The sequence below is a fragment of the Lentzea terrae genome, from assembly GCF_003265345.1.
In the GTDB taxonomy this organism is placed as follows: Bacteria; Actinomycetota; Actinomycetes; order Mycobacteriales; family Pseudonocardiaceae; genus Lentzea; species Lentzea terrae.
The window spans coordinates 1-57,671 of record NZ_QFWW01000036.1 but is presented as its reverse complement, the minus strand read 5'-3'; the positions used below and the strand labels follow the sequence as shown (position 1 = coordinate 57,671).

The window sequence follows — 57,671 nt, the reverse complement described above, 5'->3', positions numbered from 1 at the left end:
GAGGGGGTAGCAGTTATGGCTGGGGACGAGCCGAACATCGGAGGCTTCCTGATGCTGCCCTTTGCGGGCGGCAACACTGTTTACAACTGGTTCGAGAAGGGCAAAGGGCCGAGCCAGAGCACAGCACCGAGCGCTCAGGACTGGCGCGCGTTGTCCGCCGGTCACTCTGACGTCTCGAGGCTGATCGAACAGGCGGTCAAGGACTCGGGTGCCTCCTGGGAGGGTGCGGCCGGTGACGCAGCGCGCGGTGCGACCTCGCCGCTTGCCACCTGGGCGGAAATGACGGGAGAGTCCGCCACTTCCGTTGCTACGACGTCGGACACTGTCGGTCAGGCGTACGTCGACGCCAAGTACAAGATGTCGAAGCCGCCCGAGGTCCCCGACAAGCCGTTCCTCAACGACTTGAAGCCCTGGACGACGGACTACGACAGAACCGTCGAACAGAACCAGAAGGTCAACGAGCAGAACATGGAGGCGTACTCCCAGTACGGGGAGACCGTCTCCGCCAGCACCAACAACATGCCGACCTTCATCTCCCCCAACCCCAACGACGCGGGCATGGTGGAAGAGGGCGGCGGCAAGATCAAGAAGGTTGACCCGCCCGGCACCGGCGACCCGTACACGCCGCCCGGCACCGGAACACCTCCGGGCACCGGACGTCCTCCCGGCAGCGGCGACGACACCAACCTGTCGCAGTGGAAGCCGCCCGGCAGTGGCGACGACACCACGAACCCGTCGCGGCTTGATCCCAACGACCCGCGCAACCGGCCGCCCGGTATCGGCGACCCGAACGACCCGCGCAACCGGCCTGGTGGCGACCCCAACATCCCGCCCGGTGGCCGGTGGGATCCGAACAACCCGAACGACCCGCGCAACCGCGGGCGGTTCGACCCCAACGACCCGCGCAACCGGCCTGGTGGGCCGAACGATCCGCGCAACCGGGCCGGTGGGCCTGGTGGGCCCGGTGGTGGCGGCGGTGGTCGTGGCGGGGGCGGCGGTGGCCTTGGTGGTGCCGCGGCGGCTCGGGGCATGGGTGGTCCTGGCGGCATGGGCAGCGGCTTTGGCGGCGCTGCCGGTGTCGGTGAACAGGGGCGCGGTGGCGCTGGTGGCTTCGGGCCGGCTGGTGCTGGTGCGGCTGGGCGTGCCGGCGCGGCCGGCATGGGTGCCGGTGGTATGGGTGGCGCCGGCGGTAAGGGACAGGGTGACGAGGACAAGGAACACAAGTCCGCGTCGTACTTGCAGGAGACCGAGGACATCTTCGGTGACGGAACGATGGTGGCTCCGCCGGTCATCGGCGGTTAAGGAGAGAACGTGCTGAGAAGCAGGGTCGCCATCCCCGTCACGGCGCTCTACCAGGCGTGGCAGGCGGCGGGCCTGCCGTCGTTGCACCGTGCGCTGCTCGCCCAGGTCGACTTCGACGAGGACCTCCTCGAGTCGGGCGATCTGAGCGAGCTCGAACGGTTGCAGCGCACGGCGTGGGCGCAACTCGAGCAGTACGGGCTGGCGCGCGGCAACCAGGTCCACCCGGACCTCGCCAACGCGCTGCGGCTCGTGGTGGAGGCCGGCGTTGAGTACTGGGCGTTCTTCAGCTTGAAGGACGGCCCGCAGCAGAGCGTGCTGGTCGTGTCGAACGGCCAGGACGCGCTGCGGATCGTGCTGACGCCGGATCAGCAGTTCGTGCTGGAACCGGTTCGCCCGGAGGAGGCACCGCAGGCGTTGGTCGGCGCGCTGCCGCCCACGCCGGCCGGCAAGGGCAACCCGATCACGTTGCCGGAGGACGCGCTGGAGCAGAAGCCGCGGCAGTCCTATGAGGACACCGGGTCGTTCATGCAGCAGAGCCGGCCGACCAGCACGCCGAACGACCAGCTGGTCGCGCAGCTCAAGGAGATCATGAACCAGCCGCGCACCGGCGGCGGGCAGGTCTACTCGGCCAAGCGCGACCACCTCGGCCGCAAGCAGCGGTGCGTCAACCCGCTCACGTTCATCGACACGACGAGCGGGCGCTACATCGCGGCCAAGGACCAGGGCTGGCTGCGGGTGCAGCCGGCCGACTTCGGCACGCTCGCCCAGATGACGGCGACGATGCCCTAGGGGTTGTTGAACCGCAGCGCGGTCGGGCCCAGCTCGGCCGGGCTGCGGTGACCCGACAGCCCGAGCGTCAGGTCGAAGTCCGCGAGCAGGCTCCGCAACACGTGCTTCACCCCGACCTGCCCGCCGTGCGCGAGCCCGTACGCGAAGGGCCGTCCGACCATCACCGCCTTGGCGCCCAACGCCAGCGCCTTCACGATGTCCGCGCCGGTCCGGATCCCGGAGTCGAAGAGCACGTCGACCTGCTCCCCCACCGCCTCGACGATCGACGGCAGCGCGTCCAGAGACCCGACCGCGCCGTCGACCTGGCGCCCACCGTGGTTCGAGACGATGACACCGTCCATTCCGAACTCCACGGCCTTGCGCGCGTCGTCCGGGTGCTGGATTCCTTTGAGGACGATGGGCCCGTCCCAGTGCTCGCGCAGGAAGGCCAGCTGCTCCCACGACTTGTCGGTGCCCGTGAAGAGTTGCACCCACCGCAGGATCGCCATCGGCAGGTCCTCCTCCGGCGACTTCTGCAGCCCGGCGCGGAAAACCGGGTCGCTGAACGGGATCGCCGTGCCCACCCCGCGCAGGAACGGCAGGTACGCCTGGTCGAGGTCGTGCGGCCGCCACGCCAGCGTCCACGTGTCGAGCGTCACGACCAAAGCCGTGTACCCGGCTTTCTTAGCCCTCTCCAGCAGCGAAGCGCACACGTCCGGGTCGTTCGGCCAGTACAGCTGGTACCAGCGCGGCCCGTCTCCGGACGCCTCAGCGACCTCCTCGATCGTGTGCGAGGACGCCGTCGACAACACCATCGGCACACCCAGCTCAGCCGCCGCCCGAGCGGTCGCCAGCTCGCCGTCCGGGTGCAGAATCGACTGCACGCCAACAGGTGCGAGCATCACGGGCGCGGGCAGCTCGGTGCCCAGAACCGAGACCCCGAGATGCCGCTCGGTCGCGTTGGTGAGCATCCGCGGCACGATCTGCACCCGCTCGAACGCGTCCCGGTTCGCCCGCACGGTGGCGCCCGACCCCGCGCCTCCCGCCACGTACCAGAACGGCCCCGGTCCCAGCCGCTCGCGCGCGGACTGCTCCAGCGCGTTCGGATCGGTGGTGAACGGCGGCACCGCGCCGCCGAGCCCTTGCAGGTAGATCTCGTTCTGGTACGCGGCGAATGAGGTCATGCGCCCTAGCTTGCTACGAGGCAAGCGCCGTGACCACCAGCCTTCGCCCTGTATTTCGACGTTCAGACGGGTGCATCGTGGTGCCGGCCCCCGCCCTCGTACTGGTTGTACGGGGGCGCGGGGCCGGTGCCGCGAGGCAGCCTGCTGGGCGCCGGAAGACACGGCGAAGGTTGGTGGTCACGGCGCTGGCTGGACCAGGAAGAACTCGTTGCCGAACGGGTCGCTGAACCAGGTGGCCCGATCACCCCACGGCATGGTCTCCGGTGCGGCCTTGACCTGCACTCCCTTCTCCGCAAAAGCAGCAACGTCACCGTCGATGTCGTCGGTGATCAGCGAGATCCCGCAGCCCATCGAGAACGACACGTTGGGCGTGTCGTTCAAAGACAGCGCGAACGCCGTCTGGGCGCCGGGAGGAGCGACGGTCAGCCAGCGCATGCCCGCCTCGTTGCTGTCCTGTCGCTTCTCCCAGCCCAGCACGTCCACGTAGAACGCCAGAGCGTCGTCCAAAGACCGGACGTTGATGGTCACCGAGTGCGCATGAGTAATCATGCGAGTGACGCTAGGCGCGCGCCCCCACCGGACGCTTCTTCGAAACTGCTCGACGTGGCCAGCGCTGCTCCAGCCAGATGGCGACCGGGGCGGCGGTGACCACTGTGGACAGCGTGCCCGCGACGAGGCCGATCAGCAGCGCCGTCGCGAAGTTGGCCAGCGAGCCGTCGCCCAGGACCAGCAGAGCCGACAGCACGAAGAGCACGCCGATGCCGGTGTTCACGGTGCGGGGCACGGTTTGCACGACCGCGTCCGACACCACGTCCGGGTACGACGCCGTGAACCGGGAGCCGCGCAGCGAACGCAGGCGGTCGAACACGACCACCGAGTCGTTGACCGAGTAGCCGATCACGGTCAGCAAGGCCGCGAGGAACACGCCGTCCGCGGTCTTGCCCAGCCACGCGAACACGCCGACGAGCACCAGGACGTCGCTGAGCAGCGCGGCGACCGTGGCGAGGCCGAGGCGCCAGTCGAAGCGGATGGCGAGGTAGCCGAGCTGGGCGGCGACGGCGATGGCCAGGCCGATCACGGCGTTGCGGCGCAGTTCGGACGACAGCGACGGGCCGATCAGCTCGTTGCTGGACTGGCGGGCGCCGCCGTCCACCGCAGCGGAGACGACCGAGCCGAGGCGGGACGAGTCCGCGTCGGAGATCGGGCCGGTGCGCAGCGAGACCTCGTTGCCGGAGGAGGACACGACCACGTCCGCGAAGCCCGCGTCGGACAGGGCGGTGCGCACGCGACCAGGGTCGAAGGGACCGCCCGCGGTGAAGTCGAGCATGCGACCGCCGGTGAACTCGACCCCCAGGTTCAGGCCGCGCACGAACAGCCCGGCGAACGCCACCAGCACCAGCACACCCGCGCTGACCAGCCACGCGGACGGCCGCCGGTACAGCACGACGGACAACCGCTGCCGCACCCAGCCGAGCGTGTGCAGACCGCTCAGCCGAGGGCGCTTCGACACAAAGCGCAAACCCAACACCCACAGCACCAGGACGCGCGACAGCACGAGAGCGCTGAACATCGAGGCCAGCACACCGATGGTCAACGTGACGCCGAACCCGCGAACGGGACCAGTGGCCAGCCAGAACAGCAAGCCCGCAGCCAACAGCGTCGTCACGTTCGAGTCGGCGATCGCGCTCAACGCACCGCGGAACCCGTTCTCCCCTGCACGGCGCAGGTTTGGTTTTCGGGCGTACTCCTCGCGCGCCCGTTCGAAGATCAGGACGTTCGCGTCGACCGCCATGCCGATCGCCAGCACGAAGCCGGCCAGACCGGGCAACGTCAACGTCGCGCCGACCGCCAGCAGCCCGGCGTAGGCGACGCCCGCGTAACCGGCCAACGCCACGACGGCCAGGAAGCCGGCCAGGCGGTAGGCGAAGATCAAGAACAACGAGGTCAGCGCGATACCGATGATCGCGGCCTTCGCACTGGCCTCGATGGCCTCCGCGCCCAGCGTGGCGCCGACGGTGCGCTGTTCGATCACCTCGACCGGCACGGGCAGCGCGCCGGAGCGGATGACGAGAGCCAGTTCCTTGGCCTCTGCCTGGGCGAACCGGCCGGTGATCGTCGTGGCGCCGCCTGCCTGACCGGCGCCGCACGGCGTGTCGAGGCTGACCTCCGGCGACGAGATCGGCTTGCCGTCCAGCACGAACGCGATCTGGCGGCCGGGGGCGCCGGACGCCTCGCAGGCCGCCTCGCCGGTGACCTTCTGCCACTGCCCAGGCGCGTCGCCCTGGAACTGGATGTTGACCACGAAGCCCGCGCCTTGCGGGTTGCGGACCGAGGAAGCGTCGGAGATGCCTTCGCCGGTCATGACGGTCTGGCCGTTGCGCTGCACCAGGAGTTGCGCGGTGCGGCCGAGGACCTTCACCGCCTCTTCCGGGTCCTCGACGCCGGGCAGTTCCACGACGATGCGGTTCTCGCCGGAGCGGGCGATGACGGGTTCGGCGACGCCGAGAGCATCGACTCGACGCCGCAACACCTCCAACGAACGGTCAGCGGCGTCGGCGTCGCCCTTGGCCTCGAGGACGATCTGGGTTCCTCCCCGGAGGTCGAGGCCCAGGCGGGGATCACTGGTGAGCAGCAGAAATGCGGATGCGACGAGGACCCCGAGCGCTATCAGACCGCGCACGAGGAGACCCCGCCGCGCGTTGTCGCGCGACATGGGTGAAAGAAGCCTTCCGGGAAAAGTGGTTGCTGGAAACGGGGTTTCAGCGACCGGAAGGCGGCGAGCGGTCCCGCTGCGGCGTCCAGCGGATGCCGTCGGGCGCGCGGTGGACGCGGCGGGCGAAGGAGACGAGGAAGCGGACCGGCAGTGCGGGCTTCGCCACCGGTGGCACGTCCATCGGCAGCTGGGCCTGCGGCACCTGCGCGGCGTGGTGGTTGTGCGGCTTGGGCGCGGCGCCCGGCAGGTTCGCGTGGTCGTGCGCGTACCGGACGACGGAACCCTCGGCGGGCGCCGGTGCGGGCGCGGCGACGATGAAGAGCTGTCCGAGGAACAGCATCATCGCGAGCGCGACCGCGTTGCGACGCATCACCGCTTCCTGCCTCCCCCGACGTACACGAGCGCTCCCCCCACGACAGCGCACAACCAGGAAAGCACAAGTGGCTGCATCGTGGTGGCTCCGAAGAACAACGCCACCGTCCACGCGACCAGGATCAGCGCTGACGCCGCGAGCAGCGACACCGTCACGGCGAGCTTGCGCAGGCCGAAGAGCAGCTTGAACGGACGCAACCGCAACGCCACGACGAGGCAGCACAGCACCAGCGCGCCGGTGAAGAACCCCAGGTAGGGCGTGGGCCGCGGCATGCCGGCGATCAGCGCGAGTAAACCGCCGCCGACCAGCAGCAACGACAGCGTCCGCAACGAACGCCACACCTGGACCTTGTTCAGCTGCAGCGGCGCGGGCTTCGCGGACCGGCGCCGTTGCACGGTCGCGAGGTTGGCCTTGGAGTCCGCGTCGGACGGGTCGAGCTTGATCGCGCTGCGGTAGGCGTGCTCGGCGGTGCCCCAGTCGCGCATCCGCAGGGCCGCGTCGCCGAGGACCTGGAACGCCCGCGCCTCGGCCGGGGCGAGTTGCGAGGCGTGCAGGGCCGCGTCGAACGCCTCGACGGCGCCGTCCTGGTGGTCCGCGAGCACCTCGGCCAGCACGACGTAGCAGCGCCAGTCGCCAGGTTTGCGGCGCACGGACTCGCGCGCCGCGACCGCCGCCTCCTGGTGCCGGCCGAGGTCGCTCAACGCCAGCGCCGCGAGCCGCTGCGGCCAGGCCGGTTCGCCGTCGAGGACCATCGCCCGCTTGGCCGAGTCGAGTGCCTGGGCCGCCTCACCGAGGTCGAGGTGGGCGGCGGCGAGCCGGCACCACGCCTCGGCGTGCCGAGGGTTCGCCGCCACCAGGGGCCGCAGCAGGTCGATCGCCTGCCGCGGTTTCCCCGAGGCGGTGAGCTCGGCGGCGCGCAGCAGCACCGCGGTCATCGGCTCGGACACGCCGCACAGTGTGACAAAGCGCCTCCGAGCCTCGAACGGGTGACCTCCGCAGGCCAGCGCCGGGTGCTCAGCCCGCAGCGCCGAACCAGCGCGCGAGCTGACCCTCCAGCTCCTCCTGGTCCGACCCGACCCACGCCACGTGCCCGTCCGGCCGCACCAGCACCGCGGGCGCGGCCAGCTCCTCGCTCACGTCCACCACGTGCTCGACCCGGTCCGCCCATTCCCCCACCGACAACGCCCCGGTCTGGTCGAGCAGGATCCCGCGACCCGAGTGCATCAGCGAGTACAGCCCGCCCCGCTTCAGCGCGAGATCTCCGATCCGCCGCCCCACCAGGTCGTCAGCGGCGCCGAAGTCGTACCGGATCGCCACCGCGATGATCTTCTCGACCAGGTACCTGTTGACCTCCTCGAACGCCACCAGCTCCGTCAGCAGCCGCCGCACCGACTGCGGGCCCGGCTCGACCTTCATCAGCTCGATCTGCGCGCGGGTGTTGTTCAGCACCTCCTCGGCCACCGGGTGCCGCTCGGCCTCGTAGGTGTCCAGCAAATCGGCAGGCGCCCAGCCGTGCACGGCCGCCGCGAGCTTCCAGCCCAGGTTGAACGCGTCCTGCAGGCCCAGGTTCAAGCCCTGGCCACCGGTCGGCGGGTGGATGTGCGCCGCGTCGCCCGCCAGGAACACACGGCCGGCGCGGTACCGCGCGGCCTGCCGGGTGGCGTCGCCGAAGCGGGACAGCCACTGCGGCGAGTGCACGCCGAAGTCGGTGCCGGCGACCCGCCGCAGCTCCTCCTTGAACTCCTCGAAGGTCGGCATGACCGCGCGGTCCTCGGCCACGTCCGATGCGGGCACGATGACCCGGTACGTCGCGGAGCCGCCGATCGGGCCGATGCCGAACCGCTTCTGGGTTTTGCGGATCTCGGTCATCACCGGCAGGACCTCTTCGAACGGCACGCCGATCTCCATCTCGCCGAGCAGCGTCTCCACCCGCGACGGCTCGCCGGGGAAGTCGATTCCGACCAGCTTTCGCACGGTGCTGCGGCCGCCGTCGCAGCCGACCACGTACCTGGCCCGCAACGAGGTGCCGTCCGCCAGCTCGACGGTCACGCCCTCGTCGTCCTGCGTCAGGCCGGTCACCGTGCAGCCGCGCCGGATCTCGGCACCGGCTTCGACGGCGTGCGACGCGAGCAGCCGTTCGGTCACCGGCTGCGGCATCCCGAAGACGAACGGGTACTTGGTGTCGAGACGCTCCGGTGCGGCCTTGTCGATGCCCGCGAAGAACCCGGCGAGCGGGTACGTCTTGCCGAGCGCCAGGAACCGGTCCACGAGGCCGCGCTGGTCCAGGATCTCGAGGCTGCGGGCGTGCATGCCGAGCGCCCGGACGACCTTGGTCGGCTCCTCCTCCCGCTCCAGCAGCACCACCCGCACACCGTGCAACCGCAGTTCGCCGGCGAGCATCATGCCGGTCGGTCCGCCGCCGGCGATGATGACGTCGATCATGGAGTCCCCATTTCCCCAGGTAAATCACGTTGGCCGGGAAAGAATGAGGCACACCCCGGGTCTTGTGGCAAGCCCCCTGGTGCGCTATATGTTGAAGTGGGAGGAGAGCGATCTCCTCCATTCGTCGTTTCTGGGGGCAACGACACGTGCGGTGGTATTTCGCAGGTTTGGTGCTGTCGTCTTTCGGCACGACCGCGATGCTGCTGGTCGCCGGGGTGTGGGTGAAGTCGCTGACCGGCAGCGACTCCCTCGCCACCTTGGCGATGTTCTGCTTCTTCGCGCCTGGTGCGCTGTCGCCGTGGCTGGGCCGGCTCGCGGACTCCTACCGCCGCCGCCCGTTGCTGATCTGGGCCGACCTCGCCATGGTGCCCGTGCTGGCGGTGCTGCTCATCACCGACGACGTTCGGGCGATCTTCGCCGTCATGCTGGTCTACGGCGCCAAGGCGGTGCTCGTGAGCGCGGCCGAGCCCGCGTTGCTCGTGGCGTTGCTGCCCCAGGACCAGCTCGCCAGGTTCAACGGCCTCCGGGTGTCGGTGCAGGAGGGGATGAAGCTGGTCGCGCCGCTGGCGGGCGCCGCGATGTTCGCCGCGTCCGGGGCCTGGCCGGTGGTGGCGGTCGACGCGCTGTCGTTCCTGCTCGCCGCCGCGGCCACCAGCATGATCAAGGTCGACGAACCACCGCTGGCGCCGCGCGAGACGCCGAGCTGGCCACATCTCAAGGCACTCGCGTGGCCGCTCGCCGGCACGGCCACCGCGTTGTTCGCGGCGTCGTTGCACACCGCCGCGTCGTTCCCGCTCGTCGAGAAGGGCCTGCACCACGGACCGGAGTTCCTCGGCGTGCTGGCCGCGGTCCAGGGCGCCGGGTCGGTCCTCGCCGGTCTCACCGGCAAGCGCGCGAACATCACGGCAGGGCTGCTGATCATCGCGGTGGCGGCGCTGGCACGCACCACGGCGTGGCTGCCCGCGGTGCTCGCGGCCGGTTTCGCGCACGGTGCCGGGCTCGCCTGGACGGTGATCGCGGTCGCCACGCTCGTCCAGCAACGCACGCCGGCGGCCGTGCTCGGCCGGGTCAGCGCGACGGCGATGAGCATCGTCTTCGGCGCGGCCCCGATCGGTCTCGCGGCGGGCGCGGCACTCGTCGCGCACCTGAGCTTCGAGGTGATCTACGTGCTCATCGCCGTCATCACCGCGGCAACGGCGCTGTGGGCACGCGGGGGCCGGACGCGCCGCTTCACTGCGCGCCGGGCCCCCGCGCGAAGCGACTGACCAGATGGAGTGATCAGCCGCAGGTCGTGACGGTCGGCGGCACCTGGCAGAACCGGGCCGCATAACCGCCGTTGCGCGCCACGGGCACCGTCAGGGAGTCTCCCGCCGCGACACGTTTGGTGTCGAACGTGATCTTGCCCGTCGGGCTGTCGTGGTACAGCTCTGCCAACCACGAGCCGGAGCCGAGGAATCCCGTGCCGACCGAAAGGTCACGAGGATCACCCGCGGTCCCTGCACCGAGGAACCACGTCGCGCCAGACCGCCTGGCCAGCACCGCGAGCTTGCCGGGATCGCCGGCCACCAGCCGGGTCTCGTCCCACGCCGCCGGAACCGAGCGCAGGAACTGCTCGGCGACCGGGTAAGCCGAATAACTGGAAATCTTGTCCGCGAAATGCTGAACGCCTGACTCGTAGAGCACGCCCAACGCCAGTTCGGCAGCATCCGAGTTGGGCCGCACCCCGGAGAACGTGACCGGCGTGAAGTCCATCGGCCCGGTCAGGTTCCGGGTGAACGGCAACGTCAGGTAGTGCTCGATCGGGAACGGCTCCCGCCCCGGCCGCGGTTTCGTGCCTTCCGCACCCTTCACGGCCTCGACCGTCAGCACGTGCGGCCAGGTCCGCTCAGTCCCGCGCGGGATCGGAGCGCCGTGGAAGTTCAGCATCAACCGGTGCTTCGCGGCCGCCGCGTACACGGCGTCGTACCAGCGCATCCGGTCCTGGCCGTCGGACTCCACGAAGTCGATCTTCAGACCGACCGCGCCCCACGAGCGGTACTGGGCGAAGAGCCGCTCCCGTTCGCTGTCGGTGTCGATGGTCTGCCACCGCACCCACAGCCACGTCTCGACGCCGCGCGCCTTCGAGTACGAGATCAGCTCGGGAATCCAGTCGGCGCTCCAGCCGGAGTCGACGAGGTTGTACTCGTAACCCTGGCGAGCCGCGTAGTCCGCGTACTGCTTCTGCAGCGCCAGGTTCCCCGTGCCGTCACCCCACCACGACCACACCGCGGTGCCGGGCTTGATCCACGACGTGTCGGCGATCTTCGACGGCGCCGCCAGCGACGTGATCAGCGAACTCTCCGTCACCGACGCCAAGGTCCCCACCCCGAGCACGCGCCACGGCGTGGCCAGCGGACCGGCCGAGGTCTCCGCCGGGTCGGGCAGCACGAGCCGATAGCGCGACCCGTCGAACGCGACCCGCGAACCGCCGTAACGGCTGTCGAGGTCGGACTCGGCGAGCAGCAACCACGTGCCGGAGACGTTGAACAGCGCCGGATACCCGTACTCGACGCCCTTCTCGGCAACCCGGACGTGCGCGGTCTCGTAGTCTCCACGCCCGTTGTCGTACGGCAGCAAGAACTTCTCGGCGCTGGAAGGCACCGCGAACTCGGACGCCTCCCCGAGCACCGTCGTCCACTTGCCCGACGGCAGCACGTACTTGTACGCGACACCTTCCGCCGACGTGCGCACCACCAGTTCCAGCCGCTCGGCCTGCCGCTGGAGGTGGAACGTCGTCTCCGTGCCGACGTAGGAGTGCTCACGTTTCTTGCCGGACACGGTCGTGTACGAGTCCTGCACGAGCCGCGACGCCGACCCGACGAACTTCAGCCCCGACGTCAGGTCGGCGTCAGCGGTGCGGATGCCCAGCGCGGACGGTTCCAGCACCGTGGTGCCGCCGTGCCGGACCGAAAGGCTCAACCTTCCTTTGTCGAGCCGCACAAGTGCTTCTGGTGCAACGGATTGCGTCCCAATTGGCGCGACAACGCGCCACTCTCCGGATTCTGCGATGGCTGGAGTGCCGACAAGTGCGCCGGCGGCGGTCGCACACACCGCCGCCAGCACCACTGATCTGTTGCGAAACCCCATGCGTGTCACTCCCTACAGCGTGGCGGCGGTAGGTGGACAGGATTGGGAAAGCGCTTACCAGCTTAGGACAGCAACCCGGCTTCGTGCAGGTGAGCGAAGATGATGCGATCGACCGGTGAGATCCGGTCCACGTCGGCGGTGGTGAGCCAGGCGAGTTCCGCGATCTCGGCCGACGCCACCGGTTCCCCCGTGAACGACGCGGTGTAGCAGGTCATCCGCACCGTCACTCCCACCGAGTGGCCGTGCGCCTGCGCTTCGAACGTCCCGATGTGCTCCGCCGACGTCGCGTCGATCTCGACGGACAGCTCCTCGCGGATCTCGCGCACGAGCGTCTCGACGTCGGACTCACCCGGCTCGCGCTTGCCACCGGGCAGGTAGTACGTGTCCTTGCCGACCGATCGGGTGCCCAGCACCCTGCCGTCTTCCAGATGGATCCAGGCAACCTTGTCGATCACCAGGCCGACCCTAGGCGGAGGCGAGCTCCTTGACCACGCGGTGCGCGTCGGCCAGCGACTCGACCGCCAGCTCGCGGAACTCGTGCAGCTGCGGGTTGATCTCGGCCATGGTGAGCTCGGCGTGCACGAACTCCAGCCGCTGGTCGAGTCCGATCATGGACAGCACGGCCCGCAGGTACGGCTCCTGGAAGTCGAACCCTTCGCGCGGCGTGCCCGGCTTGTACGAGCCACCACGTGCGGTCACGACGACAACGCGCTTGCCGCCCAGCTCGAACGTGCCGTCCTCGCGCGGGAAGAACTCCGGGCTCGCGACCTGGTCGATCCACGCCTTGAGCGTCGACGGGATGGAGAAGTTGTACATCGGCGCGCCGATGAGGATCACGTCGGCGGCCTTGAGCTCGGCGACCAGGTCGGCCTTGATGTCCTGCGCCGTGCCGTCGACGTGCGGAATCGGGTCCGCGTTCAGGTCGCGGTAGGTGTAGCCGCCCTCGGGGTTCGCGGACCGCCAGACGTCGGCGAACGCACCGGTGACCTCGCGGGTCACCGATCCCTCGTGGCGAATGCTCGAGTCGATGTGCAGCAGATTGGTCATACCCAGAACATACGAGTGAAGAAGTTCCGAGTCAAGATGTTCTGAGTCAAGAACATCTCTCCTGGGATGTAGGATGAAACACATGGAGGTGCAGGAGCCGATCGCCGCGTGCGTGGAGAAGTGGGACTTCAACTGGCTGCTGCACCGCGCCGCCCAGCGGGTCGGGGCCGCGTTCGCCGACGAGATCACCAAGTTCGGCATCTCCCTGCGCGGGCAGCTGGTCCTGCAGGCGCTCGCCAGCGACGAGGCCGCGCGCACCCAGCTCAAGCTCGGGGCGATGCTCGGCCTGGACAAGACCACGCTGATGAGCGAGCTCGACAAGCTGGAGCGGGCCGGCCTGGTCGTCCGGGTGCCCGATCCCAACGACCGCAGGGTGCGCACGCCGGTCATCACCGACGAGGGCCGCGAGCTGCAGAAGAAGGCGGGTGACGCGCTCGCCGACGTCGAACGCGCCTTCCGCGCCCGTTTCACCGATCAGGAGATGGCGGTCGTCCGCAAAGCCCTGAGCGACCTCGCCCACGGTGAGGACCCGATGCACGGCTCCTGCATCTAGGCGAGAGAGCCCAGGTCTGCCTCACGCAACTGAGCGGGAGTCACCGTCGCCTGCGCGTCCACCAACGCGCTCAACGCCGTCCCGTGGTCCCAGACGTTGACGTTCATGGCCGCCCGCAGCCGCCCGTTCCGCAGCCAGAACGCGATGAACTCGCGCTTGGCGAGATCGCCGCGCACCACCACCTCGTCGTCAGGGCCGGCCAGGCCGCGGTACTCCATGCCCAGGTCGTACTGGTCGGTGAAGAAGTACGGCGACTTCTGGTACGGCTCGTCCAGCCCGAGCAGCGAGCCCGCCACGAACGTGCCCTGGTCCTTCGCGTTCGCCCAGTGCTCGACGCGCACACGTCCGCCGTAACGCGGGTGGTCGTGCGCCGCGATGTCACCCGCCGCGAAGACGTCGGGCGCGGACGTCCGCAACGCCGCATCGACCGCCACACCACCGTCAGCCAACGAAAGCCCTGCGGCTTCAGCGAGTTCCAAGCGCGGTGTCGCGCCCACGGCCAGCACCGTCACGTCCGGGATCAGCTCGGTGCCGTCGTCCAGCCGCACGCCCGACGGCGAGAAGCTCGCGACGCCGGTGCCGAGCTTGAACTCCACACCGTGCTCCTCGTGCAGGCCGCGGAACATCCGGCCCATCTCGGTGCCGAGCACGCGCACCAGCGGTTCGGCCAGCGGATCCACCACCGTGACGCGGCAGCCGTGCGTGCGGCCCGCGGACGCCACTTCGCAGCCGATCCAGCCCGCGCCGACGATCACGACGTGCGCGCCCTCGCGCAACGCCGACTTCAACGCCAGCGAGTCGTCGATCGTCCGCAGCACATGTCCTTGCGCGCCAGGCAGAACGCGAGGGCGCGAACCCGTCGCGAGCAAGAGCCGATCGTAGGAACGCACTGCTCCATCGGAGTCAACTATCGAGTGATCGCCGGGCCGCAACTCCAGCACCGACACGCCGAGCTGCAGGTCGATCTCGTTGTCGGCGTAGAAACTCGGCTCGTGCACCCACGCCGGTTCGTTGGCCTTTCCCAGCAAGATGTCCTTGGACAGCGCGGGAAGCTCGTACGGGCGGTGGTGTTCGGTGCCGAACATGGTGATCTTGCCGCCGTAGCCGCGGTCGCGCAGCGCGCCGGCAGCGGAGGCACCGGCGAGGCCCGTCCCGACAATCACGATCCGTTGCGGTTCCGCCATTTTCACCCCTCCAGGTGACCTATTCTCGTCCCAGGTGCGACGCTATCCGCAGCTCGGCACGGTCGCTCGACGGAACGTCGTCATGACCGGCGACCGCAGGCGTCTCATCTACGCGAGCGCGGACCACCAGGCCGGCGCGCCGAGTGAGCTGGAGGAAGAAACCCGTGGGAGCCAAAGAGGAGTGGCAGGTGAGCTGCCGCGACATCGCTTCGCGCCGACGGGACTTGACGGTGTTCGTCAGCCAGGGGCACATCGTGATCAACGTGCCGCCGGGAGAAGCCGCCGTGCTGACCCCGCTGGAGGTCGGCCGGTTGCGGGCCGCACTGAGGGAAGCCGTCGTCGCCGCGTCCGACACCGAGATGTGACCGCCGTCACACCGTTACCTACTCGCAAGTAGGTAGATGGCAGAGTGGGTCCCATGTTGACCCGCGTGCTGCTGACCCTGGTCAAATCCGGAGTGATCCGGCCGTTGGGCCCGCGAGGGCTGTCGAGCACGGTGCGCGGGTACCTGCACTGGAACATCACGCTCGCGTGGGGTTACCAGACGGGCGCCGGCCGACACCCGGACCGTGCGGCGATCATCGACGACGACGGCGTGCTCACGTACGCCGAAGTGAACGAGCGCACCAGCCGGCTCGCGCATGCCTTCCGCACCAAGGAACGCGTCGGACTGCTGCTGCGCAACCACCGCGGCTTCATCGAGACGATGACCGCCTGCACGAAGATCGGCGCCGACGCCGTCCTGCTCAACACCGGCCTGAGCAAAGGACAACTGGCCCAGGTCGCGCAGGACCAGCAGATCGACCGGATCGTCGCCGACCGCGAGTTCGCCGACGTGCTGCCCTCCGGGATCGCCACGTACTTCAGCGACGAGCTCGAGTCCCTGATCCTGAACGGGCCGAGCACGCCGCTGCCCCGCAGGCCTCCGCGCGGCCGGCTGATCATCCTCACCTCCGGCACCACCGGCACGCCGAAGGGCGCTCGCAGGCCGGAACCCGCGAGCCTCGCCCCCGCCGCCGCACTGCTGTCGCGGATCCCGCTCAAGCACGGCGACGTCATCGCGATCACCTCGCCGCTCTTCCACGCCTGGGGGCTCGCCGCGTTCCAGCTCGGGCTCGTGCTCGGCGCGACGCTCGTGCTGCGCCGCAAGTTCGACCCCGTCCAGACGCTGAAGGACGCCGAGAACTGCACGGCGATGTTCGTGGTTCCCGTGATGCTGCAACGCATGCTGGAGACCCCGCACCGGCCGAAGCTGCGGATCATCGCCTCCAGCGGGTCGTCACTGCCGCCGAAGGTCGCCGCCCGCACGTTGCAGGAGTTCGGCCCGGTGCTCTACAACCTCTACGGCTCAACGGAAGTGAGCTGGGCGAGCATCGCGACCCCCGAGGAGATGCTCAAGGCCCCCGGCACGGCGGGACAGCCACCGCTCGGCACCCGGCTGGCCATTGTGGACGATCAGGGCAAACCGGTGGCGCCCGGCGCGACCGGGCGGATCTTCGTCGGCAACGAGATGCTCTTCGACGGCTACACCAACGGCACCAGCAAGGAGTCGCTGAACGGCCTGATGTCCACCGGCGATCTCGGTTATCTCAAGGACGGCCTGCTGTTCGTGGCCGGCCGCGACGACGAGATGATCGTGTCGGGCGGCGAGAACGTCTACCCGCGCGAGGTCGAGGACCTCCTCTCGAACCTCGACGGCGTCACCGAGGTCGCGGTGCTCGGCGTGGAGGACGACGAGTTCGGCCAACGTCTCGTCGCGTTCGTTGTCGGCGCAAAAACCCTGACAGCGGAACACATACGTGAACACGTGCGGGCCAACCTCGCGCGATTCTCGGTGCCCCGGGATGTTTTCTTCCTCAACGAGCTGCCGCGCAACGCAGCCGGAAAAGTGTTGAAACGCCAATTGCGCGAACAAGGCTAGGCTCGGCCCCGAGTGAGGGGGCTTGAGCACATGACGGTTCCCGGCCGGACCGCCGATCCGCGGTCCAACGCCGTGCACAACCTGCGCGAGGCACGCATCGCCCTGGACGAGGGCAGGCCCGGCGAGGCGCTGGAGTACGCGGAGAAAGCCGTAGCCGCGTTCGCCTGGTTGGACGACGTCGAGGGCGTGGCGGAGGGCGTGCTGGCGCAGTCGGTGGCACTCGGCAAACGCGGGCTCTGGCCCAGCGCGCTCGACACCATCGACCGCGTGCAGGAGATCGCGGCGGCGAACCGCCACATCGGACTGCAGGCGCGATGCAGCTTTTCCCGTGCCGTCGTGGAACTGCGGCTCGACTCGCGGGAACGCAGCTTCAACTCGTTCGCCAGAGCGCTCGGACTGGCGGAGCTCACCGGGGACAACGAGCTGATCGGCTCGGTGCTGTTCGAGCAGGCCCGCGTGATGCGCATGCAGTACCACGAGCACTGCATGATCCGCACCGCGGAGAGCCGCTGCAGCCTCGACGGCGAACCGTGCGTGCGCAAGCTCCGGCGCGCGGAGTCCTTGTGCGCGCAGGTGCGCGACCGGTGGAAGCAGGTCGGCGACCCGGTGCGGATGGCGATGGTCAACGTGCTGCTGACACACGTGCGCATCGATCTGGGTGAAGTTGACCGCGCGCACCGCAGCTGGCAGCGCGCTGACCAGTTGCTTGCCGGAAGGAACCGCCCGGTGGCACGGGCGGAGGCGTTGATGGCCCGTGCCAGGCTGAGCGGTGCGCGCAAGCGGTACCCGGACCAGATCAGCCAGCTGACCCAGGCCGCGGAGCTCGCGATGAGCTGCCTGGCCAGGGAAGTCGCCGTGCACGCCCACCAGCAGCTGAGCGAGGCGTACGAACGGTCCGGCGACCTGGAGAAGGCGCTCAGGCACGCACGGCTGCAGTTGGAGCAGTACCGCTTGTGGGAACTGCAAGAAGGCCGCGACCTCCTGCGGATGCGCGAGCACGACCTGTCGTCCCGGCTCGTGGAACAGTTGGCGCACAGGCGTTTCGAGCCCAAGCGCGAGGACGCCGTGGTGCGCCTCCCACACCCCGGCGAGCTGCACGAGACCGGCACCGCGGAGCACACGAACACCCGGATCGCCCGCGCACTGCGGGCCGGGCTCACCAAGCGCGGCATCGAGGTGTTGCGGCTCGTGGCGGCCGGAGCGAGCACGGCGATGATCGCCGAGACGCTCGGCCTGTCCCCCAAGACCGTGCAGAACCACCTCCAGCGGATCTACACGACCCTTGACGTCAACGGCCGCGCCGGCGCCATCGTGTGGTGGATGAGCTTGACCACCGAGCAGTCATCCATTGTCAAGTGATTGACAATTGCGCCGACCAGACCGGCACCCAATCGCCCGTTCGGCTGCTTGCCGCTGACGGGGTGGTCGCCGTTCTTGGGTGATTTACCCACGCCGGCGAAGTGGAATTGGGTGATGTGACGGGTAACTGGTCTGTGTCATGCTCCGTTAACAAGGTGTCCAGTTAAGCAGCGAGGGGCGGTCATGACCGGGCAACGTCGCCTGCGGTCAGTGCTTGCGCAACGCAATCCGCGCCACGTCGCGCCACAGCAGCGGGTCAACGCCCTCGGGGTTGATGTGCTCCAGGAGTGCGGCCAGGGCCGTGCGCGCACTGACGCTGCCGTCCGGGTCGACCTCGTCCGCCGCCCGCACGAGCAGGAGGTGGCACCGCAGCTGCTGCTCGGCGTCGAGCTCGCCGGTCGCGATGGCCTGCTCCGCGAGATCTCTGGCCCGATCGACCTCACCGTCGCGCAACGCCAGCTCGGCGCGCAACGCACGCGCGTGTGCGAGCAGGCCGTCCTGCTGACGCATCGCCGCCACGGTCGTCTCCACCTTGTCCAGCAACGCCACGACCTCGTCGAGGTTCGCACCGGGCGTGCGCAACGTGATGGACGCTCCGGCGAGGCGAACGCGGCACCGGTACTCGGGATCGCCGTCGAAGTCGTCGAGCATGTCGACGGCCTCGCGAATGCAGTGCGCGGCTTCACTGCGGTCGCCCAACCGGTCGGCCACCTTGGCGCGCGCCCACCACGTGGAGATCGCGAGCCGGTCGCGGCCGAGTTCGGGCAGGCGCGCGGAAAGCTGGTCCACGACCTGTTCGGCGTCAGCCAGACGTCCGGCCGCGGTCAGCTCCGCGCACAACGAGATGAGCGCGCGCGTGTTGACGCGACGCACCCGTTCACCGTCACCGGCGGCCAGCTCAACGGCCTCCGTCGCGGCCCGCACGGATTCGGCCGTCCGGCCGAGGCGCCGCAACGAGGAAGCGCGCAGGATCTCCACCAACGCGTCCACCGCCGGACCGGGAGACCACGACTTGCGCAGCTTCGCCGCCGCCAGCAGCAGACCCTCGTGGTCTCGTTGCCTCGCGAGCATCACCAGGCGCGTCCACCGCACGCACCAGCCGAACATCTCCTCGTCCGACCGCTTTCCCAGCGTTTCCAGCAGGTCGACGGCCAGCACCAGGTCGCCGTCGTGGTAGGCGAGCAGCGCCTCGCACCACGCCAGCGCCTCGTCCTGCATCGCGGTGCGGTCCTCGTCGACCATCAGCTCGGACGGGTCGACGCCGAGCACCTCGGCGAGCCTGCGCACGACGGCGGGCGACGGCACCCGTTCGCCGGACTCCAGCCGCGACACGTAGCTCATGGACACACCGGGGCACGCGAGGTCCTTTTGCGACAAACCGCGTTGCAGCCGGACCGCCCGCAGCCTTGCGCCGAACCTCGTCAACGACTTCCTGCCCTCATCCACGGCCGCCACCAATCGAACGGAGCCCCCTCAATGAAGTTGAACACTATCGCTCGAACCCTCGCAGCTGTGATCCTCAGTTTGGCCGCGATCACGGCGGCAGCAGGCACCGCGGCTGCCGACCAGGGCAACCCCGACACCTTCCTGCCCCCGTACTGCGCCAGGCCCTGACCGTTCTGCCCGGTGGAGGTGGTCTTGCCTCCCTCGCAAGCAAGACCACCTCCGCACCCAGGCCGTGTCCTGCAAGTCCGTTCGATGGGAGTCACGGGCGAGAGGCGCGGAGGCGGTGCCGCCGGAGCGTCCTCATACCGGGCGTATTCGGGCGTTCCGGCGGTGCCGCCTCCGCGCCCCTCGGTCGCGACTATCGCGGACGAGACTTGCAGGACACGGCCTGAACACCAATTGCCGCACCTGGCCACATCGCCAGTTGCGGTTGAGGCACCCTTGTGGGGTGACTCTGCAACTGCGCACGCCTCGTCACCAGGTGAGTCCCAAGTCGGTCCTGCTGTGGACGATGCAGGCGGCCGTGTTCTGGCTGGTGCTGTTCGTGCCACAGCTCGTCGTGTTCCTGCTGGTGAACACCCCGCCGACGTGGGAGCTGGCACTGCTGGTCGCCACCGGCGTCGTCGGCGTGGTGCACACCGCGGTCGAACCGAGCTGGCGCTACCGCGTGCACCGCTGGGAGACCACCGCGGACGCCGTGTACACCCTCTCCGGCTGGCTGAACCAGGAGTGGCGGGTCGCCCCGGTGTCGCGCATTCAGACCATCGACACCAAGCGCGGGCCGTTCCAGCAGATGCTCGGCCTCGCGACGGTCACGGTCACTACGGCGTCGGCCGCGGGGCCAGTGGAGATCGAGGGCCTGGACCACGAGGTGGCGCAGCAGCTCGTGGTGGAGCTGACCAACACCACGCAGGCCACGCCGGGTGATGCCACGTGACCGCTGAAGTGCCCGCCGGACTGCCCGCCGCGCCGGAGTTCACCGAGCCCCTGGCGGAGTGGCACCGCCTGCACGTGCGCATGCTGATCGTGCGGCCGCTCAACGAGGGCATCGCGATGCTGGTGCCGATCCTCGTCCTGCTGTTCACCGGCAACGGCGAGAAGTGGCGGCTCTTCGCGAGTGGCGCCACGGTCGCGGCGATCCTCGCGTTCAGCTACTTCATCTGGCGCACCACGAAGTACCGCATCACCGACGAGCAGGTCGAGCTGCACACGGGGTTGCTGACCCGCAAGCAGCTCGCGGTGCCGCGCGATCGCATCAGGACGGTCGACCTCACCTCCAAACCGGGCCACCGCGTCTTCGGGCTGTCGGCGGTGCGGATCGGCACCGGGCAGCAGGACACCCCCGGCACCGACGGCCTCACCCTCGACGCCGTGACGTCCGAGGAGGCCGAGCGGCTGCGGGTGTTGTTGCTGCAGAAGGCAGTCGCGCCCAAGCCGGCGTCCCCGGACGAGCCGCACGCGGAGCCGGTCGTCGCGGAGTCCGAGGTCATCTCCCAGCTCGACCTGAAGTGGCTGAAGTTCGCGCCGCTCTCGCTGTCCGGTCTGGTCGCGATCGGTGCCGTGTTCGGCGTGCTGTCCAACTACGCGGACGACCTCGGCCTGCACCCGGTCCAGGACCTGTGGGAGTGGCTGTTCGAGCACCCGAGCGTCACGCTGCTCGGCGCGTTCGTGCTCGCGCTGGTCGTGCTCGGGCTGGTGCTCTCGGTGCCGCTCTACATCCTGCAGTTCTGGAACTACCGGCTGACCCGCGAGCCGGACGGAACCCTGCGCGTGCAACGGGGTCTGCTCACCACCCGGTCCGTTTCGGTGGAGGAGCAACGGCTGCGCGGTGTCGACATCCAGGAACCACTGCTGGTCCGCGCTGGCAAGGGCGCGAAGCTGGCGGCGGTGACGACAGGCCTGGGCTCGAAGGGCGAGAGCAACCTGCTGCTGCCGCCGGCGCCGTTGTCCGTGGCGCACCAGGTCTCGCTGGACGTGCTGAAGGTCGCCGACGACCCGACCCTGCGCAAGCTCCGCAAGCACCCGCTCGCCGCGTTGCGCCGCAGCCTGTTCCGGCACGTGGTGCCGTGGGTGGTGATCGCGGTCGGGCTCGCCGTCTGGGCGCCGTCGTGGGCGTGGCCGATCCCCGTCGCGATCATCCCGTTCGCCGCTTTGGTCGGCTGGGACAACTACCGTTCGCTCGGCAACGCACTGGACGACCGCTATCTGGTGACGCGCAACAACTCCCTGGTCCGCAGCACCGTCGCGTTGCAGCGCACCGGCATCATCGGCTGGCGGATCCAGCGGTCGTTCTTCCAGCGCCGCAGCGGTTTGATGACGATCGGCGCGACCACAGCCGCCGGCGCGGGCGTCTACCACGTGACGGACGTCGGCGAGTCCGACGGCCTGACACTGGCCGACGAGGCGGTGCCGGACCTGCTGCGCCCGTTCCTGGTCGACGAGTCCGCTGTGGACGGTCAAGCCGTGCGGAACGTCTGACGGTAGGCCGTCGGCGACACCCCGATCGACGCCGCGAGTTGCTGCCGCAGCGCCGCGCCCGTCCCGAACCCGGCGTGGCTCGCCACCTGGTCGACCGGCAGGTCCGTGGACTCCAGGAGGTGCCGGGCGCGGTCGACGCGCTGCTGCGTCAGCCACTGGCCGGGTGACATGCCGGTCTCGGCGCGGAACCGGCGGGTGAAGGTGCGCACGCTCATCCGCACCTGCGCGGCCATCGCGGCGAGGTCGAGGGGTTCCTGGAGGTGTTCCAGGGCCCATTCGCGGGCGAGCGCGGTGGAGGTGTCCGGGTAGCTCGGCACCGGCCGGTCGATGAACTGCGACTGGCCGCCCTGCCGCCACGCCGGGACGACGCAGTAGCGGGCGACCCAGTTCGCCACCTCGCTGCCGTGGTCGGACCTGATGACGTGCAGACACAGGTCGATGCCGGCGGCGACCCCTGCCGAGGTGAGGATGTCGCCGTCGTCGATGAACAGCACGTCCGGGTTGAGGAGCACCTTCGGGTACAGAGCGCGGAACTGGTCGGCGATGTCCCAGTGCGTGGTCGCGGGCCTGCCGTCGAGCAGTCCGGCGGCGGCGAGCACGAACGCGCCCGTGCAGATCGACATGATCCGCGACGCGTTCGTCGTCATGAGCGCCTCCCGCACGGCGGGTTCGAGCCGGCCTTCCCGCGCCGGCGGGTAGCGGGTGCCCGGCACGAGCACCGTGTTCGCGTCCTTCAGCGCCTCCAGACCGTGGTCGGGCGCGATGGTGAAGCCGCCGGTGGTCGGGATCGGCCGGCGGTCCGGCGAGCAGACGACCACCTCGTAGCGGTCCGCGAGCCGGGCGAACATGTGCGTCGAGGTACCGATGTCGAACGCGACCGACTGCTCGAGCGCGAGAACGGCGATCCGATGCATGGCCTGATTCTTTCACATGTTGGCCAGTGGGCCACTGGTCGGCGAATGCGCCGTCCCGGAGGCTGGTCGGCGTGAGACTGCATTGGGCCTGGGTGGTCGCAGGTGTGTCCTTCATCGCCTTGGTGGGTGCCGCGTCGTTCCGCGCGGCACCCGGTGCGTTGATCGAGCCGTTGCAGAGCGAGTTCGGCTGGACGACCGGCACGATCTCGCTCGCCATCTCGATCAACCTGTTGCTGTTCGGGCTGACCGCGCCGTTCGCGGCCGCGCTGATGGACCGGTTCGGCGTGCGGGTCGTGGTGACCTGCGCGTTGACCATGGTCGCGCTCGGCAGCGGGCTGACGGTGTTCATGACCACTTCCTGGCAGTTGGTCCTGCTCTGGGGTGTCGTCGTCGGGCTCGGCACGGGGTCGATGGCACTGGCGTTCGTCGCGACGATCACCGGACGCTGGTTCGTGCGGCACCGCGGCCTGGTCACGGGCGTGCTGACGGCGGGCGGTGCGGCTGGTCAGCTGGTGTTCCTGCCGCTGGTGGCGTGGCTGTCCGCGACCTACGGCTGGCGGGCGGCGTCGCTGATGATCTGCATCGCCGCGCTGGCCGTGGTGCCGCTGGCTGCGTTCTTCCTGCGCGAGTACCCGCGGGACGTCGGACTTCTGCCTCTGGGGGCAACCGAGGACACTCCCCCGCCGCCGTCCGGTGGCGCGGCTCGGCGGGCTCTCTCCGCGTTGGGTTCAGCCGCTCGCACGCGGCCGTTCTGGTTGCTGGCAGGCGGTTTCGCGATCTGCGGTGCCTCCACCAACGGCCTGGTGGGCACGCACTTCATCCCCGCCGCGCACGACCACGGCATGCCGACGACGACCGCGGCCGGGCTGCTCGCGCTGGTCGGCGTGTTCGACATCGTGGGCACGATCGCGTCCGGCTGGCTGACCGACCGCGTCGACTCGCGGCTGCTGCTGGCGGCGTACTACGCGTTGCGCGGACTGTCGTTGATGCTGCTGCCCCAGCTGTTCGGCGCGTCGGCGCACCCGTCGATGCTGGTGTTCATCATCTTCTACGGCCTGGACTGGGTCGCGACCGTGCCGCCGACGGTGGCGTTGTGCCGGCAGTACTTCGGCATGTCCGGTCCGGTCGTGTTCGGCTGGGTCTTCGCGTCGCACCAGGTGGGCGCAGCTCTGGCAGCGTCAGCCGCCGGCCTCACCCGCGACCACCTGGGCAGCTACGACCTGGCCTGGTACGTCGCGGGTGCGCTCTGCCTCGGCGCGGCGGTCTTGTCAGCGTCGCTTGCGCGAAGTTCCGAAGATGCCCCGCGTGATCTCGCGCGCCAGGGCGCTGCCGGCTGACCGCAGGAACGACTTCACGGCGCTGTTGCCGAGCACCTTCTCGACGAGCCCCGGTTCCTCCTTCTGCTGCCGTTGCGGAGGAGCTTCCGGGGCTTGTTCCTGTTGGGGCGGCGCCACTTTCTGCATCAGCTGCTCGTAGGCCGACTCGCGGTCGACGGTTACGGAGTACTTGCCGTGCAGCTCCGAGCCCTGCGCCGCCTGCTTGATCGCGTCGTTGCCGATGGTGTCCATCAACGACCGGGGCGCCCTGAGCCTGGTCCACGCGACCGGTGTCGGCGCACCCTTCTCGCTCAGCACGGTGATGATCGCCTCGCCGATGCCGAGCGAGGTAAGCGCTTTCTCCAGGTCGTAGTGCGGCGTGTTCGGGTACGTCTTCACCGTGCGCGCCAACGCCTTCTGGTCGTCCGGCGTGAACGCGCGCAGTGCGTGCTGAACGCGTGCGCCGAGCTGCGACAGCACGTCGTTCGGGATGTCGGTCGGCAGCTGCGTGCAGAAGAACACGCCGATTCCCTTGGACCGGATGAGCTTCACGGTCTGGGTGATCTGGTCGAGGAACGCCTTCGACGCGTTGGCGAACAGCAGATGCGCCTCGTCGAAGAAGAAGACGAGCTTGGGCTGCTCGACGTCGCCCTCCTCCGGCAGCGTCTCGAAGAGCTCCGCCAGCAGCCACATCAGGAACGTCGAGAACAACGCCGGGTTGCCCTGCAGCTCGGCCAGTTCGAGCAGGCTGACGACACCCTTGCCGTCGCGTTGCCGCATCAGGTCGGCCGGGTCGAGCTCCGGTTCGCCGAAGAACCGGTCGCCGCCCTGCGCCTCCAGGTTGACCAGGGCCCGCAGGATCACGCCCGCCGTGGAGCTCGACACCCCGCCGATGCCCTTCAGGTCCTCCTTGCCCTCGTCGCTGGTGAGGTGCTGGATGACGCTGCGCAGGTCCTTGGTGTCGAGCAGCGGCAGGCCCTTCGAGTCGGCCCAGTGGAAGATCAGGCCGAGCGTCGACTCCTGGGTGTCGTTCAGGCCCAGCACCTTCGACAGCAGGATCGGCCCGAAGCTGGTGACCGTTGCCCTGATCGGAACTCCGATGCCGCCCGTGCCGATCGACAGGAACTGGGTCGGGTACGACTGCGGCTGCCAGTCGTCGCCGGTGTCCTTCGCGCGGGTGTCCGTGCGGTCGCTGCGCTCGCCTTCTCGCGACAGACCGGACAGGTCGCCCTTCACGTCGGCCATCAGCACCGGCACGCCGTTGTTCGACAGCTGTTCGGCGAGCAGCTGCAGCGTCTTCGTCTTGCCGGTTCCTGTTGCCCCCGCGACAAGTCCGTGCCGGTTGACCATGGACAACGGGATGCGGACGTGCGCGGTCGACTCGACCTGACCGTCGACCAGCACCGCGCCGAGCTCGATGGCCGCGCTCTCGGAGGCGTATCCAGCAGCGATCTCAGCTTGAGCCGTCATGCACGAGGAGCGTAACCAGGTTGCTGCACGCCGCCACTCGAAGTTGACGCTCCGCGCAGTAATGTTCCGGGGGTGATGGATCGTCTGGTGTGGATCGACTGCGAGATGACCGGACTCGACTTGGGCAAGGACGCTCTGATCGAGATCGCGGCACTGGTCACGGACGCCGAGCTGAACGTGCTCGGCGACGGCGTGGACATTGTGATCCACGCGGATGACGAAGTGCTCGCCTCGATGCCGGAAGTCGTCATGGAGATGCACGCCAAGTCGGGCCTGACCGAAGAGGTGCGCGCCTCCGCGGTGTCGCTGGAGGAGGCCGAGGCGGCCGTGTTGGCGTACATCAAGGAGTGGGTCCCCGACCCCAGGACCGCGCCGCTGGCCGGCAACTCCATCGCCACGGACCGCGGGTTCATCGCCCGCGACATGCCGGCGTTGGACGCGCACCTGCACTACCGGATGGTCGACGTGTCGTCGATCAAGGAGCTGTGCCGGCGCTGGTACCCGCGGATCTACTACGCGCAGCCCGGCAAGGGGCTCGCGCACCGGGCGCTCGCGGACATCATCGAGTCGATCCGGGAGCTCGCGTACTACCGGCGGACGGCGTTCGTGCCCCAGCCGGGTCCGACGACCGAACAGGCCCAGGCCGTGGCCGCTGAGCTGCTCAAAAACGCTGACTGACCCCCTGATTTCAATATCAGTGTCTCTCGTTGCTATGCTTCTTCTCGCCGGTCAACGCCGGTGATGGTGGGTGTAGCTCAGCTGGCAGAGCACTGGGTTGTGATCCCAGGTGTCGCGGGTTCAAGTCCCGTCACTCACCCTTTGTCGAAAGGCCTCCGCAATTGCGGGGGCCTTTCTTCACGTTTCGGGAGTGTTCATGACCACGCTCGTCGCCAAGGACCTCGCCGCAGGTCACGGTGATCGTGTCCTGTTCTCCGGCCTTGATCTGGTCGTTGCGCCGGGTGACGTCATCGGGCTCGTGGGTGTGAACGGCGCGGGCAAGTCGACGCTGCTCCGGACGCTGGCCGGGCTGATCCCCGCCGAGCAGGGCCGCGTGTCGCTGAACCCGCCGTTGGCGAACGTGGGTCACCTCGCTCAGGAACCGGAGCGGCTCGAGGGCGAGACCGTGCGCTCGTTCCTGGCCCGCCGCACCGGTGTCGCGGCAGCTCAGACCGCTTTGGATGCCGCCACCGAGGCGCTGACCGCCGGCAACGACGAGGGCTACTCGGAGGCGTTGGACCAGTGGCTCGCGCTGGGTGGCGCCGACCTGGAGGAACGGTCGCTGGAGGTCGTCGCGGACCTGGGGTTGTCGGTGGGCCTGGACGCGTTGATGACGTCGCTGTCCGGTGGCCAGGCCGCGCGGGCGGGCATGGCGTCGTTGCTGCTCAGCCGCTACGACATCTTCCTGCTGGACGAGCCGACCAACGACCTCGACCTCGACGGTCTGGAGCGGCTGGAGAAGTTCGTCACAGGGCTGCGCGCGGGCACGGTGCTGGTGTCGCACGACCGCGAGTTCCTGGCGCGCACGGTGACGAGCGTGCTCGAACTGGACCTGCACCAGAACGCCGTGCGCCTGTACGGCGGCGGCTACGAGTCGTACCTCGAAGAGCGCTCGCGGGCACGTCAGCACGCCCGTGACGACTACGACGAGTACGCGGACACCAAGGCGTCCTTGGAGGCCCGTGCGCGCATGCAGCGCTCGTGGATGGAGAAGGGCGTGAAGAACGCCCGGCGCAAGGCCGGCGACAACGACAAGAACGCCCGCAAGTTCCGTGCCGACGCCACCGAGAAGCAGGCCTCGAAAGCCCGGCAGACCGACCGCATGATCGAACGGCTGGACGTCGTCGAGGAGCCGCGCAAGGAGTGGGAGCTGCGGATGGAGATCGCCGCGGCCCCGCGTTCCGGTGCGGTCGTGGCTTCCCTGCGAGCGGCTGTCGTTGAACGGGGCGGCTTCCGGTTGGGCCCCGTCGACCTGCAGATCGACTGGGCGGACCGGGTCGCGATCACCGGGGCGAACGGCGCGGGCAAGTCGACGTTGCTGGCCGCGTTGCTGGGCCGGGTCGAGCTGGCCTCCGGCTACGCGACGCTGGGCTCCGGTGTGGTGGTCGGCGAGGTGGACCAGGCGCGCGGGCTGTTCCTGGGCGATCTGCCGCTGGTGGACGCGTTCCAGGAGGCCGTGCCGGACATGACCCCTGCCGACGTGCGGACGTTGCTGGCGAAGTTCGGGCTGAAGGCGGCGCACGTGCTGCGTCCGGCGGCCTCGTTGTCGCCCGGTGAACGGACGCGGGCGGCGTTGGCGTTGCTGCAGGGCCGTGGGGTGAACCTGCTGGTGCTGGACGAGCCGACGAACCACCTCGACCTGGCCGCGATCGAGCAGCTGGAGTCGGCGCTGGAGAACTACCCCGGCACGTTGCTGCTGGTGACGCACGACCGGCGGATGCTCGAAGCGGTGCAGGTGAACCGTCACCTGACCGTTTCCGGCGGCCAGGTGACGGTGTCCTGAGCTACCCGAGGTCGACCTTGTAGATCTTTGTGTTGCTGTTGTTGGGGATGGAGTCCTTGTCCCCGTCGGACGTCGTGATCCAGAGGTCGCCGTTCGGCGTCTTCTCGACCGTCCTCAAGCGACCGTAGGCGCCCTCGAAGAAGATCTGCGGCTCGCCACCGATCGGGATCCGGTAGAGCCGTTGGCCGCGCAACGCCGCCAGGTACAGCACGTCGTCCACAATGGTCAGTCCGCTCGGCGAGGCCTGGCTGACCGGCCAGGTGTGCCTGGGCTTTACGAACGACGGTTCGCCGCACTCGCCGGACGTGCCCTCGCAGGCGGGCCAGCCGTAGTTGCCGCCGCGCTTGATCAGGTTGACCTCGTCCATGACGGAGTTGCCGAACTCCGCCTCCCAGAGGCGGCCTCTCGAGTCGAACGCGAGACCCTGCACGTTGCGGTGGCCGTAGCTGTAGACGTACTTGCCGGGGAACGGGTTGTCGCGCGGCACGCTGCCGTCGGGGTTGACGCGCAACACCTTGCCGCCCAACGAGTTCAGGTCCTGCGCGGTGGACGCGACCTGGCCGTCGCCGGTGGCGATGTACAGCTTGCCGTCCGGGCCGAACCGCAGCCGGCCGCCGTTGTGGAACTTGTTGCGGGGCGCGCCGGTGAGCAGGACCTGGTGCTCGCCGAGCTTTCCGTCGTGGAGTTTGAACCTGACGAGCCGGTTGTCGGTCGGGCTGGTGTGGTACGCGTAGAGCCAGCCGTCCTTGTGCTCGACGCCGAGGAGGCCGCCCTCGCCGTCGGTGCTGACGACGTTCGGGACGCGTCCGGCGACGGTCTTCTCGCCACTGGGCGCGATTCGGATGATGTCGCCGGTGTCGCGCTGGGCGTAGAACGCCGTGCCGTCGTTCAAGAACTCCAGCCCCCACGGCACGTCGGTGTCGTCGGTGATCTTGGTGACCTCGCCGACGGCGTCGTGTCCCTTGCGGGTGCTGGCTTTGATCGGCGCGGTGAACTGCGAGCTCTTGCCGGACGTGTCGATCGCCTTGACCGTGAACTCGTACGCCGTGTCCTGCTTCAGACCCGCGATCGTGGTCTGCTGGCCGGTCGTGGCGCCGACCTGGACGCCGTTCGAGAAGACCGCGTAGCTCGCGACCGCGACGTCATCTGCGGAGGCGCCCCAGGCGAGCGAGACGCTGTTGGCGGTCAGTTTGGTGACGATCGCGTTGAAGGGCGTGGTCGGCGGGCCGGTGTCGACGACGGCGGCCGGCGTGGTGACCGTGATCGAGTTGCTGGCCTGCGAGATGTTGCCGGCGGCGTCCTTCGCGTTGACGTAGAAGGAGTACGTGGTGTTCGGGGTGAGGCGGGTGACGTTGTTGGACAGCCCCTCGACCGTTTTCACGTACTGGCCGGACTGGTAGATCTCGTAGTTCGCCACGGCCACGTTGTCGCTCGCCGGGCCCCACTGCAGGTTCACCGAGGTGGCGGTGAAGGCTTTGACGCTCAGGGTGCCTGGCGCGCTCGGTGGCGCCGTGTCGACAACGCCAGGAGTGCCGTGGACTTCGAATTCCTTGAGCTCGTAGCTCTTGAAGCACGGCTTGGTCAGCGAGACCCGCACCCAGCGGCCGAACCCGGTGAACTCGATGTTGTCGTCGCCGCCGTCGCCCTTTTCGGTGCGATGCACGTCACGCCAGTACACGCCTTCCGGCGAGGTCTGGACGGAGTAGCTCCTGGCACAGCGGAAGCCCCAGCGCAGCACGACCCGGTTGATCGTGGACATCGAGCCGAGGTCGATGGAGATCCACTGCCGGTCTCCGCGTTCGCTGCGCCACGTGGTCCTGCGGTCGAGGTCCGTTGCCTTCGTGGCGACGTGGCGTGCGTTGCTCTCGCTCGACGCCGTTGCCGGTCTGGCGAGCGAGAGCAGCACGTCGTCTGCTTGCGCGGGTGGTGCCGCCACCGCTGTGAGCGCCAATGCGCTGATGACTGCGAGCAGTCTCCTGAGCGGAGCCACAGTGCCTCCCAGATAGGTCGGGCGGCGGTGGCGGCCTCAGCCTTTCACAAACGTTTTCAAGGGTCTAGAACCCTGTTTTGGCAGCGGTTCAGCGGTTGCCCTGCACCCACTGCGCCCACGGGACCTGCCAGTCGCCGAAGCCGTCCCACGACTCCAGCACCGGGCCACCGGAGTTCTTCACGATCACCACGTCGCCCTGCTTGCTGTTGTCGAACACCCACTTGGCGTTCTCCGGCGACAGGTTGAGGCAGCCGTGGCTCACGTTGCGCCGGCCCTGGTCACCGATGGACCACGGCGCGCTGTGGAAGAAGATGCCGCTGTTCGACATCCGGTACGCCCAGTCGACCGGCGTGCGGTAGCCGCCGTTCTCCAGCGCCAGGCCGTACGTGGTCGAGTCCATGATCATGTGGGAGTGCTTCTCCATCAGCACGTACGTACCGGTGGGGGTGGCGTCGGCGGGCTTGCCCATCGACGTCGGCATGGTCCGCACGACCTGCCCGTTGACCTTGGTGATGACCTGGTGCGACTGGCCGTCGGCCTCGTGGATGACCTCGTCGCCGACCGTGGTGGTGATCACCCGGTCTTCCTGGCCGTAGATGCCGTCACCGACGTGCTTGCCGTAGACCTTGACGTGCATGGTGATCTTGGTGCCCGGCTTCCAGAACTTCTCCGGCCGCCAGTGCACCTCCTTCTTGTTGAACCAGTAGAAGGCGCCCTCGACCTTGGGCTCGGTGGTGATCTCCAGCATCTTCTCGGCCGCGACCTTGTCGGCCACCGGCTCGTCGAAGTAGAACGCCAGCGGCTGCCCCACCCCGATCGTGGTGCCGTCCTGCGGGTTCGTCGACACGTAGGTCAACGTCCGCGGCTTCACCGTGGTGAAGGACGACTCCTTGCTCTGCGGCTTGCCGTCCTCACCGGTGGCCGTGGCGACCAGCTTGTACGTCTTGCCGTAGCCGAGCGGCTCGGTGTTGGTCCACTGCGTCGACTCGGGGTTCATCTTCCCCTCGACGACCTTGCCCTCGGGGTTGGTGAGCTTGACCTCGGTCAGCTTCCCGTCCGCGGCCGTGGCGATCACCGGCAACCCGGGCGACACGTCAGCCGCGCCGTTGTTCAACGCCAGGGTCAACGTGACCGGCTTCGGCGGCGGCGGAGCACTCGATGACGTGCTCGGTGCACCGGCCGAACTCTCGCCGCCCCCTGAACAGCCTGCGATCAGCATCACAGCGACACCCGCCATGACCGCCCCACGACCGCGCCTGCCCCACATCCCCATCGACGCACTTCCGATCTACTTGTCGCCCGTCCCGAGACTGCCTGCACGAAGTCGTATTGGCGTCCCCCGACTAGGTGACGACACGAGGTGCCCCGAAGTTGCGCGAGTGGCCGGATCGTTACGTGGCCGATGTAGCCCCAGACGGGCCCTGACCAGCCGATTGGGATCAGCTCGCGGCGCTGTGCTAACGTTCTTCACGTCGGAACGGCAAGTGTCCGGCACACAAACAAGCGCCGCTAGCTCAGTTGGTTAGAGCAGCTGACTCTTAATCAGCGGGTCCGGGGTTCGAGTCCCTGGCGGCGTACTCCAGAGAAGCAGGTAGAGATTCGTCTCTACCTGCTTTTTTGCATTTCCGTACTCATTCTCCTGCTCCTCTTCAGTGCTGTGGATCACGGTTTGCGAGCCCGAGACGCGGATGATCTTCGATCGCCGGACGATCCGGCACCCGGTACGACTTGACCTTGCGCGGCACCAGGCGGGCGATGCCCTCTGCTGCAGCCTGCGCGACCTGGGGCAGAACACCGGTGTTAGGTGCCCGCGGTGATCGTGATCGAGGAGTGCCTCAGCATGCTGGACACGACCTTGATGTCCGCCCCGGACGCCGGTGTCGCCGCGCCGCGCCGCAGGTCGTGCAGGCGAATCGGAGGCAGGCCCGCCTCCGCAACGAGTGCGTTGAGTTGACGGGAGCGGTGGGCACCCAGTCGACCCTGGTCACCCCGCAGGACGGCCGCTCCAGCCGCTACGTCCGCGACCTCGCGCGCATCGAGATCTCACGGGTTGGGGCGCGAACGGCGGCCGGGCGCTGACCGCGGTCAGCGCCCGGAGCTCGCTCAGCCCCTGCTGAGTCCCGTACGGCCCGCATACCGCGCCTGCGCGCCCAGCTCCTCCTCGATCCGGATGAGCTGGTCGTACTTGGCCGTGCGGTCCGAACGCGACAGCGAGCCGGTCTTGATCTGGCCACAGTTGATCGCTACCGCGAGGTCGGCCATCGTCGTGTCCTCCGTCTCGCCCGACCGGTGCGACATGACCACCGAGTAGCCCGCCTTGTAGGCGCGCTCCGTGGTCGTCAGCGTCTCGGTCAGCGTGCCGATCTGGTTCACCTTCACCAGGATCGAGTTCGCGATCCCCTGCTCGATGCCGTCCGTCAACAGATTGATGTTCGTGCAGAGCACGTCGTCGCCGACGAGCTGGACCCGGTCCCGATGGCGGAGGTGATCAGCTTCCAGCCTTCGAGGTCGTCCGAACTCAGTCCCGCGTGGATTCGCTCAGCCCGCTCATCGACGAGCCGCTTCCGGCCCACACGCTTCAGCGCGGCCAAGATCTCCGACCGCGAGAGCTTCGCTGCGGCGTCCGGATCAGGAGCTTGCTTGAGAAGGTCCAGCACCTCACCTGCCACGAGGTCTTCGCCAAACGCTGCCAGTGCCGCCGGGAAGAAGCCGCGCAGCTGCGCGCGCAGGCGCGCGACCTTTCGTTGGCGGTCCCAGATCAAGGTCTGATGCGTGCGCGCGAGCAGCTTGATCGCCTCGGACAGCTCGCTGTCGCCAGCCACCTGACGCAGCTGGTATGAGTCCGTGCGCACCATGTCCGCCAGCGTGTGTTCGTCTGCGGCGTCGCTCTTGGCACCGGACATCGCAAACCGTTCCCGGAACCGAGCGGCCTGGCGCGGATTGGCCGCGAACACTCGATAGCCTGCGGCAACCAGCGCCGTCACCCACGGCCCGCGGTCAGTCTCGATCGCGACCGACACCTGCTCCGGCCCGCAGTCGGCGTGGTCGGCGATCAACGCATGCAACTGCTGGACGCCCTCGACACCTTCAGGCAGTCGCGTACCGCACAGCTTCTTGCCGCCGGCGTCCATGATCTCGATGTCGTGATGACCTTCAGCCCAGTCATCACCGACGAACAGCACGTCACATACCTCCACGCCTCGACGACAGCGGTCAGCGGGAGAACGCCGGCAGGTATTGGTGATGTGCTCACACCAGCGCCAGGTGGGCACAACATCCCTTAGCGGTCGCTCATCTCCAGCTACCGGTAAGCGCACGCGTCTCGGGAAGGACTCACAAACCCGCTTTAACCCAGTGCTCACCCACCAGCAACCGTCACCCACCATCGTTCCGCATCTCGCCGCCGGCATGGCCGGTCCAATGATCGGATGCAAGCCACTGACAGCCGCATCCGGCAGCGGACTTGACCTCAGCCACCGTGACGCCCGGCTCGACCGCCACTTCGGTCGACGTGCAGCAGGCACTGACTCCACAGCACGATCCCGGCCTGCGCCGCAACAGGCGCACTCACCGACGTGGTCGGCTTGGTGGCGCGCACGGTCGCGGAGTGCATGCCCTCTGCGGCCTCGAAGGTCGGCGTGATCGCGATGTCGGCGAAGCCGGCTGCTTCCAGTCCTTCGCGGTACTCGGTGAAGGTCGGGCGCCGGCGATGCAGCTGACGTAGGAGCCGCGTTCGACTCGCTCGGCGGGCGTGAGGTGGTCGTCGGCGACGACGTCGGAGATGCCGAGGCGGCCGCCGAGGCGCAGAACACGGAAGGTCTCAGCAAACACGGCGGGCTTGTCGACGGAGAGGTTGAATCCGCGTAACCAACTTGCCGCTCGCGTGAGCCCACCTGGGCAGCTCGCCCGATACCGGCCGATCTCCCTGTGGGCAGGCCTCTGCCTGGTCGATACCGCCTTGCGCCTCGGTGGCGCCACCTAGGCCGCCACGCCTGCGCGACGCTGCCTCACTTCACCTGCGGCTGCTGGTCGACGCGACTACCGAGGTTGAAAGGTCAGGGTGTGGCATCGGCGTGTCATCGCGGTGTTCGGTAGCACGAATGCGCCGTGTAGCGGGCTCCACGAGTCCGACTCAACCTGATCCGCCGGTGAGGGCAGGACCAGCTGGTTTACATGGGAGTTGACCTGCGAAGGGCCACTACCAGATCGCAGCCCGGTCCATGCTGATCTTCAGCTCCGCACAAGCGGGCCGCCGCGACGAGTCAGCCCCGCCAGCGCCTGGAGCAGGCTCAACTGGGCGGTCGTACCGACGTTGACGTACCGGGACCTGCTCGGCGAGGACGGCGATCACTCCCACCAGAGAGCGAACGGCAGCGTACGCGCTTTGCAGACCGCGAGCTTCCCACCGACCGCCGGACTGATCGGCACGGGTGCCAAGCGGCATGACAAAAGGGCAGGAGGTCAGCCCGCCAACCAGAAAGCGGAGCTCACATCACGCTGGTCGTGCGCAGCACGTACTGCTGGAACTCGTCGCTGAACAACCGGATGACCCCGGCCTCCTCCCGCACGAGCCCCAGCCGGGTCAGCAGGTCCACGTCGGCGTTCGGCAACGAGCCCGCGTCGTCGCCCGCGACCTTGCGCAGCAGGTACTCGCCGCGACGGCCGCTCACTGTGTCGAGCGTCTTGACCAATCCGCGGAACTGCGACTCGAACTGACCCGCCAGCGCGCGCCGGGCGGCTGGCACGTCGATGCGGCCGGACTGCTGGTGGATCTGCATCACCTCGTGGCACAACAAACTGAGCAGGTATGGGTGACCGCCCGCGCACTTGATCAGCGCGGCGCGGTGTTCACTCAAATCGACGCCGGCCTGCAACGCGCGGGCCAGCAGCAGGTCGATCTCTTTGTCGGCGAAGCAACCCACGTCGCAGCGCAGCGACAGCACCGCATCCAGCGTCGAGCCGCCCGCAGCGTCGATCTCGATGTTCTCCACCGGCCTGCGCGACACGGTCACCAGCCCGATGGAGAACCGTTCGCTGGCGAGCGAGCGCAGCACCTGGAACTCCGAGAGCTTCGTGAAAACACCGTCTGCCCGGTCGAACTCGTCCAGCACGACGATCGTCGAGACACCCGCGTTGGTCAGGTGCCGGTAGTAGGTCTTGACCTGGTCGCGGAGCTCCCCGTCGTCCTCGATCCCCTTGGCCTGCGCGACGATCCCGTCGAGCACCGGCAGGTACGGCTTCACGCTGGCGAGAGACCGGGACACCAACTGTTCGTGGGTCGTCCGCAGCACCGACTGGAACAACATGGGCCCGTTGTCGTGGTCCCCCACGCTGAGCGACGTGAACAGCAGGTCGGGGCGGTTCTCCGCGTCGTGCTCGACGGCCTGGGCCACGAGGCTGCTCTTGCCCATCCGCTGGAAGCCCTGCACACTCAGGTTGCCGAGCCCAGATCCGTCCCAAGTGGACCGAACGCGCCACAGGAGATCCGCCCGGCCGACGAACTCCTGTCCTGTCACGCGCTGGCCTACGCTGCGGTAGGGGTTGCCGCTCATGCCTGGCTGCCCGACTGCGCCACACTAGACAACAGCCAGTCCTGGTAGAGCCTGACCACGATCCGGTACCCGCCCGACTCCACCCGCACGACGTCGCGCAGCACGAGATCGTCCAGCAGGGTCTTCAAGTCGAAGACGCCGTCATAGACCTCGGCCACGCTGTCATAGGTCGCGGGCCCGTTCTTGCCTGCCCGCGCGATCGCCAGCAACGCGCTGCGGTACGTCGACGCGTCCACCCTGTCGGGATCGGTGTACCCGGCCGTCTCCAGGTTGTCGAAGTTGCTGGCGCGCAACGACCTCAGCGTGATAGTGCGCACCCGCTCCACGTCCGCCTCCGTCACCAGCGGCGCCTGCTGCTGGTTCATGTACTCCACGAGGTCGCGGCAGAACCTCTGGATGTAGTACGCACTTCCGCCGGTCAGCTCGGCGATGCGCTCCTTCGCCACGCCGCGGAACCGGCTGCCGCCGCGGTCCAGGATCGGCTTGTCGATCAGTAGTTCGGCGCTCGCGCTGTCGAGGTAGCTGACCCGCTCGGTCGCGAACACCCCGAAGACGTTGGCGTGGTCGGCGATCAGCCGCTCCAGCGCGTCCTGGCCGACGATCACCATGTGGAAGAGCCTGCGCTCGATGATGGCCTTCAACGACTGCATGAACGACGGCGCGAGCAGCTTCTCGCGAATCCAATGCTCGAAGTACTGGAACTCGTCGATCATCACGATCATGGTCGGCCTGTTCGTCGCGGGCCAGGCGTCCAGGTAGTCGCGCACCAGCCTGACGAACGCTGACACTGGCTGATCCTCAGCGAGGAACTCGGCCCTCGTCCACCCGCCGGAGAACAGCCGGTCCGGGCCGCGGTCGCCGAACCTCTCCGCGATCTCGCGCTCCGCCTGCTCGACGATCGCCCACAGCACCTGCGCGACCACCCTGGTGCTGTTGCCGGGGTCAGGGGTGATCGTGGCGATGTTCTCCAGGTCCACCACGATGAAGTCCGGCCGCTTCTGCAGCTCGGACTTCAGGTGGATCCGGATCGACGACTTGCCCGCGCGCTTCTGCCCGAAGATCGCGACGCCGCTGCCGGGAGTGCGCGCGTTCTCGAAGTGCTGCTGAATCCGCCGCAGCACTTCGCCGCGGCCGACGAACATCTCCGGGTCCGTGACGGTCTTGCCCGACGCGCCCTCTACGAACGGGTTGGGGGCGATCGGGTGGAAGTCGGCCTCGGACAACAGCCGGACCGCCAGCGTCACCGTGGTGGTCAGCAGGTCTTCGGTGCCGCGTGCGTGGTACTCCAGCGAAACGTTGAGCGTGAACGCTCCAGCGGCCAGCGCCTTGTCCGTGGCCCGCAACCGCACCACCTGGATGTAGTGCTGCCCGCCGCGCACCGCGCTCGGCAGCACCATCGTCGTCTCCTCGGCCTGGAACCAGTCGGGAACGTTGCTGCATCTGAGGATGGGTGACTCCAGCGGCGCGGCGTGCATTTCGTTGCCCACCTTGACCTGCACCGTGATCACGCGCGACTTGTCCACGGTGCTGGTCGCCAGTTCCTGGGTGATGGTTGGTTTGGGCGGGTACTGGCTGATCAATGCCCGGTGCGCTTCATCGACCATCCGCCCGACCTTCACCGAGGTGGGCCACACGAGTTCGACCGCGACCCTGGTGGGAGCGTGCCGCACGTTCTGCTGGATCTGGCGCATCAGCTCGGCGGCGTGGCGCAGGCTGGCCTCACGGTCCTCGAACGACGTCTCGTAGAGATATGCGCGCAGCCTGCGCAGGCCGTCAGCGAGCCTCCCCCTGAGCGCTGGATCGAGGATGTCCGGCGTCAGCGTGTCCAACCGCTCGACCGTACCGTCGAGCACGTCCTCGGTGAGACGGATGTCGGCCAGGAACTGCAACTGCGCCGACGCCTCCGGATAACGTTGCGCCTCCCGTTCGCCCAGCTTGCGCCAGACGCGAGTGATCTCGTCCGCGCTCGTGAGGCTGGACCCGTTGCTCTGCCGATCCGCCAGGTACTTGACGGCGGCGGCACGCAGTTTGTCGGAGGTGAAGATCGCTTCCAGAACCTGGTCGCTTGCTTCGTCCACTTGGGACACGAGCTGGGTGACGAGATCGAACACCTCGTCACCGTGCTGAGCATGCAGCACGGCGACGAGCTTGCCAAGTCGCGCCTCCGTGTTGCCGTGAAACGACCTCAGCGCCCGCCGCCCGTCGAGGGACCGCAGGAACCTCGACAGGGCCAGGCTGGCGTCAGACTTGTCCGCCTGCTCCTCCAGCCGATCGGCGATGCGCAACGCCTCCAGGTACAGGCCGCGCGCCGCCTCGGCACTGCGTTCGAGAACCACGTCGGCCAATGCCGTCACACCAGAGCACAGCAGCTCCAGGAAGTCGTCCCGGTGTGTCTCCCACGCGAGCACCGCGGCGGAAATGTAACTGTCCGCGCTGGCCTCGCGCACCCGGCCGCGCTGGCGGTGGGCGTTCTCCGCGAGCCGGTGCGCGTCGCCGCGGGTGGGCTTCTTGCTCTTCTCCCGCTGACGCTGCTCCCGGACGGTCACCGCTCCGCTCGAGTAGTTGGCCATCACGAAGTCGACCAGCGGGGTGATCGCCAGTTGGTCGAGCTTGCCGAGGATCTCGTTGGCCCAGCGGGGATCGACGCCGCTCGACTCACCGGTGCGGATCTGGTCGATGCGACGCCGGATGTCAACGGCCTTATCATCGTCGTCCGAGGAGAGGACCTCCTCCGCTCGCGCCAGTTCACGCTCCCCACCGCGCTGGATCAGTGCCAGCGCCATGCCTCGCCGAGCGGCCGGGGTGTCGGTCGCCACCATCACGGCGTGCCAGTCCTCCACCGAGTCCTTGCCGGCGGACAGCTTCGTGTAGGCGATCTGGTGACGGAGGTGGTTGCGCTTCGACACGGCGAGGTTCCCGCGCCGGAACTGGCGTTCCAGCACCACCAGCGCCTCCTCGAACTCCCCTGTGCCGACGAGGAAGTCGATCAGGATGTTGTCCAGCGCGTCGCCCTTGCTGACCAAACCGGCGAACTCCTTGGTGATGATGTCCAGCGCCGCTTGCGCGTCCTCGGTGCGCTTGGTCAGCCAGGCGAGGTCCTTGACGGCGCTCTCGACCCGCTCGCCCCGACGGATCGCCTCGCGGTAGGCGAGCTTGGCCCCGGCGAAGTTCTTCTCCGTCAACTCCAACCGCTTTGCCTGCTGGTAGTAACCGTCGCTGCGGCGGAGAGCCGAGTTCTGCTTGAACGCGGACTTTGCTCCTGGAGCCGCCTTGGCGACAGGCATCGTCACAACGGGCCTGACGGCGGTGGCCACGACCGGGGCGTGCGTCAACGGCCTGCGCGTCGCACCCGTGGGCCGGACCAGCGGCGTCTCGGGCGGGGTCGTCCCCCGGAGCGCGGCCTCCACGAGCTCGGTGGAGGCGGCCGCGTCATGCACGCCCAGCAGCTCGTGCAGCACACCGCGCCCGAGCCGGTAGCGGTCCACCACCCGCAGCAGCAACGGCCACAGCGTGGGGTCGGAGTGCGGCGGCACGAGGCGGAAGTACTTGATCAGCGCGAACGCCGCCGTCTCGTGGTCGTGCAACCGGGCGGACGCCACGGCCAGCAGCCGCGCGCACTCCTCGTCACCCCCGTCGAGGTCCGCCCCGGTGGCCAGGTAGGGCCGGGCCGTCTCGTACTTCTCGCTGAGGAACGCGAGAACCCCGCAGAGGTAGAACATGTCGGGGTTGTAGGGATCCCTGCGCTGCAACGGCCGCGCGCGTTCGAGGAGTCTCGTGACCTTGCCGAACCTGGGTTCCAGCTCGTGCACACGCTGGGCGTCGGCCAGGGAATTGCAGATCGACTCCAGGTCTCGCCGACACTCCTCGGCACCCGTTAGCCGCGTCCGCACGGGCAGTGCGGTCTCCTCGCTGAGTGTGTCGAGCGGGGGGTCGAGATCGTCGTACGGCTCTACCAAGACTTCGGGCACCGGCTCCTCGTGCACCACCGGCGCCGGCGCGACGGCAGGCGCCGCCACGGGTTGCTGGACGGGTTGCTGCGCAGGCGGCACGGATTGTGCGGCAGGCGTTTCCACCGGTTGCGGCGGCGCAGGCAGCTGAGCCACTGGCGATGCGAGCGGTGACGCCAGCGAGACGAGCAGTGGCGCGGGCGGCGGCCCTAATCCCACCACCCTGCGCACCATCAGGATCGTGCTGAGCAACAGGGCGACGTCCGCCCCGTCGTCCTGACGCACCCGCAACCGGTCGGCGGCGAGCTCGACTAGGTCGCCGACCACCTGGTCGCCGAAGCTCAGCTTTATCTCCACCCGATCGCCCACGGCCGCGACCGAGCTGACGAAATCCGCGTCCATCGTGCTTCCCCTGTCCCGCCCACGTCACCGAACCGACGCGCGCACTTCGCTGCCAATAAAGGTGTTCCACGGAACGTCGGGCAACGCGCCGTCCTCGAACAACACGGCCTTGCGCGCCCTCACCGCCTCCAGCAACACCTCGGTCCCCCGTTCACCGCTCTCAGAACCGATGCGCAGCAATAACAACGCGACAACCACCCCGCCCCACCACAGCGGGTGGTAGACCACGCCCAGCGTGCCGGCCAACCCGGCGAGAGGAATCGCGAGCGTCGCCCGGAACTCGGCCTCGGCCCGGGCCTGGTCCCAGCCAGCCCACAACTCCTTCTCTGCCGTGATCAACCGGGTGGGCACCAACTCCAGCAGCTCACGAGCAGCCTGAGACACGAGCGCTTCGGCACCGGCACGAACCAGCGCGTTCTCCCCCTCGTCTGATCGATCGGCGAGCCGGGCCCGCGCGCTCCGGAAGTCACTCGCACACTGCGACGACGTCCCGGCCTTCAGCTCCTGCCGCAACCGAACGGCCGTAACCTCGACCAACTGCTCGAGCACCCGGCCGGAAACCCCGGCGAACACAGCACGGGAGGTAGCCCGGTAGACCTCGCGCAACCCCCTGCGCCCCAAGCGAATTCCGACGAACCGTGCCACGACCCGTAACACCGACTGCCACAACACGCCCACTAGGTACATGGCGAGCCCGAGCCCCGCCAGCGCGACTGGCCGCCCCAGCGCCGTGGCGAGGGTGGCCAGATCCCGAACGAGCCCAGTCCTCCCAGCCGCGCCAAACCGGCCAACCCCGTGCGCCAGGACAACGGCCAACGCGATCACCGCACCAGCGGCGACAGGCGTGCGTAGCTGCCGAATACCGGGAAGCAAACTGGACAACAAAACGGCTCGCCTCCAATCACACTGCCGAACGTCTTACCGCCATCGCACCAAGCCCGCTCCCTGTTACTCCGCAACAACGTTCCATGCATTAGTTCAACCCGCCTGGAATCAGCACCGGCTGCGGAGCGTGCGCGCCGGGCTACGGATCAGCGATTCACCTGAATGCGAGCGAAGTGGTGCAACGGCGGAGCAGCCCGCGCGACATTCACGTACGACAACACCATCGACGTTCAGGCTGAAGGAGTGAGCCCTTTTCATCCTGCGACGACTTCGTAGTCCTGTAACACCTGGATGGCTTTGGCCAGTCGGCCTGTGCGGCGGGGACAGCGGCGGAGTTTGCGGAGGATGCGCCAGGTCTTGAGCTGGATTGGCGCGTTCACGGGGCTGCGCAGGCGGGCGTGGGCGCGGTTGGCGTCCTTCTGCGACTCGGGTTTGTTGCGGCCCTTGTACGGAGTGATCACGTGCGTACCGGCGTCGTCTTAGCCGTGGTAGCCCTTGTCGCACAAGGCAATCGACACATTTCCTACTTTATCGGGGTCCATGATCTGAGGAATCGCTACGACGACGTCGATGGTGACAAGCAGGCGTCCAAGTTCAAGTGAAACCGTCTCACGATCGTCGGCGCCTGTCCCAGGTCGATGCACCACCATGATCAATGGTTCGCCGGATACCCAGTAGGTGTTACGACTCCAAGCGTGTCTGTGCGAGGTCTTCTTGCGCGACGCATAGCCGGCCAAGTTTGCGCGCAGCGCACATCGCTGACACAGCCCCCAGTGAACGCCGTCCTGAGTCGACACGGATCACCGGTTGCAACTCTCCCGCCCTCACCTGCGATCTACCGGCCAGTCGTTGAGTGGGCGGAGGCAACCATGGGCTTCTCGGTGAAGATCGCACCGGGCGTACGCATCCGAGCATCGAGCCGCGGAATCCGCACGAGCGTCGGACCACGGGCAGCCCGACTCCACGTCGGCGCCGCTCCCCTGGCGGCAGACGAAGTTCGGCGAAAGCATCAGAAGCACGCTCTCGTCGGCATTGGTCTGTTCCAGCGTTCCGCTCGGCGGGAAGCCAAGGCACGAGCGGAGGCCACTGCCGCTGCCGAGATCCAAGGGCTTGCCGCCCAGCGATCACTAGCTCATGCCCAGCACCAGTTCGACTTGGACAGTGGTGGAAAGCCTTGCAGGACAACGACGAAACCGTCGTGCTCGAAGTGCTCTCAGCGGCCTTCGAAGACAACGAAGCGCCAGCTGCACCGGTTGGCGTGGACGGCTCCGAACTGACCGCCGTGGTGCTTGTGCCGACCGTTGACATCGTGCCGGAGAAGAAGCCGACCACGACCGCCACGGGCAACCTCAGTCTCAAGAAGCTCACGAAGACCGAGCGAAACAACCTGCATCTGATGCTTGTGGCCTCGCACATGCTCCTCACGGTTCGCGAGGCGCTCGCGGTAGCGCCGGGAATCACCGCAGTGCGGGTCGCCGCACTCCAGCAGTCCCGTGTTGATTCCTATGGCGCACCGCAGATCGACGTGCTGTTCGGTGCTCGCTTTGAACGCGGCCGCCTTGCTGCTGTGCGTTGGGATGACGCCGAGGCCAACAACATCATCCACGACACCGCTACCGAGGTCGTGGCGAACCTCAAGCGCACGACGCACGAGCTTCTGCCCATCGACCTCGCCACGGAGCCAGAAATCCAGGACCTTCTTGGCCAGGTCGAGATCGGCGAGCTGGTCGACCGCCAGTAGAACGACACGAGCCGATATTCGATCCACACTCTGGCGTCGGCCAAGATCCCCTGACGCACCCGCCGGCATAGGTCGCCACAAGACCGGCCCCCACACGACGCCGATCGGAGTACACATCTGTCATGGACGACCTGCTCGATGAACGCAGCCGTGAGCTGACCCACTTCGGCGAACCGGCCCGCTTCGACATCCGTATGTTCCCGCTGCTGACTGCGGAACGCCCGACCGGCGTGTTGATCGACTCCAGCACCTACGCGCTGCGTGAGGTAGTGGCGGAGATCGGATTGCAGTTCAAACGGGAGACCGGGTACGACCTCGGCCCGTTCGATCCCTCCAACCCGGACTACCAAGGCGTCCTGATCAACTCACAGAGGTTCTCCGCAACGTTTCCGATCGCGGCGGGCGCGGCCCGCTTCAGTCGCGAAGAGGACAAGTGGTGGATGGACTGGGTGTGGGTTCACCCTTACGAGCGCGGAACTGGCCTCTTTCGCCAATCGTGGAAGGAGATGGAGCGTCTATACGGGTGTTCCACATCGACGGGCCGTACTCGGCCTCCATGAGCAACTCCCTTCGGGACCAGCAGATCGACCCGAGCCGGTTGAACCGTCCTCTGGGCGACGGCCAGCACGATTGACCTATGTGGCTGAGGCGCACACCTTGGCCGCGACTTCGCGTCGAACCACCGCGATCAGCTCACGTGCCTGGACAGTGCCGATCTCCAGCTCCCTGCGAAGCACTTCGGCCGGAATCGGCCGCATGTGCGACGCCCAGTACCGCGCATCAGCACGGCGAGCACGCACCAAGTCGTCCTGTGTGGGCGCCTCAGAGTCCAGCTCATCACGCTCATCGTGTTCGCGAGCAGCCTGGACAGATACAGGCGGCCGGGCACGGCCGAGTGCCTGCAAGACCTGCGGGCCGACCTCCGCCCAACCGATCAACAACACCGGACCAACCGCGTCGAACGCCGCCTTGCCGTACTCACCGCTCAACAAAGACTCGGCCACGTTGAGAGCCAGCGACACCATGCTGACGAACAACGTGAACCTGCGCAGAGGCTGAAGCTCCCCCGCCGAAGCGCCGCGCAACGCGGGGTACCTCGTCGCCAGAAGCAGCCCAAGGATCGACAAGTCGACCGCTGGCGCGATCAACGGGGCCGCCCACACTGGTACTCCGAGTCGCAGCGCGAGGCTGAGCACGTTGCCGAAGCCGAAGAGAAATGTGAGACCGACAACCGTCGCGATGGTCGACGTGACGGCCCGCGTCACGTCCTGTAGAACCCCCGAATGCGAGCCCGGGACGGGCCCGAGGTCCCTGGCCTGCAACGACACTGGACGGCATGGAACGACAGGCTGCGCCTCAGCTTCTTGGATCTGACGTGTAGAAATGGCATCAGCCGACATCATTTGGCACCCTCGTCGAGGACCACCCGAGGACTCTTAATCAGCGGGTCCGAGGTTCGAGTCCCTGGCGGCGCACTCCAGAGAAGCAGGTAGAGATTCGTCTCTACCTGCTTCTCTGCATTCTGCGTGCGCATTCTCGTTCTCCGTTTCTTCGCTGTGGATCATGCTTTGCGAGCCCGAGGCACGAGACGGGCGATTGTCCGTGACGTCGCAGGATGCAGCGGTGCGCCGTCCGGCTCGGTGAACATGAGGCCGAGGTCGACCCACGCGCCGACCGCAGGAGCGTGCGATGTGGCCGAACCATGCGTTCGGCCAGCCAGGCCTCTCGACGTGTTCAGGTTGCGGTGCAGCCGCCGTCGACGGCGAGGATCGCCGGTGATGTAGCGCACGAGCTGGTTCACGCCGCCTTTGCTGGCGGCGTAGGGCGCCAGGGTGGGCACGCCGACCTGACCGGCGATCGACGAGGTCATGGTGATCGACCCGGCGAGGTCCTGGCCGATCCAGTGCCGGGCGGCGGCTTGGCGGGCAAGCCCGAGGTTGCCCCAGGCGTCTCCCGCCGCTCCGCGCTCACGCTGTTGCCGGGACTGGTGAGCACACAGCCAGGCAGGAACGTGTCATCGCCACCGGCGCACTGGTGTACTCGCTGTGGGCCGGCGCGTTCGGCTCGCACGTCGGCGACGGCGGCGCGGGACCTGGCTGGACACCGCGTTGAGCCTGCTGACCGAGCACACCGAGTGCGACCAAACGTCCGGGAAGGACGGTGCGCGCTCAAACCGTTCCACCACAGGACATCGGTAAGGAAGAGGTCAGGGCTGAAGCAGCTCGACGAGGCGGTTCCTGAACGCGGTGAGGGCCACCCGGAAAGGGTGGCCCTCACCGCGCCTACTCAGGTTCCCACTCGGTCACGGTTGCCTGGTTGATGCCGTCGGCGCGAAGCACTTCCAGCACCGCTTCGCTGACCACCAGCATCCCGGCCGCGATTCCCAGGTCGTCCACACCCGGCTCCCCGTCGACGAGGAGCCACCGGAGCTCCGGCGGCTGGCCACCGGGGTTGAGGATGTGGAACTGCTCGTGTGGCGTCACCTGTGCGTCAGCCAGACGAAACCCGGTGAAGCCCGCATCCTGCAGCTTGGCGGCCGTTGCCGGCACGATCAGGAACACCGGGTCCGCCGTCACGATGCAGTCACCGAGCCAGTCGTGCACCTTGTAGTGCACGTGCGTGACCGTCATCGGGATGACCGTGCGGTCGTAGACGGTGTCCGGACCGAGGCCTCCCGACACCTCTGGCTCGATCTCGTAGTAGCTGCCCACGTTCAAAACTCCGTTCAACGCACCCGCGGTGTCATCCAGTTTCCCAGCTCGTCATCGACGTAGGTCACGTAGTCCAGGACCTCTTGTCGGGTCGGCGTGGTACCGGCCAGTCGGTGCGGCCGGTAGAACTTGTTCCACAAGATCCTCACGGCACTCAGGTGCGCACGCCTGTTGTGCGGCCCGTCCTTGAAACCTCGCAGATTCTCCCCGGAGTGGATCTCATCCTCGGTGAACAGTCCGGGGTACTTGTTGAGCACTTCCTGCTCGATGGCGTGGTGGACCCACAGCCCTTCCGCGTCTGGGTCGATTCCGGTGTGTTTCTTGAAGTTGGCTCGGTAGTTGGTGCTGCCGTTGGCGTTGCCGACCGACGCTTCCTTGCGCACCGGGAGGGTGCTGCCGAGTTGCGGCTCGTCCTGGCACTTGACCTTGGTGACCTCGTAGTTGTGGGTGAGTACATCGGCTCGCCCGGCACCCACGTAGTAGGTGTGCAGCCCATCGACCGTCAGGTTGTAGACCCTGCGGTCGTGGTCGGTGAAGGGCAGCGTCAGGACGACCGTGGCAGACCGGTTGTCCGCCGTGAGGAACCGGTAGCCGGGCTTCAGGTCCTCGGCGTTGACCCACTTCTGCAGGCTGTCCACCCAGAACGGGTGCTCGTCGGTCGCAACCATCGAGCCCACACCGGACTTGTCCGCGACCCAGATCTTGTACAGCTTGCTGTCGGCCTTGTGCGAGCGGACGTCGGTGACGGTCTTGGTGGTCGTCTGCTTGGTGGTCGGGTCCGTGGCCACCACCGAGTCGCCGATCTGCACCGAAGCAATCGTCTTGCGCGAGCCGTCGGCCATCAGGACCGGGGTGGACGCGGCGAAGCTGTTGCTGTCGGCGGTCACCGGCGGCCGGATCGGGCACGAGGCGCCGCCGGAGGCGTCCTGCTTGGCCTCCTTGCCCTTGTCTCCAGGGCGCTTCCTCTTCTTGCCACCGCTGGCCAGATCGAGGATGTCCTCGGCGTACGGCACCCCCATCGTGGCGAGGGTTTCCGCCACCTGGGCCTGCGCGGCCTCCTTCACGACCTCCTTGCCGACACCGAGCATGGCGGTCTTGATCGTCTCGTAGACCTTGTTGAGGTCCTGGACGTTCGTCACCGCGGTCTGCACGATGCGGGCCGGCGCGTTCGGCATCGCCGAGATGATGTTCTTGGCGTTGGCGATGCGCGGCTTCAGTGCCGCCTTGAGGGTCGGGATCGGGTTGGACTTGACCGCGCGGGCGACCGCTGACTTGGCGGCCGCGGTGCGTTTCACCGCCGCCTGGTAGGCGGCTCTGGCCGCGGCAGCCTTACGTGCTGCTGCTTCCGCTGCCAGTTTGCGTGGATCAGGCAGACCCTTGCCCGCGGATGGGGCGTCGCCCTTCTTCAACGGCATGCCGTCCGGGCCCTTACCGGCACCAGGACCGTCGGGGCGCCGCGGGTGCGGTGCGTCCGGCGTGCGCGGGGTGGGCACGTTGTCGGCGCCGCGCATGGCGTCGTAGCCGCGGTTGCCCCACTTCGCGGCCGTTGCGCCCCAGCCGCCGAACGGGATCATGCCCGCTGCGGAAAGGGCCGCGTCCGTGTAGTTGCCCTCGGCGAGGTACCAGACGGCGTTGATGCCGTCCGCGATCTCACCCAGGCCTGGCACCAGGCCGGCCACGTCCAGTGCGGTGTGGCCGATCGTCGAGATGTTGTCGCCGACCCACGAGAGCGCGTCGCTGAACCAGCCGTGGCCGTCGGGGTCGAAGCCGTTCAACGGGGAGCCGACCCCGTAGACGTAGCGGTTGAAGCCCGCCGAGCCTGGACCGCCCTGGGTCACCGAGTCACGCGACGTGAACGAACCCGACGAAGGCTCGTACCAGCGCGCGCCCATGTTGACGTGACCGCTGTCGGGGTCGGTCCAGTCGCCCTGGAAACCGACGTTCCGCTTCGTTCCCGAGGTTGCCGTCGGCTTGCCCCACGGGTCGTACGAAACCGAGTCGCGCACGTCCGCGGTGGTCGCGTCCAGCCCGGCGACCACGTCGCCGTGCTTGTCCGACACCAGCAGACGCTTGTCGGCACCCGAACCCAGCGACAGCAGTTCGCCGAACACGCCGCGGCCGTACGTCGAGTCCGTGTCGCTGACGGCGTCCATTGACGGACCGGCGTACTTGAACTGCTTGCTGCCACGCGAAGTCGGGCGGTCGAGGCCGTCGTAGGCGTAGGTGGCGTTGCCGACCTTGATCAGCCGGTCGAAGGCGTCGAAGTCGAACTTCTCCTCGAAGCCGGAGGAAGTGCGCGACGCACGCGTGCCGCGAGCGGTGTACGTGTAGGTGTAGTCGCCATCGGACGTCACCCGGTTCCGCTCGTCGTAGACCGCGGTCTTGGTGCCGTTCTGCACCCGGTTGCCGGACTTGTCCCAGGCGTACGAAACCGTGTTCCCGCCAGAGGACCACGTCTTCGTGCGGCCGAGGTCGTCGTAGGTGTAGGTCTGCTCGCCCGCACCCGCGGTCCCGGCGGTGGTCTTCTTCGTCAGCCGGTCCACGAGGTCGTACTCGTAGCCGATCGACGAAACGACCGCGGCAGCCGCGTTCTTGATGACGTCCGACGACTCACGGCCGAGGTTGTCGTAGCTGAACGTGCGAACCCGGCCACCGCCGTAGTTCATCGTCTCGAGCAGGCCTGCGGTGTTGTAGCCGTACGCGACGAGGCCACCGGTCACGCCGTCCTGCACCGAGGACAGCCTGCCCTTGTCGTAGTTGAACAGGGCGTTGCCGGACGCGTCGGTCCGCGACTTGAGCCTGCCCGCCTCGTCGTAGTCGAACGTGGCGTCACCGGACGGGCCGTTCGCCGAGGTCAGCAGACCCCGGTTGTTGTACCCGTAGGTGTTCACGCCAACCGGAGCGCTGATCGTCTTCGTACGGCCGACCGCGTCGTACGACACTTCACGATCCACAGTGGACACCGAGGCGCCGGCGCCGGTCTCCTTGGTGAGCCTGCCGAGTGCGTCGTACGTGCGGGTGCGGGACACGCCGCCGGGTGCGGTGAGCACCGTCGGCCTGCCGTTGCCGTCGTACGAGGCGGTCCACTTGCGGTCCGCCTCGGCCGGGTGCGCCGTGGTGGACGGCTCGATCACCGACTCCGGCTTGCCCAGCGAGTTGTACGTGTAGAACGTGCTGTTCCCACGGCCGTCGGTCACCCGCGTGCGGCGACCGGAGGTGTCGTAACCGAACGACGTCGTGATCGTCTCGGTCGCGGACACCGGCTCCTCCAGCTTGGTCAGCTGGCCGAGCGCGTCGTAGGTGTACTTGGTGACCTTGTTCAGCGGGTCGGACGAGGTGATCTGGTTGCCGGCGATGTCGTAGCCGTGCCGGGCGGTGCGCAGCGTCTCACCGGTGGGCGCGATCGACACGTCCGCGATCTTGTTGCCGGCCTGGTCCATGCGCTGGTACTGCGCACGGCCCTGACCGTCCTTCACGTACACCTGGTTGCCGAAGCTGTCGTAGCCGAGCTGCATGACCACGCCGGCGGGGTCGGTGACGCTGGTCTTCTGCCCCAGAACGTCGTAGCCGAACCTGGTCACCTCGTTCTTGGGCGAGGTGACCGTCTCCAGGTTGCCCCGCGCGTCGTAGCCCAGCTTCGTCTCGTACGCCGCGGGCTGCGGCGTCGTCTCCAGCACGGTCTGGGTGACCGGGCGCGAGAACTGGTCGTACGTCGACTGCTTGACGCCACCCGTCGGGTCCTCAGTGGACAGCAGGTCGCCGTTGTTGGTGTAGGTGTAGTACCAGCTGCCGCCCGCCTCACCGGGTGCGTCCGGCTTCGGGTCGCGCTTCTCGACCAGGCGCCCGCGCTGGTCGTAGTACATCCGGATGATCGCGCCGGACGGGTCGGTGGTCTTCACGGCACGACCCATCGGGTCGTACTCCGCGACCACCGTGGCGACCTTCGTCTCGGTGCTGCCCGGCGCCTTGTAGCCAGGCGACTCGGTGCGGACGGTGCGGCCCGCCTTGTCGTAGGCCATCTTCATGACGTCACCGGCGGGGTTGCGCACCTCGGTGACGTCACCGAAGGCGTTGTAGCCGGTGACGGTCGTCGGCCGGGTGACCGACGGCGCCTTGCCGTACTCCTCCGTGGTGACCGGCGGCGAGATCGTGGTCGTGGCACGGCCGCGCTCGTCGTAGCGGTACTCGGTGGTGTGGTCGGCGGGCACGCCGCCGGTGACGTTGCCGCGCGGCGCGATCACCGAGGTGACCTTGTCGCGGTCGTCGTAGACCCGCTTGGTGGACACCGGGCCGTTCGGGCCGTTCAGCGTCTCCTTGGTCTGCCTGCCCCAGGTGTCGTACTCGAAGTCGACGACCTCGGTGAACGAGGCACCGAACGGACCCGTGTTGGAGAACGCGCCGCTCTTGGTGACCTTCGTGATGTTGCCGCTCAGGTCGTAGTTGTAGTCGGTGCGCCTGCGCAGGGTGTCCGGCTCCTGCACGGAGGCCTTGACCCGGCCCGTCACGTCGTACTCGTGCGTGGTGACCTTGCCGCCCAGGCCGACCTGACGGGTCAGGTTGCCCGCGGCGTCGTAGGTGTTCTGCTGGATCGAGACGAACGGGGTCGTGACCAGGTTGTCGGCCTTGGCCCTGATTTCCTTGACCAGACCGTCGTTGTAGTACGTGTAGTGGGTCTGGCGGCCCATGGCGTCGAGCTGGAGCACCAGCTTGCCCGTGTGGTCGTACTGGTTCGACTCCAGCACCAGGTCCGGCAGCGGCTCGTCGGGGTCGAGCGGCTCGACGCGCGACGCGCCCGGCGTGATCGCCTTGCCGTGCCAGCCGACCAGCCGCACCTGCGACACCTTGTTGCGCGCGGTGTAGGTGTAGACGGTCTTCACGCCGTTCGCGTCGACCGCCCACGTGCGGTTGCCGAAGTTGTCGTAGCCGAACGACGCCTCGTTTCCCTCCGGCCCGATCGTCTTGGTCATCCGGCCGTAGTCGTCGAACTCGAACGTCGAACGGCGCGGGTTGCCGGGGTCGGCGGAGTCGACGAGCTCGGCGACGGTGGTGTTGCCGTCCTCGTCGTACTGCGTCTTCGCCGTCTCGGTGCGGGTCTCGCCGGTGACCGCGTTCTTCACCGCCGGGTAGGTCAACTCGACGACGCGGCCCAGCTTGTCGTACTTGTACGTCGTCGTGGCGCCCGCGGGGAACGCCGTCGAGTACTCGGTCGCGGTCTTCTTGCGGCCCAGCACGTCGTAGGTGAACACCGTGCGCAGACCGGACGGCGACTTCGTCTCGGCGAGATCACCGTTGGCGTAGTAGCTGTTGATCGTCGTCGCGCCGCGCGGGTCCGAAGTGGACTTCAGCAGCCGCGCGGGCTCCTTCGCCGTCGTGGAGCCATAGGCGAGGGAGTTGCCGTCGGTGTACGTGTGGAACGTCGTACCGCCGTCGGGGTTCGTCTCTTCCGCCAGGTCGCCGAAGCTCGTGTACACCGACTTGGTCAGGTACGTGTTGTCGGCGGGGCCGGACGAGCGAGCGTCCCGCGTCTCGATCAGCTTGTCGGTCTTCGGGTCGGTCGGGTCCGCCGTCGGAGCCTGGTAGGTGTAGTGGGTCGTCTGGCAGTTGTTCTCTTCGCGGCAGCTGATCTTCTTCGTCAGGTTGCCCCGGTCGTCGTGCACCAGGGTGGCCTTGTTGCCGATCTCGTCGGTGATCGTCTGCTGGAAGCCCGACTCGTCGTAGTCGAACAGCCGGACGCCGAGGGCCACCACGAGGCCGTTGCAGGTGATGTTCCCGTCGGGGTTCGTGGTGCAGTTGCGGCCGATCACGTCTTCCGGCCTGGTCGCCGCGCCGAGCGGCGTGACCTGGCGCAGGATGCGGCCCTTGAGCCCGTCGAAGTCGAAGTACTGCGGTCGGCCGCCCGGATCGACGACGCGCACCGAGCGGATGATGTTGCGCTCGTCGCCGCCGATCGTCGGCACGCCGAGCTGCCAGCGACCACCGTCGCTGTCGACGTACTCCTTCATGCGGTCGTGCACGTGGTCGTACGAGACCGACGCGGTGACCTTCATGCTCGGCAGGCGCACGGTGGTGATCTGGTTGCCCGGCTTCTGCGCCAGGAAGTGCGTGCGCACCTGGTTCTCACCGAGCGGGCGCGCGTAGAACGCGAGCTCGTCGACGTGGCCGGAGAAGTGGGTCCTGCCCGCGGCGATCCCGGGGAACGCGCCGACCGTGTGCGCGGTGCCGACGTACGCGTACTCCAGACGCGGGTGGTCGATCACGCCCTCGCGGCTGCCGATCTTGACGCCGTCGAGGTACAGCGACTGGGTGGCGAGCGATCCGGACAGCACGACGTGGTGCCAGTTGCCGTCGCGGACGCTGCCGGTCGAGGTGATCGGGTCGATCCGCCCGTTCCAGAACTGGCCGCGCAGCTTGCCGTCCGAGTCGACGTACAGCACCGGCACACCCGCGCCGGGCGTCTGGTCGACGACCTTGTCCTGGTAGCTGAACAGCGGACCGGCCGAGGTCGTCTTGAACCACAGCTCGACGCTGAGGTCGCGGTGCTTGTTGACGCTCTGCTCCGGCAGCTGGACGTAGCTCGTGCCGTTGAGCTCGACGGCCTTGTCGTCGCTGCCCTCCAGCGCGCCCGGCCGGCCGTAGTTCGGGCCGATGTTGACGAACTTGGCCTTGTCCTTGCCCAGCTTGACGCCGATCTGGCTGCCCGCGTCGTCGCCGCCCGCCTCACCGAGGCGCCAGTAGGAGTCCGGCCGCGAGTCGAGCACGACGCTGCGGTAGTGCGAGCCGTTCTCGTACTCGTAGCGCGTGCACTTCGCGTCCGGGTTGCACACCTCGAGCAGCCGGTCGCCGTCGTAGACGTACTTCCACTCGAGCGTCGCGCCGTCGACCGGCTCGGTGCGGACGTACTCGACGTGGCTGCCGTCGGCCTTCCACGCGAACGTCAGCGTGCGGTTGCTGGTGCGGCTGATCGTCTTCCACAGCTTGCCCGCTGTGTCGTACTGCAGGTCCACCAGACGACCGGCACTGTCCTTGATGGACGCGACGGGGCCGTCGAAGCGGAACGTGTAGACCGTGCGGTCCTTGTCGATCAGCTGCCAGCCGTTGTTGTTCGGCAGGCCGGTCAACGTCGCGGCGCGGCCGGGCGGCGGGGTGTAGCTGCCGTCGGGGTTCTGGCCGAATCGGACCTGCTGGCCGTCCGGGTAGGTGACGATGACGTTGCCAGAGCCGTCGGCGTCCGGCTGCACCCGCATGTCGTAGCGGGAGGACCAGCCGCTGCCGAAGGTGAGCTTCGCCCGCGGGTCGAGGCTGTTGTACGTGCGGGCGACGTTCAGCTCGGGGCCGACGGTGCCCGCGGCCGCGTCGATGGCCGCGGTCGTGTAGTTGCCGACCATCGGGTCGAAGCCGAGACCGTTGCCGGTGTAGGGCGCGTTGCCCATCCGCGAGGTCACCTCGGGCTGCGGCACCGAAGTGATCAGCGCGGAGAACTTGATGCCCTCGCTCTCCGAGGTGCCGTCGTACAGGAACGTGCGCCAGTAGAAGATCCGGTCCCAGCGCAGCTTCCCGGCGGGGACGGTCCAGTAGACGTTGTCGAGCCAGCCGGAGTCGAAGCAGTTGACCGGGTTGCCGGCGTCGTCCTGCTCGCAGACCTGGAACTTGTACTTCAGCGGGTCGTTCTCGTGGTCCTCGCCCTTCGCCCACAGCTGGGGCTGCAGCGTCTCGACGCTGGCACCGGCGAGCGGGTACTGACCGGTGACGACCGGCGGGATGTTGAAGACCTCCAACGTGATCCGCGCGGGCGCGACCTGCTCGTCGGTGAACGTCAGGTCACCGCGGCGCATCGTGAAGTCGAGCACGTAGCTGCCGATCGGCAGCTTCTCGATGTTCGCCTCGATCGTCGCCTCGCCGCCCCTGGGGATACCGCCGGCGGGCAGCTGTGCGGCGACCTTGACGCCCTGGTACTCGTTGTTGGTGGCCTTGAAGAGCTTGTACGCCAGGTCGTACTGGCCCTGCGGCCAGTCGTAGGCGCTGGTGTTGGTGACCTTGACCTTGACCTTGCCGCCCTGCTGGCTCGTGACCGGCGGCTCCGGGATCGGCTGGTCGATCTGGTACTTCGCGTTGTACGGGCTGTGCGTCACGAACAGCTTCGGCGGGTTCGCCGAGTTGCCGGTGAAGCGCTTGAAACCGCTGTTGTTCGCGTAGGTGCCGGCGCGCAGCGCGATGCCGTAGTCGGCGGCACCGGTGGCCCAGCCCTGCACCATCTGCTCGCCGGCGATGCCGAGATCGATCAGCTCGGGTGCCGCGGGGCAGGGAGAACGGGTCTGGCCGACGGCCATGAAGCCGTGCGAGAAGGAGGCGCCCGCGATCGCCGGACTCATCGCGGGGCCGTCGGCACCGCTGGTGCTCCAGGGCGCCGCGACCCGGTGGACGGTCAGCGGCTGCGGCTTGCACGTCGTCGAGTCGAAGTTCACGACCTGCAGCTGGGCACCGAAGATCTTGTGGTTGCGCAGGGAGCTCGCGATCGCGGGGAACTGGATCAGCGAGGTGTAGCGCACACCGCCGTTGTTGCCGATGAGCAGCTCGGTGGGGTTGGTGATGCGGCCACCGCTGCTGGTGACCTGCATGCTGCTGAGCTTGCCGGAGGCCTCGAAGACGCTCGGGTCGACCAGCACCGGGTACGCACGTGCGGGGTCGTCCAGCCACGCCGAGTCGAGCGAGATGCGCAGGGTCTGTCCGTTGTCGACGATCTCGTAACGGACGCCGTGGGAGATGGCCGCCGCGGCGTCCTCGCCCCGCACGGACGAGTCGATCATGTAACCGGCCGGGATGCGCAGCTTCTCGCGGCCGTCGTTGTCGACCAGAGACACCGCACCGTCGACGACGCGTGCCTTGAGTCCCTTGAGACGCAAGGGGAAGTCCCACGTGCGGGCAGCGGCGCGGTCGCGCAGGACCAGCGTCTCCTTGGCGCCACCCGCAACGGACTCGATCTTGAGATCGGTGTGGTCCGCGACGCCGGGGTACGTGATGGTTGTGCCGTCGATTTGTCCGGCCACGTTGCGCGCACCGCGCATGCCGTAGGCGAACTCGTGGGCATCGTCGAGCTTGAGCCTGACGAGGTCGGCCGCGCCGGCCGCGTTCGCGACGCGCAGGTCGACCCCGTCGGATCTGTTGCGCCACTGCCCGTTCTCGGCGACCAGCGCCGGGTCGATCTGCGCCCAGGTGCCGTCGGGACGCTGGTAGTTGATCGGCGCGTCGCTGAACTGCGTGGTCAGCGTGCCGTCGGCGTTGCGGTACGTGCTCTCGTGCGTGCCGCGCTTGTCGACCAGCTCCTTGCTGGTCTTGGCGTTGAAGCCGGCCGGCTTGACGGCGGGGTCGACGACCTTCGCGGCGTTGCGCACACCGTCGGTGGCCTTCTTGTAGTCCGGGACGGCGTACTTGGACTGCTCCGAGACGGGCATGCCCCGGTTGCCCTCACGACTGTCGCTTTCGGACTTGAGGCCGTCGGCGCTACCGGAGTCCTGTTTGGACGCCAGCGCGCGGGCCTTCTCGAGCTGCTCGGCGAGCGTGCCACCGCCTGACGACCACGGCCAGAGCGGGAACCCGGGGCCGGCGACACCGGCGACCAAGGTGACCGTGAGCAACAGGCCCAGGAACGGCACCAAGAACATGGGCGTGCGGAAACGCCCGGCGCGACGGCCGACCATATTGATCTTTCCCCCAGGTAGTGCCGTGTTGATGCAGGCGCCGGGCAGCATAAATCCGTAAAAGAAGCTTTTACAACCCCTGTAAGTCTCATCACTTTGCGTAACGAAATCGGAGTTGGCCGTCCCGCTCACTTGGCTCTCCCAGACCTGACATCCGTCTGGTACAACCTGCGAAGTCGGCATCCATGGGGGATGACAGCAACTACCGGACGCGTGCCACGCACGCGTGTTTTCGCGTGTCCGGGCAAGGGACTCAGCTATGAGAAACCGGTCGCGCCGGCCGTTGAGACGGTTGGTGCAGATCTCGCTCGCCGCGATCCTGGGGATCGTCGGTCTGCCCATCGTCTCAAGTGGCGGCAACGTCGCCAACGCCGTCGAGGTTCCGCAGTGCGCGGCGACCGCGAACGTCTTCGTCGGCATCGCCAACAGCGACGACTTCCGCCTGCGCAAGCTCAACGAACCCGCCGGGGGTTACGACGACTGGTCCGGTGACAAGAGCATCGCCTCGGGCTGGAACATCCGCTTCATGGCGGGCCCCAACGGTTATGTCTGGTCCATCCACAACAACGGTGAGCTGCGCAGGCACCGCTGGAACCCTCAGACCGAGGACTGGGACGACCACGGGAACCACCAGCTGATCGCCACCGGTTGGAACGGCTGGGACCTGCCTCAGTACAAGTGGCGGGTGACCGTCGACGCCGACAACAACATCTTCGCCGCGGAGTCGAGCGGCGACCTTGTGATGTACCGGTACAACGAGACCACCAAGGTGTTGTCCCGCAAGGTGATCGGCTCCGGGTGGGACAAGTACGACCAGCTCTTCTCGGCCGGTGCCGGTGTGCTCTACGCCAGGGACCCGAACGTGTCGGGCGGCACGCTCTACCGGTTCCACTACGACGTCGCCTCGGACACGTGGCTGCAGCGGGACAAGATGGTCGGCTGGGGCTGGGGCGGCTACCAGCAGCTCGCCTCGCCGGGCGGCGACATCATCTACGGCAAGTTCCCCAACGGGGAAACCTGGTGGTACCGCTACGTTCCCGACCAGAGCCACCCCGAGCAGGGCTACTTCGCCAACAACGTGTACGGCAACTGGAAGGAACGCGTCGCCGGCTGGACCAACGTCGAGCAGATCGCGCCCGCGATCGACTCGTGCAAGACCGGCACACTCGCGACCGACGTGGAATGCAAGCCCTCGGCCAACATCTGGGCGTCCTTCACGGACAACACGATGCACCTGCGTCCGCACACGGAGGCCGAGACCGGTATCCGGAGCTTCGACGCGGACAGCGTCGTCCCCGCCGGCTGGAACGGTTACCGCTTCATGGCCGGTGCCAACGGCTGGAAGTACTTCATCAAGCCCGACGGCGAGTTCCACCGGCTGAGGTGGAACGGCACCGGCTGGGACAACAACGGCGTCAGCACGCGGATCGACACGAACTGGGGCGGCTGGGACCTGCCGCAGTACCACAACCGCGTCACCGTCGACAGCAACAACCACATCTACGCCGCGTTGGCGACCGGTCGGCTGGAGCGCTCGGTCTACGACGAGCAGGCCGGCACGATGACGAAGGAGATCATCGACGACGGCTGGGGCAAGTACGACCAGGTGCTCGCCGCGGGTGACGGTGTCCTGTACGCCCGCGACCCGAACGTGAGCGGCGGCACGCTCTACCGCTTCCACTACGACTGGAAGAACCGCCGCTGGATCCAGTACGGGCAGCAGATCGGCTGGGGCTGGAACGGCTACGAGCAGATCCTGTCTCCCGGTGGGGACATCATCTACGGCCGCAGCGGGCCGGACATGTACTGGTACCGCTGGGACAACGTGAAGAACGACATGGCGCTGAGCTCCGAGGGCAACTGGAAGGAGTACCTCGCGTGGTGGCCCGGCACCAAGGAGATGATGGTCGACGTCGACTCCTGCAAGGTGAAGTCGCCGGAGGTCGTGACCCCGCCGACGAGCGTCCCCGCGCCGCAGAACGAGCGTCCGCAGATGATCTACAACCCGACGCGCACGCAGTTCGAGGTCAGCTACGTCGATGACGCGGGCACGTTGTTCTGGGGTTACCAGACGGTTCCCGGTACCGAGAACATGGCGTTCCAAGGGTTGTCGAGCACCGGCTTCACCGGCCGCGCCTCTCTGGCGCAGCGGGACGACAAGAAGACCGTCGTGATGGGCTACGGCACCAACGCACAAGCCAGGGCCTACACCCAGCTGACGCCGGGCGACACCAAGTGGAACGCACCGGCCGGCGTGAACGGAGCGTTGTTCAGTGCCCCGATCCTGGTGCGCGGCAACGACAAGCTGCTGACCGCGTTCGCCGTCGACGGCAGCAACAAGCTGTGGTACGCCACGCAGTTCACTGCGGACGGCGCGTTCCGGTCCTGGCGTCAGGCGACCGACACCGGTGACTACGCCATGACGGGTGACATGACGGTCGTGCCTGCTGGTGACGGCTTCGAGATCGCCTACCGCGACCCGCAGAACGCGATCGCGGTGAAGCGGTTCGTCAACGGTGTTCTCCAGGCCAAGCGGACCGCTCCGGGTGTTGTCGGTGCCGGTGTGCCGGGTGCGGTCGTGTTCTCCGACGGCAAGGTGCAGCTCGCGGTCCGCGGCACGGACAACAAGGTGTACACGCAGAAGGAAGGTGC

40 protein-coding genes, 2 tRNA genes and 2 pseudogenes (1 of these 44 running past the window's edge) are annotated in these 57,671 nt (G+C 68.0%); 20 read left to right on the top strand and 24 right to left on the bottom strand.

Translation table 11 applies throughout. From position 1 onward, the window contains the following. The 3 genes in view from DI276_RS44290 to DI276_RS44280 are tightly spaced (at most 9 nt apart) and all read left to right on the top strand, a layout consistent with a single transcriptional unit that may run on beyond the window. Positions 1-10, top strand: partial view of a DUF3558 domain-containing protein gene (locus tag DI276_RS44290; RefSeq protein WP_112275427.1) — the final stretch only. The gene continues 563 nt to the left of window position 1, outside the view; the window shows 10 of its 573 coding nt (coding positions 564-573); the start codon falls outside the window, past its left edge; its stop codon occupies positions 8-10. Between the two features lie 5 nt (positions 11-15). Then, complete coding sequence (locus tag DI276_RS44285) at positions 16-1,302, top strand: PPE domain-containing protein (RefSeq protein WP_112275425.1); 1,287 nt, start codon at positions 16-18, stop codon at positions 1,300-1,302. 9 nt (positions 1,303-1,311) lie between these two features. Next, the gene (locus DI276_RS44280) at positions 1,312-2,091 is read left to right on the top strand and encodes an ESX secretion-associated protein EspG (RefSeq protein WP_112275423.1); all 780 of its coding nucleotides are present in this window, start codon (positions 1,312-1,314) and stop codon (positions 2,089-2,091) included. On the opposite strand, the gene DI276_RS44275 is transcribed toward DI276_RS44280, so the two are convergent. From DI276_RS44275 to rox, 6 genes are all read right to left on the bottom strand, one after another. After that, on the bottom strand, positions 2,088-3,254 hold the full coding sequence (locus tag DI276_RS44275; RefSeq protein WP_112275412.1) for a lactate 2-monooxygenase: 1,167 nt from the start codon (positions 3,252-3,254) through the stop codon (positions 2,088-2,090). The two genes, DI276_RS44280 and DI276_RS44275, sit on opposite strands and share 4 nt — an antisense overlap. A 177-nt stretch (positions 3,255-3,431) precedes the next feature. Next, positions 3,432-3,803: a VOC family protein gene (locus DI276_RS44270; protein ID WP_112275410.1), complete on the bottom strand. Its 372-nt coding sequence runs from the start codon at positions 3,801-3,803 to the stop codon at positions 3,432-3,434. 10 nt (positions 3,804-3,813) lie between these two features. Beyond that, positions 3,814-5,967: a protein translocase subunit SecD gene (secD, locus tag DI276_RS44265; RefSeq protein ID WP_112275408.1), complete on the bottom strand. Its 2,154-nt coding sequence runs from the start codon at positions 5,965-5,967 to the stop codon at positions 3,814-3,816. Positions 5,968-6,013: 46 nt separating this feature from the next. Then, complete coding sequence (locus DI276_RS44260; protein ID WP_112275406.1) at positions 6,014-6,337, bottom strand: hypothetical protein; 324 nt, start codon at positions 6,335-6,337, stop codon at positions 6,014-6,016. Continuing rightward, the gene (locus DI276_RS44255; RefSeq protein ID WP_112275404.1) at positions 6,337-7,287 is read right to left on the bottom strand and encodes a tetratricopeptide repeat protein; all 951 of its coding nucleotides are present in this window, start codon (positions 7,285-7,287) and stop codon (positions 6,337-6,339) included. Before DI276_RS44255 ends, DI276_RS44260 begins: the two co-directional genes overlap by 1 nt. A 67-nt stretch (positions 7,288-7,354) precedes the next feature. After that, complete coding sequence (rox, locus tag DI276_RS44250; RefSeq protein ID WP_112275402.1) at positions 7,355-8,782, bottom strand: rifampin monooxygenase; 1,428 nt, start codon at positions 8,780-8,782, stop codon at positions 7,355-7,357. A gap of 170 nt (positions 8,783-8,952) precedes the next feature. Between rox and DI276_RS44245 the strand changes: the two genes are divergently transcribed. Next, the gene (locus DI276_RS44245) at positions 8,953-10,047 is read left to right on the top strand and encodes an MFS transporter (protein WP_157985342.1); all 1,095 of its coding nucleotides are present in this window, start codon (positions 8,953-8,955) and stop codon (positions 10,045-10,047) included. Positions 10,048-10,060: 13 nt separating this feature from the next. On the opposite strand, the gene DI276_RS44240 is transcribed toward DI276_RS44245, so the two are convergent. The 3 genes from DI276_RS44240 to DI276_RS44230 form a co-directional block, all read right to left on the bottom strand. After that, positions 10,061-11,908, bottom strand: a complete 1,848-nt coding sequence (locus tag DI276_RS44240) for a glycoside hydrolase family 97 protein (protein WP_112275398.1) — start codon at positions 11,906-11,908, stop codon at positions 10,061-10,063. Between the two features lie 62 nt (positions 11,909-11,970). Then, positions 11,971-12,363 (bottom strand): NUDIX hydrolase, encoded by a 393-nt coding sequence (locus DI276_RS44235; RefSeq protein ID WP_112275396.1) that lies wholly within the window; start codon positions 12,361-12,363, stop codon positions 11,971-11,973. 10 nt (positions 12,364-12,373) lie between these two features. Continuing rightward, positions 12,374-12,955 (bottom strand): FMN-dependent NADH-azoreductase, encoded by a 582-nt coding sequence (locus tag DI276_RS44230; protein WP_112275394.1) that lies wholly within the window; start codon positions 12,953-12,955, stop codon positions 12,374-12,376. Positions 12,956-13,037: 82 nt separating this feature from the next. On the opposite strand from DI276_RS44230, the gene DI276_RS44225 reads away from it, so the two are divergent. Further along, positions 13,038-13,508: a MarR family winged helix-turn-helix transcriptional regulator gene (locus tag DI276_RS44225; protein WP_232837344.1), complete on the top strand. Its 471-nt coding sequence runs from the start codon at positions 13,038-13,040 to the stop codon at positions 13,506-13,508. On the opposite strand, the gene DI276_RS44220 is transcribed toward DI276_RS44225, so the two are convergent. Next, the gene (locus DI276_RS44220) at positions 13,505-14,692 is read right to left on the bottom strand and encodes an NAD(P)/FAD-dependent oxidoreductase (RefSeq protein ID WP_112275390.1); all 1,188 of its coding nucleotides are present in this window, start codon (positions 14,690-14,692) and stop codon (positions 13,505-13,507) included. The two genes, DI276_RS44225 and DI276_RS44220, sit on opposite strands and share 4 nt — an antisense overlap. Before the next feature lie 164 nt (positions 14,693-14,856). Between DI276_RS44220 and DI276_RS44215 the strand changes: the two genes are divergently transcribed. The 3 genes from DI276_RS44215 to DI276_RS51655 are packed head-to-tail and all read left to right on the top strand — an operon-like array spanning position 14,857 to position 17,972. After that, a complete protein-coding gene (locus tag DI276_RS44215) occupies positions 14,857-15,057 on the top strand; it encodes a hypothetical protein (protein ID WP_030468277.1) in 201 nt (66 codons plus the stop codon). A gap of 53 nt (positions 15,058-15,110) precedes the next feature. Beyond that, positions 15,111-16,613 carry an AMP-binding protein gene (locus DI276_RS44210; protein ID WP_198681280.1) on the top strand — a complete coding sequence of 501 codons (1,503 nt, stop codon included), beginning with the start codon at positions 15,111-15,113 and terminating at the stop codon, positions 16,611-16,613. Positions 16,614-16,643: 30 nt separating this feature from the next. Next, positions 16,644-17,972 (top strand): LuxR C-terminal-related transcriptional regulator, encoded by a 1,329-nt coding sequence (locus DI276_RS51655; RefSeq protein WP_198681279.1) that lies wholly within the window; start codon positions 16,644-16,646, stop codon positions 17,970-17,972. A gap of 207 nt (positions 17,973-18,179) precedes the next feature. Here DI276_RS51655 and DI276_RS44200 read toward each other — a convergent pair whose 3' ends face one another. Next, the gene (locus DI276_RS44200; protein ID WP_157985341.1) at positions 18,180-19,418 is read right to left on the bottom strand and encodes a helix-turn-helix domain-containing protein; all 1,239 of its coding nucleotides are present in this window, start codon (positions 19,416-19,418) and stop codon (positions 18,180-18,182) included. Between the two features lie 454 nt (positions 19,419-19,872). Between DI276_RS44200 and DI276_RS44195 the strand changes: the two genes are divergently transcribed. Both DI276_RS44195 and DI276_RS44190 read left to right on the top strand, forming a co-directional pair. Continuing rightward, positions 19,873-20,355 carry a PH domain-containing protein gene (locus tag DI276_RS44195; RefSeq protein ID WP_408610637.1) on the top strand — a complete coding sequence of 161 codons (483 nt, stop codon included), beginning with the start codon at positions 19,873-19,875 and terminating at the stop codon, positions 20,353-20,355. Next, positions 20,352-21,896, top strand: a complete 1,545-nt coding sequence (locus tag DI276_RS44190) for a PH domain-containing protein (protein WP_232837343.1) — start codon at positions 20,352-20,354, stop codon at positions 21,894-21,896. The genes DI276_RS44195 and DI276_RS44190 overlap by 4 nt, the downstream gene beginning before the upstream one ends. Here the strand turns inward: DI276_RS44190 and DI276_RS44185 are convergent. Continuing rightward, a complete protein-coding gene (locus tag DI276_RS44185) occupies positions 21,875-22,810 on the bottom strand; it encodes a GlxA family transcriptional regulator (RefSeq protein ID WP_112275386.1) in 936 nt (311 codons plus the stop codon). The genes DI276_RS44190 and DI276_RS44185 overlap by 22 nt on opposite strands. A 62-nt stretch (positions 22,811-22,872) precedes the next feature. On the opposite strand from DI276_RS44185, the gene DI276_RS44180 reads away from it, so the two are divergent. Continuing rightward, positions 22,873-24,147: an MFS transporter gene (locus tag DI276_RS44180; RefSeq protein WP_112275737.1), complete on the top strand. Its 1,275-nt coding sequence runs from the start codon at positions 22,873-22,875 to the stop codon at positions 24,145-24,147. Here the strand turns inward: DI276_RS44180 and DI276_RS44175 are convergent. Continuing rightward, on the bottom strand, positions 24,079-25,596 hold the full coding sequence (locus DI276_RS44175; protein ID WP_112275384.1) for a helicase HerA-like domain-containing protein: 1,518 nt from the start codon (positions 25,594-25,596) through the stop codon (positions 24,079-24,081). The two genes, DI276_RS44180 and DI276_RS44175, sit on opposite strands and share 69 nt — an antisense overlap. A 72-nt stretch (positions 25,597-25,668) precedes the next feature. Between DI276_RS44175 and orn the strand changes: the two genes are divergently transcribed. The 3 genes from orn to DI276_RS44160 all read left to right on the top strand — a co-directional run bounded on the left by orn (position 25,669) and on the right by DI276_RS44160 (position 28,096). Further along, entirely contained in the window at positions 25,669-26,274 is a 606-nt protein-coding gene (gene orn, locus DI276_RS44170) for an oligoribonuclease (RefSeq protein ID WP_112275382.1), read from the top strand. 66 nt (positions 26,275-26,340) lie between these two features. After that, positions 26,341-26,413: transfer RNA gene (locus DI276_RS44165), tRNA-His, on the top strand. Positions 26,414-26,470: 57 nt separating this feature from the next. After that, a complete protein-coding gene (locus DI276_RS44160; RefSeq protein WP_112275735.1) occupies positions 26,471-28,096 on the top strand; it encodes an ABC-F family ATP-binding cassette domain-containing protein in 1,626 nt (541 codons plus the stop codon). A 1-nt stretch (position 28,097) separates the two neighbouring features. On the opposite strand, the gene DI276_RS44155 is transcribed toward DI276_RS44160, so the two are convergent. Together DI276_RS44155 and DI276_RS44150 are read right to left on the bottom strand one after the other, a co-directional pair. Further along, on the bottom strand, positions 28,098-30,086 hold the full coding sequence (locus DI276_RS44155) for a PQQ-dependent sugar dehydrogenase (protein WP_112275380.1): 1,989 nt from the start codon (positions 30,084-30,086) through the stop codon (positions 28,098-28,100). An 88-nt stretch (positions 30,087-30,174) separates the two neighbouring features. Next, complete coding sequence (locus tag DI276_RS44150) at positions 30,175-31,323, bottom strand: L,D-transpeptidase (RefSeq protein ID WP_232837342.1); 1,149 nt, start codon at positions 31,321-31,323, stop codon at positions 30,175-30,177. Between the two features lie 266 nt (positions 31,324-31,589). On the opposite strand from DI276_RS44150, the gene DI276_RS44145 reads away from it, so the two are divergent. Together DI276_RS44145 and DI276_RS53190 are read left to right on the top strand one after the other, a co-directional pair. Continuing rightward, positions 31,590-31,663, top strand: a tRNA-Lys gene (locus DI276_RS44145). A gap of 373 nt (positions 31,664-32,036) precedes the next feature. Continuing rightward, complete coding sequence (locus DI276_RS53190) at positions 32,037-32,165, top strand: hypothetical protein (protein WP_269814364.1); 129 nt, start codon at positions 32,037-32,039, stop codon at positions 32,163-32,165. 24 nt (positions 32,166-32,189) lie between these two features. Here the strand turns inward: DI276_RS53190 and DI276_RS53645 are convergent. Then, a pseudogene (locus DI276_RS53645) lies at positions 32,190-33,268 on the bottom strand (IS110 family transposase). 393 nt (positions 33,269-33,661) lie between these two features. Here DI276_RS53645 and DI276_RS50575 point away from each other — a divergent pair. Continuing rightward, positions 33,662-33,805, top strand: a complete 144-nt coding sequence (locus tag DI276_RS50575; RefSeq protein ID WP_157985338.1) for a hypothetical protein — start codon at positions 33,662-33,664, stop codon at positions 33,803-33,805. Between the two features lie 768 nt (positions 33,806-34,573). Here the strand turns inward: DI276_RS50575 and DI276_RS44120 are convergent. From DI276_RS44120 to DI276_RS44105, 4 genes and pseudogenes are all read right to left on the bottom strand, one after another. Continuing rightward, positions 34,574-35,638: an ATP-binding protein gene (locus DI276_RS44120; RefSeq protein ID WP_157985337.1), complete on the bottom strand. Its 1,065-nt coding sequence runs from the start codon at positions 35,636-35,638 to the stop codon at positions 34,574-34,576. Further along, the gene (locus tag DI276_RS44115) at positions 35,635-39,987 is read right to left on the bottom strand and encodes an ATP-binding protein (protein ID WP_112275370.1); all 4,353 of its coding nucleotides are present in this window, start codon (positions 39,985-39,987) and stop codon (positions 35,635-35,637) included. The genes DI276_RS44120 and DI276_RS44115 overlap by 4 nt, the downstream gene beginning before the upstream one ends. A 24-nt stretch (positions 39,988-40,011) precedes the next feature. Then, a complete protein-coding gene (locus DI276_RS44110; RefSeq protein WP_157985336.1) occupies positions 40,012-40,632 on the bottom strand; it encodes a hypothetical protein in 621 nt (206 codons plus the stop codon). A gap of 494 nt (positions 40,633-41,126) precedes the next feature. Continuing rightward, positions 41,127-41,384, bottom strand: a pseudogene (locus DI276_RS44105) (transposase family protein); the annotation flags it as partial. Between the two features lie 662 nt (positions 41,385-42,046). Here DI276_RS44105 and DI276_RS44100 point away from each other — a divergent pair. Together DI276_RS44100 and DI276_RS44095 are read left to right on the top strand one after the other, a co-directional pair. Beyond that, positions 42,047-42,613: a hypothetical protein gene (locus DI276_RS44100; RefSeq protein WP_112275366.1), complete on the top strand. Its 567-nt coding sequence runs from the start codon at positions 42,047-42,049 to the stop codon at positions 42,611-42,613. A gap of 122 nt (positions 42,614-42,735) precedes the next feature. Then, a complete protein-coding gene (locus DI276_RS44095; RefSeq protein ID WP_112275364.1) occupies positions 42,736-43,173 on the top strand; it encodes a hypothetical protein in 438 nt (145 codons plus the stop codon). A gap of 75 nt (positions 43,174-43,248) precedes the next feature. On the opposite strand, the gene DI276_RS44090 is transcribed toward DI276_RS44095, so the two are convergent. From DI276_RS44090 to DI276_RS44075, 4 genes are all read right to left on the bottom strand, one after another. Beyond that, positions 43,249-44,016, bottom strand: coding sequence for a hypothetical protein (locus DI276_RS44090; RefSeq protein WP_232837341.1), 768 nt, complete (start codon positions 44,014-44,016; stop codon positions 43,249-43,251). Positions 44,017-44,174: 158 nt separating this feature from the next. Continuing rightward, positions 44,175-44,612 carry an SDR family NAD(P)-dependent oxidoreductase gene (locus DI276_RS51650; protein ID WP_198681297.1) on the bottom strand — a complete coding sequence of 146 codons (438 nt, stop codon included), beginning with the start codon at positions 44,610-44,612 and terminating at the stop codon, positions 44,175-44,177. Between the two features lie 283 nt (positions 44,613-44,895). Then, positions 44,896-45,342 carry an immunoglobulin domain-containing family protein gene (locus tag DI276_RS44080; RefSeq protein ID WP_198681278.1) on the bottom strand — a complete coding sequence of 149 codons (447 nt, stop codon included), beginning with the start codon at positions 45,340-45,342 and terminating at the stop codon, positions 44,896-44,898. After that, a complete protein-coding gene (locus tag DI276_RS44075) occupies positions 45,339-55,019 on the bottom strand; it encodes a LamG-like jellyroll fold domain-containing protein (RefSeq protein WP_198681277.1) in 9,681 nt (3,226 codons plus the stop codon). The genes DI276_RS44080 and DI276_RS44075 overlap by 4 nt, the downstream gene beginning before the upstream one ends. Positions 55,020-55,278: 259 nt before the next feature. Here DI276_RS44075 and DI276_RS44070 point away from each other — a divergent pair. Then, on the top strand, positions 55,279-57,671 hold a 2,393-nt coding region (locus DI276_RS44070; RefSeq protein ID WP_269814363.1), incomplete at its 3' end, for a tachylectin-related carbohydrate-binding protein.

Coding starts and splice junctions, on each gene's coding strand:
- DI276_RS44285 (WP_112275425.1), top strand. CDS start 16: ATGGCTGGGGACGAGCCGAACATCGGAGGCTTCCTGATGCTGCCCTTT.
- DI276_RS44275 (WP_112275412.1), bottom strand. CDS start 3,254: ATGACCTCATTCGCCGCGTACCAGAACGAGATCTACCTGCAAGGGCTC.
- DI276_RS44270 (WP_112275410.1), bottom strand. CDS start 3,803: ATGATTACTCATGCGCACTCGGTGACCATCAACGTCCGGTCTTTGGAC.
- secD (WP_112275408.1), bottom strand. CDS start 5,967: ATGTCGCGCGACAACGCGCGGCGGGGTCTCCTCGTGCGCGGTCTGATA.
- DI276_RS44260 (WP_112275406.1), bottom strand. CDS start 6,337: ATGCGTCGCAACGCGGTCGCGCTCGCGATGATGCTGTTCCTCGGACAG.
- rox (WP_112275402.1), bottom strand. CDS start 8,782: ATGATCGACGTCATCATCGCCGGCGGCGGACCGACCGGCATGATGCTC.
- DI276_RS44240 (WP_112275398.1), bottom strand. CDS start 11,908: ATGGGGTTTCGCAACAGATCAGTGGTGCTGGCGGCGGTGTGTGCGACC.
- DI276_RS44230 (WP_112275394.1), bottom strand. CDS start 12,955: ATGACCAATCTGCTGCACATCGACTCGAGCATTCGCCACGAGGGATCG.
- DI276_RS44225 (WP_232837344.1), top strand. CDS start 13,038: ATGGAGGTGCAGGAGCCGATCGCCGCGTGCGTGGAGAAGTGGGACTTC.
- DI276_RS44220 (WP_112275390.1), bottom strand. CDS start 14,692: ATGGCGGAACCGCAACGGATCGTGATTGTCGGGACGGGCCTCGCCGGT.
- DI276_RS44210 (WP_198681280.1), top strand. CDS start 15,111: ATGTTGACCCGCGTGCTGCTGACCCTGGTCAAATCCGGAGTGATCCGG.
- DI276_RS51655 (WP_198681279.1), top strand. CDS start 16,644: ATGACGGTTCCCGGCCGGACCGCCGATCCGCGGTCCAACGCCGTGCAC.
- DI276_RS44185 (WP_112275386.1), bottom strand. CDS start 22,810: ATGCATCGGATCGCCGTTCTCGCGCTCGAGCAGTCGGTCGCGTTCGAC.
- DI276_RS44175 (WP_112275384.1), bottom strand. CDS start 25,596: ATGACGGCTCAAGCTGAGATCGCTGCTGGATACGCCTCCGAGAGCGCG.
- DI276_RS44160 (WP_112275735.1), top strand. CDS start 26,471: ATGACCACGCTCGTCGCCAAGGACCTCGCCGCAGGTCACGGTGATCGT.
- DI276_RS44150 (WP_232837342.1), bottom strand. CDS start 31,323: ATGGCGGGTGTCGCTGTGATGCTGATCGCAGGCTGTTCAGGGGGCGGC.
- DI276_RS44120 (WP_157985337.1), bottom strand. CDS start 35,638: ATGAGCGGCAACCCCTACCGCAGCGTAGGCCAGCGCGTGACAGGACAG.
- DI276_RS44115 (WP_112275370.1), bottom strand. CDS start 39,987: ATGGACGCGGATTTCGTCAGCTCGGTCGCGGCCGTGGGCGATCGGGTG.
- DI276_RS44095 (WP_112275364.1), top strand. CDS start 42,736: ATGGACGACCTGCTCGATGAACGCAGCCGTGAGCTGACCCACTTCGGC.
- DI276_RS44090 (WP_232837341.1), bottom strand. CDS start 44,016: ATGATGTCGGCTGATGCCATTTCTACACGTCAGATCCAAGAAGCTGAG.
- DI276_RS44075 (WP_198681277.1), bottom strand. CDS start 55,019: ATGGTCGGCCGTCGCGCCGGGCGTTTCCGCACGCCCATGTTCTTGGTG.